The organism is Cohnella caldifontis, assembly GCF_029360585.1.
Classification (GTDB): Bacteria; Bacillota; Bacilli; order Paenibacillales; family Paenibacillaceae; genus Cohnella; species Cohnella caldifontis.
In genome coordinates this window covers 115343-172414 of the sequence record NZ_JAQZSJ010000002.1, presented here as the reverse complement: position 1 = coordinate 172414, position 57072 = coordinate 115343, and the positions used below count along the sequence as shown (strand labels likewise).

General features: G+C 59.9%; 57 protein-coding genes, 1 pseudogene and 1 riboswitch (2 of these 59 only partly in view). Of the genes and pseudogenes, 52 read left to right on the top strand and 6 right to left on the bottom strand.

Going from position 1 to position 57072, the window contains the following annotated elements; genetic code table 11:
* The 24 genes from PTZ19_RS03755 to PTZ19_RS03640 form a co-directional block, all read left to right on the top strand.
* Positions 1-2336: the 3' portion of a DNA translocase FtsK gene (locus PTZ19_RS03755; protein WP_422614967.1), read on the top strand. The gene continues 331 nt to the left of window position 1, outside the view; only the last 2336 of its 2667 coding nucleotides appear in the window; the start codon falls outside the window, past its left edge; the stop codon is at positions 2334-2336.
* Between the two features lie 88 nt (positions 2337-2424).
* Positions 2425-3204, top strand: a complete 780-nt coding sequence (gene sleB, locus PTZ19_RS03750; protein ID WP_276352438.1) for a spore cortex-lytic enzyme — start codon at positions 2425-2427, stop codon at positions 3202-3204.
* A gap of 125 nt (positions 3205-3329) precedes the next feature.
* Positions 3330-4610 carry an EF-P 5-aminopentanol modification-associated protein YfmF gene (yfmF, locus tag PTZ19_RS03745; RefSeq protein ID WP_276352437.1) on the top strand — a complete coding sequence of 427 codons (1281 nt, stop codon included), beginning with the start codon at positions 3330-3332 and terminating at the stop codon, positions 4608-4610.
* A gap of 2 nt (positions 4611-4612) precedes the next feature.
* Positions 4613-5899: an EF-P 5-aminopentanol modification-associated protein YfmH gene (yfmH, locus tag PTZ19_RS03740; RefSeq protein ID WP_276352436.1), complete on the top strand. Its 1287-nt coding sequence runs from the start codon at positions 4613-4615 to the stop codon at positions 5897-5899.
* The gene (gene ymfI / locus PTZ19_RS03735) at positions 5896-6633 is read left to right on the top strand and encodes an elongation factor P 5-aminopentanone reductase (RefSeq protein WP_276352435.1); all 738 of its coding nucleotides are present in this window, start codon (positions 5896-5898) and stop codon (positions 6631-6633) included. The genes yfmH and ymfI overlap by 4 nt, the downstream gene beginning before the upstream one ends.
* A gap of 104 nt (positions 6634-6737) precedes the next feature.
* A complete protein-coding gene (locus PTZ19_RS03730; protein WP_276352434.1) occupies positions 6738-6992 on the top strand; it encodes a DUF3243 domain-containing protein in 255 nt (84 codons plus the stop codon).
* Between the two features lie 188 nt (positions 6993-7180).
* Entirely contained in the window at positions 7181-7954 is a 774-nt protein-coding gene (locus tag PTZ19_RS03725; protein ID WP_276352433.1) for a YmfK family protein, read from the top strand.
* A gap of 46 nt (positions 7955-8000) precedes the next feature.
* Positions 8001-8870 (top strand): helix-turn-helix domain-containing protein, encoded by an 870-nt coding sequence (locus tag PTZ19_RS03720; protein ID WP_276352432.1) that lies wholly within the window; start codon positions 8001-8003, stop codon positions 8868-8870.
* Positions 8871-9016: 146 nt separating this feature from the next.
* Complete coding sequence (locus PTZ19_RS03715) at positions 9017-9508, top strand: YajQ family cyclic di-GMP-binding protein (RefSeq protein ID WP_276352431.1); 492 nt, start codon at positions 9017-9019, stop codon at positions 9506-9508.
* Positions 9509-9596: 88 nt separating this feature from the next.
* Positions 9597-10925, top strand: a complete 1329-nt coding sequence (gene rimO, locus PTZ19_RS03710) for a 30S ribosomal protein S12 methylthiotransferase RimO (protein WP_276352430.1) — start codon at positions 9597-9599, stop codon at positions 10923-10925.
* Positions 10922-11554 carry a CDP-diacylglycerol--glycerol-3-phosphate 3-phosphatidyltransferase gene (gene pgsA, locus PTZ19_RS03705; protein WP_276352429.1) on the top strand — a complete coding sequence of 211 codons (633 nt, stop codon included), beginning with the start codon at positions 10922-10924 and terminating at the stop codon, positions 11552-11554. Before rimO ends, pgsA begins: the two co-directional genes overlap by 4 nt.
* A complete protein-coding gene (locus PTZ19_RS03700) occupies positions 11551-12804 on the top strand; it encodes a competence/damage-inducible protein A (protein ID WP_276352428.1) in 1254 nt (417 codons plus the stop codon). Before pgsA ends, PTZ19_RS03700 begins: the two co-directional genes overlap by 4 nt.
* Before the next feature lie 1828 nt (positions 12805-14632).
* Complete coding sequence (gene recA / locus PTZ19_RS03695; RefSeq protein WP_276352427.1) at positions 14633-15691, top strand: recombinase RecA; 1059 nt, start codon at positions 14633-14635, stop codon at positions 15689-15691.
* A gap of 120 nt (positions 15692-15811) precedes the next feature.
* The gene (locus PTZ19_RS03690) at positions 15812-16654 is read left to right on the top strand and encodes a regulatory protein RecX (RefSeq protein ID WP_276352426.1); all 843 of its coding nucleotides are present in this window, start codon (positions 15812-15814) and stop codon (positions 16652-16654) included.
* Positions 16655-16961: 307 nt separating this feature from the next.
* Positions 16962-18503, top strand: a complete 1542-nt coding sequence (gene rny, locus PTZ19_RS03685) for a ribonuclease Y (RefSeq protein ID WP_276352425.1) — start codon at positions 16962-16964, stop codon at positions 18501-18503.
* A 98-nt stretch (positions 18504-18601) separates the two neighbouring features.
* Entirely contained in the window at positions 18602-19396 is a 795-nt protein-coding gene (locus PTZ19_RS03680; protein ID WP_276352424.1) for a TIGR00282 family metallophosphoesterase, read from the top strand.
* Positions 19397-19572: 176 nt separating this feature from the next.
* Complete coding sequence (locus tag PTZ19_RS03675; RefSeq protein ID WP_007430104.1) at positions 19573-19833, top strand: stage V sporulation protein S; 261 nt, start codon at positions 19573-19575, stop codon at positions 19831-19833.
* 215 nt (positions 19834-20048) lie between these two features.
* Complete coding sequence (locus PTZ19_RS03670) at positions 20049-20984, top strand: dipeptidase (RefSeq protein WP_276352423.1); 936 nt, start codon at positions 20049-20051, stop codon at positions 20982-20984.
* A 189-nt stretch (positions 20985-21173) separates the two neighbouring features.
* Positions 21174-22910 carry a 2-oxoacid:acceptor oxidoreductase subunit alpha gene (locus tag PTZ19_RS03665; RefSeq protein WP_276352422.1) on the top strand — a complete coding sequence of 579 codons (1737 nt, stop codon included), beginning with the start codon at positions 21174-21176 and terminating at the stop codon, positions 22908-22910.
* A gap of 1 nt (position 22911) precedes the next feature.
* Complete coding sequence (locus PTZ19_RS03660; protein WP_276352421.1) at positions 22912-23778, top strand: 2-oxoacid:ferredoxin oxidoreductase subunit beta; 867 nt, start codon at positions 22912-22914, stop codon at positions 23776-23778.
* A gap of 89 nt (positions 23779-23867) precedes the next feature.
* Positions 23868-24443: a phosphate propanoyltransferase gene (pduL, locus tag PTZ19_RS03655; protein WP_276352420.1), complete on the top strand. Its 576-nt coding sequence runs from the start codon at positions 23868-23870 to the stop codon at positions 24441-24443.
* Between the two features lie 118 nt (positions 24444-24561).
* Positions 24562-26130, top strand: coding sequence for a tRNA (N6-isopentenyl adenosine(37)-C2)-methylthiotransferase MiaB (miaB, locus tag PTZ19_RS03650; RefSeq protein WP_276352419.1), 1569 nt, complete (start codon positions 24562-24564; stop codon positions 26128-26130).
* A gap of 16 nt (positions 26131-26146) precedes the next feature.
* Positions 26147-26629 carry a YlbF/YmcA family competence regulator gene (locus PTZ19_RS03645; RefSeq protein WP_276352418.1) on the top strand — a complete coding sequence of 161 codons (483 nt, stop codon included), beginning with the start codon at positions 26147-26149 and terminating at the stop codon, positions 26627-26629.
* A gap of 132 nt (positions 26630-26761) precedes the next feature.
* Positions 26762-27925 (top strand): iron-containing alcohol dehydrogenase, encoded by a 1164-nt coding sequence (locus PTZ19_RS03640; RefSeq protein WP_276352417.1) that lies wholly within the window; start codon positions 26762-26764, stop codon positions 27923-27925.
* A gap of 187 nt (positions 27926-28112) precedes the next feature.
* Here the strand turns inward: PTZ19_RS03640 and PTZ19_RS03635 are convergent, their stop codons facing one another.
* Positions 28113-28748 (bottom strand): biotin transporter BioY, encoded by a 636-nt coding sequence (locus PTZ19_RS03635; protein WP_276352416.1) that lies wholly within the window; start codon positions 28746-28748, stop codon positions 28113-28115.
* A 101-nt stretch (positions 28749-28849) separates the two neighbouring features.
* On the opposite strand from PTZ19_RS03635, the gene PTZ19_RS03630 reads away from it, so the two are divergent.
* From PTZ19_RS03630 to PTZ19_RS03620, 3 genes are all read left to right on the top strand, one after another.
* Complete coding sequence (locus tag PTZ19_RS03630; RefSeq protein WP_276352415.1) at positions 28850-31525, top strand: ATP-binding cassette domain-containing protein; 2676 nt, start codon at positions 28850-28852, stop codon at positions 31523-31525.
* A 98-nt stretch (positions 31526-31623) separates the two neighbouring features.
* Positions 31624-32367 carry a sulfite exporter TauE/SafE family protein gene (locus PTZ19_RS03625; protein ID WP_276352414.1) on the top strand — a complete coding sequence of 248 codons (744 nt, stop codon included), beginning with the start codon at positions 31624-31626 and terminating at the stop codon, positions 32365-32367.
* 21 nt (positions 32368-32388) lie between these two features.
* Positions 32389-32829, top strand: coding sequence for an NUDIX hydrolase (locus tag PTZ19_RS03620; RefSeq protein WP_276352413.1), 441 nt, complete (start codon positions 32389-32391; stop codon positions 32827-32829).
* Between the two features lie 8 nt (positions 32830-32837).
* Here the strand turns inward: PTZ19_RS03620 and PTZ19_RS03615 are convergent, their stop codons facing one another.
* A complete protein-coding gene (locus tag PTZ19_RS03615; RefSeq protein ID WP_339329289.1) occupies positions 32838-33746 on the bottom strand; it encodes a polysaccharide deacetylase family protein in 909 nt (302 codons plus the stop codon).
* Between the two features lie 30 nt (positions 33747-33776).
* Complete coding sequence (locus tag PTZ19_RS03610) at positions 33777-35090, bottom strand: MFS transporter (protein WP_276352412.1); 1314 nt, start codon at positions 35088-35090, stop codon at positions 33777-33779.
* Between the two features lie 187 nt (positions 35091-35277).
* Between PTZ19_RS03610 and PTZ19_RS03605 the strand changes: the two genes are divergently transcribed.
* The 8 genes from PTZ19_RS03605 to msrA all read left to right on the top strand — a co-directional run bounded on the left by PTZ19_RS03605 (position 35278) and on the right by msrA (position 40189).
* Positions 35278-35883, top strand: coding sequence for a LysE/ArgO family amino acid transporter (locus PTZ19_RS03605; protein WP_276352411.1), 606 nt, complete (start codon positions 35278-35280; stop codon positions 35881-35883).
* A gap of 40 nt (positions 35884-35923) precedes the next feature.
* Positions 35924-36415, top strand: a complete 492-nt coding sequence (locus PTZ19_RS03600; RefSeq protein ID WP_276352410.1) for a GNAT family N-acetyltransferase — start codon at positions 35924-35926, stop codon at positions 36413-36415.
* 201 nt (positions 36416-36616) lie between these two features.
* Positions 36617-37048 (top strand): VOC family protein, encoded by a 432-nt coding sequence (locus tag PTZ19_RS03595; RefSeq protein ID WP_276352409.1) that lies wholly within the window; start codon positions 36617-36619, stop codon positions 37046-37048.
* Positions 37048-37608 carry a GNAT family N-acetyltransferase gene (locus PTZ19_RS03590; protein ID WP_276352408.1) on the top strand — a complete coding sequence of 187 codons (561 nt, stop codon included), beginning with the start codon at positions 37048-37050 and terminating at the stop codon, positions 37606-37608. Before PTZ19_RS03595 ends, PTZ19_RS03590 begins: the two co-directional genes overlap by 1 nt.
* A complete protein-coding gene (locus tag PTZ19_RS03585) occupies positions 37605-38204 on the top strand; it encodes a histidine phosphatase family protein (protein ID WP_276352407.1) in 600 nt (199 codons plus the stop codon). The genes PTZ19_RS03590 and PTZ19_RS03585 overlap by 4 nt, the downstream gene beginning before the upstream one ends.
* Positions 38201-38494, top strand: a complete 294-nt coding sequence (locus tag PTZ19_RS03580) for an antibiotic biosynthesis monooxygenase family protein (RefSeq protein WP_276352406.1) — start codon at positions 38201-38203, stop codon at positions 38492-38494. Before PTZ19_RS03585 ends, PTZ19_RS03580 begins: the two co-directional genes overlap by 4 nt.
* A 79-nt stretch (positions 38495-38573) precedes the next feature.
* Positions 38574-39089: a GNAT family N-acetyltransferase gene (locus tag PTZ19_RS03575; RefSeq protein WP_276352405.1), complete on the top strand. Its 516-nt coding sequence runs from the start codon at positions 38574-38576 to the stop codon at positions 39087-39089.
* A gap of 125 nt (positions 39090-39214) precedes the next feature.
* Positions 39215-40189, top strand: coding sequence for a peptide-methionine (S)-S-oxide reductase MsrA (gene msrA, locus PTZ19_RS03570; RefSeq protein ID WP_276352404.1), 975 nt, complete (start codon positions 39215-39217; stop codon positions 40187-40189).
* Positions 40190-40252: 63 nt separating this feature from the next.
* Here the strand turns inward: msrA and PTZ19_RS03565 are convergent, their stop codons facing one another.
* A complete protein-coding gene (locus PTZ19_RS03565) occupies positions 40253-40447 on the bottom strand; it encodes a hypothetical protein (protein WP_276352403.1) in 195 nt (64 codons plus the stop codon).
* 248 nt (positions 40448-40695) lie between these two features.
* On the opposite strand from PTZ19_RS03565, the pseudogene PTZ19_RS25370 reads away from it, so the two are divergent.
* From PTZ19_RS25370 to PTZ19_RS03540, 6 genes and pseudogenes are all read left to right on the top strand, one after another.
* Positions 40696-40884: pseudogene (locus tag PTZ19_RS25370) on the top strand (SgrR family transcriptional regulator); the annotation flags it as partial.
* Between the two features lie 58 nt (positions 40885-40942).
* Entirely contained in the window at positions 40943-41236 is a 294-nt protein-coding gene (locus PTZ19_RS03560; RefSeq protein WP_276352402.1) for a periplasmic substrate-binding domain-containing protein, read from the top strand.
* Positions 41237-41318: 82 nt separating this feature from the next.
* Positions 41319-42755 carry an aspartate ammonia-lyase gene (aspA, locus tag PTZ19_RS03555; protein ID WP_276352401.1) on the top strand — a complete coding sequence of 479 codons (1437 nt, stop codon included), beginning with the start codon at positions 41319-41321 and terminating at the stop codon, positions 42753-42755.
* Positions 42756-42792: 37 nt separating this feature from the next.
* On the top strand, positions 42793-44109 hold the full coding sequence (locus tag PTZ19_RS03550; protein WP_276352400.1) for a deoxyguanosinetriphosphate triphosphohydrolase family protein: 1317 nt from the start codon (positions 42793-42795) through the stop codon (positions 44107-44109).
* A 79-nt stretch (positions 44110-44188) separates the two neighbouring features.
* Positions 44189-45073 (top strand): ATP-dependent DNA ligase, encoded by an 885-nt coding sequence (locus PTZ19_RS03545; protein ID WP_276352399.1) that lies wholly within the window; start codon positions 44189-44191, stop codon positions 45071-45073.
* 71 nt (positions 45074-45144) lie between these two features.
* Positions 45145-45768 carry a TVP38/TMEM64 family protein gene (locus PTZ19_RS03540; protein ID WP_276352398.1) on the top strand — a complete coding sequence of 208 codons (624 nt, stop codon included), beginning with the start codon at positions 45145-45147 and terminating at the stop codon, positions 45766-45768.
* A 13-nt stretch (positions 45769-45781) separates the two neighbouring features.
* Here the strand turns inward: PTZ19_RS03540 and PTZ19_RS03535 are convergent, their stop codons facing one another.
* Positions 45782-46696 carry a DNA-3-methyladenine glycosylase 2 gene (locus PTZ19_RS03535; RefSeq protein ID WP_276352397.1) on the bottom strand — a complete coding sequence of 305 codons (915 nt, stop codon included), beginning with the start codon at positions 46694-46696 and terminating at the stop codon, positions 45782-45784.
* A 155-nt stretch (positions 46697-46851) separates the two neighbouring features.
* Positions 46852-47010: a hypothetical protein gene (locus tag PTZ19_RS03530; RefSeq protein ID WP_276352396.1), complete on the bottom strand. Its 159-nt coding sequence runs from the start codon at positions 47008-47010 to the stop codon at positions 46852-46854.
* Between the two features lie 165 nt (positions 47011-47175).
* On the opposite strand from PTZ19_RS03530, the gene PTZ19_RS03525 reads away from it, so the two are divergent.
* The 11 genes from PTZ19_RS03525 to PTZ19_RS03475 all read left to right on the top strand — a co-directional run.
* A complete protein-coding gene (locus PTZ19_RS03525) occupies positions 47176-48693 on the top strand; it encodes an FAD-dependent oxidoreductase (protein ID WP_276352395.1) in 1518 nt (505 codons plus the stop codon).
* 24 nt (positions 48694-48717) lie between these two features.
* Positions 48718-49224, top strand: a complete 507-nt coding sequence (locus tag PTZ19_RS03520) for a metallophosphoesterase family protein (RefSeq protein ID WP_276352394.1) — start codon at positions 48718-48720, stop codon at positions 49222-49224.
* A gap of 97 nt (positions 49225-49321) precedes the next feature.
* On the top strand, positions 49322-49873 hold the full coding sequence (gene lepB / locus PTZ19_RS03515; protein WP_276352393.1) for a signal peptidase I: 552 nt from the start codon (positions 49322-49324) through the stop codon (positions 49871-49873).
* A gap of 74 nt (positions 49874-49947) precedes the next feature.
* Positions 49948-50880, top strand: a complete 933-nt coding sequence (locus PTZ19_RS03510; protein WP_276352392.1) for a manganese-dependent inorganic pyrophosphatase — start codon at positions 49948-49950, stop codon at positions 50878-50880.
* A gap of 157 nt (positions 50881-51037) precedes the next feature.
* A riboswitch (cyclic di-GMP riboswitch) is annotated at positions 51038-51122 on the top strand.
* A 197-nt stretch (positions 51123-51319) separates the two neighbouring features.
* Positions 51320-52864 (top strand): family 10 glycosylhydrolase, encoded by a 1545-nt coding sequence (locus PTZ19_RS03505; protein ID WP_276352391.1) that lies wholly within the window; start codon positions 51320-51322, stop codon positions 52862-52864.
* 66 nt (positions 52865-52930) lie between these two features.
* Positions 52931-54172 carry a PAS domain-containing sensor histidine kinase gene (locus tag PTZ19_RS03500; RefSeq protein WP_276352390.1) on the top strand — a complete coding sequence of 414 codons (1242 nt, stop codon included), beginning with the start codon at positions 52931-52933 and terminating at the stop codon, positions 54170-54172.
* A 120-nt stretch (positions 54173-54292) separates the two neighbouring features.
* Positions 54293-55303: a M42 family metallopeptidase gene (locus PTZ19_RS03495; RefSeq protein WP_276352916.1), complete on the top strand. Its 1011-nt coding sequence runs from the start codon at positions 54293-54295 to the stop codon at positions 55301-55303.
* Between the two features lie 2 nt (positions 55304-55305).
* The gene (locus tag PTZ19_RS03490) at positions 55306-55854 is read left to right on the top strand and encodes a GNAT family N-acetyltransferase (RefSeq protein ID WP_276352389.1); all 549 of its coding nucleotides are present in this window, start codon (positions 55306-55308) and stop codon (positions 55852-55854) included.
* Positions 55855-55859: 5 nt separating this feature from the next.
* Complete coding sequence (locus tag PTZ19_RS03485) at positions 55860-56132, top strand: YqkE family protein (RefSeq protein WP_276352388.1); 273 nt, start codon at positions 55860-55862, stop codon at positions 56130-56132.
* A 23-nt stretch (positions 56133-56155) separates the two neighbouring features.
* Positions 56156-56857, top strand: coding sequence for a metal-dependent hydrolase (locus tag PTZ19_RS03480; protein ID WP_276352387.1), 702 nt, complete (start codon positions 56156-56158; stop codon positions 56855-56857).
* 126 nt (positions 56858-56983) lie between these two features.
* Positions 56984-57072 carry the 5' portion of a DUF2935 domain-containing protein gene (locus tag PTZ19_RS03475; protein WP_276352386.1) on the top strand. It continues 772 nt past the right edge of the window, so only the first 89 of its 861 coding nucleotides appear in the window; it begins with the start codon at positions 56984-56986; its stop codon lies off the right edge, out of view.

The window sequence follows — 57072 nt, the reverse complement described above, 5'->3', positions numbered from 1 at the left end:
TCAGCTCTCCCCGCATTGTCTCGGAAATGGGAACCGCGCTTCGCGAGCTGGTTTTGTTTCCGCCGGACCCGTCGGAAGAGGAGGTCCTGAGCGAAGATCCGGCCGTCGATCCGGCCGCGGCGCCGATCTCGTCCCTCAAGCCGTGGGAAAAAGACATCGGCGGAGGCATGCTGGGCGCGCTCCAATATTCCGTTTTTTATTGGATGTTCGGCTATTATGGATCCAAATTCATCATGTACATACAGTTCGCGATCTCCCTGATCCTGATCACGAACCGCTCTTACGTCGAAATGGCCCGGGCGGTCCGGTTGTTCCTGCTTCGGGTGATGCCGCTTCTCGCCGCAAGGTTCTCATCCGGCCGCAAGCTGCAGTCCGCCAAAGCGGTCCCCGTCGCGCCGTCCGGCAAATCCGCCGCCGCAGCCGCCGTTGCGCAACCGCTTCCGGAGGATGACGAGCTGGAGGAACCGCCTTTCGCGCAGGAGCCGCGCAAAACCCCGCTGTTCTTCCAGCTGTTCCATGGAAAGCCGGAGCGGGGCGACATGGAGCCCCGCGAGGAAACATGGGAAGACGAGGAACAGGAGTGGACGCCCCCTTCGGAGACCGGAACCCGCAAGCCGGCTGCCGGGGACCCGCCGGCCGGCCAAGGGCCGGCGGAAGAAGAAAGCGGCGAGCCGTTCGCTCCGCGGTTTACGGATTTCGCCGAACAAACCAGGGCCCAGGCCGACGACTTGGCCGACGATCACCCCGATCAGGTGCTTCACCGGGACGGTTACGGGATCGATTCCGATGAGCCGGTCGAACCGGCGGAACCGGTCGGCGATGCGGCCGAAACGGAAAAGCCGGCATCCGGCGAGCAACCCGCCGCTTCGTCCGCGGCGGCCGCCCAGCCTCCGAAGAAGAAGCCGAGACCTTATCGCCTGCCGAGCCCTTCCTTGCTGAACAAACCGAGCGGCGGCGGAAAATCCGGCAATGCCAACGATTACATCGACACGGCCCGCAAGCTGGAGGCGACGCTGGAAAGCTTCGGCGTCCGAGCGAAAGTGCTCGACGTCGCCCGCGGCCCGGCCGTGACCCGTTACGAGCTGCAGCCCGACGTCGGCGTCAAGGTCAGCCGAATCGTCAGCTTGACCGACGATATCGCGCTGGCGCTGGCCGCGAAAGATATCCGCATGGAAGCGCCGATTCCGGGCAAATCCGCGATCGGCATCGAGGTGCCGAACAACGAAGTCAGCGTCGTCACGCTGCGCGAAGTGGTGGAAACCCCCGAATTCCGGGACGCGCCGTCCAAGCTGACGGTCGCCTTCGGACGGGACATTTCCGGTCAGCCGATCGTCGGCAACCTGGCGAAAATGCCCCACCTTCTCGTCGCCGGCGCGACGGGTTCGGGGAAATCGGTGTGCATCAACGGCATCATCACCAGCGTGCTGTACAAGGCGAAGCCGGATGAAGTCAAGTTCGTGATGATCGATCCGAAGATGGTCGAGCTGAACGTCTACAACGGCATCCCGCACCTCTTGACGCCCGTCGTCACCGATCCGAGACGGGCTTCTCTCGCGCTGAAGAAAATCGTCGTGGAAATGGAAAAGCGCTACGAGAAGTTTTCCAAATCCGCCACGCGCAACATCGAAGGCTATAACGCGCTGATGCTTAGCGGGAACAATCCCGATGCCGTGCTGCCCTACATCGTCGTCATCGTGGACGAGCTCGCCGACCTCATGATGGTGGCGGCAGGCGACGTCGAGGATGCGATTACCCGCCTGGCCCAGATGGCCCGGGCTGCGGGCATCCATCTGATCATCGCGACGCAGCGGCCGTCCGTCGACGTCATCACCGGCGTCATCAAAGCGAACATTCCGAGCCGGATCGCGTTCGGCGTCTCGTCCCAAGTGGATTCGCGGACGATCCTCGACATGGTCGGCGCGGAGAAGCTGCTCGGCCGCGGCGACATGCTGTTCCTGCCGATGGGCGCCTCCAAGCCGATCCGCGTGCAGGGAGCGTTCCTGTCGGACCAGGAGGTCGAAGCCGTCGTCAACTTCGCCCGCGGTCAAGCGGAAGCGGAATACGACGAAGAGCTGGTGCCGGAAATCGACGAAACCGAAGGGGACGCGGAGGACGAGTACGTGGACGAGCTGTTCGATCAGGCCGTGCAGATCGTGCTGGAAGCCAAGCAGGCTTCGGTTTCGCTTCTGCAGCGCAGGATGCGGATCGGCTACACCCGCGCCGCCCGCCTGATCGACGCGATGGAGGCCAAAGGCATCGTCGGGCCTTATGAAGGAAGCAAGCCCCGGGAAGTGCTGATGTCGCTGGAACAGTACCAACAGAGGATCCCTTCCTGATCCGTTGCCGTATTTGGGTATAAGAGCCTTTTTCCTTTCTCATACTAACGGTCGAACAACCAAGCGATGAGAAAGGCGTGAGCTCAAGGTGAGTTATCGTCTCGTCATTTTGACGTGCTGCATCGTGTTCGGACTGCTCGGCCTTTACAAGCTGCAGCACGCGGAACACAGCCGGGAAACGTTCGGTACGACGATTTTGAAGCAAGGGGCCTCCGGTAAAGACATCTACGAGCTCCAGGGAAGGCTGAAATATTTAGGTTACTACGACGGGAAAGTGACCGGGACCTTCGACGCCAAGACGCTGAATTCGGTCAAATGGTTCCAGTGGAAGTTCGGCATGAAGGCCGACGGCATCGTGGGCGCGAAGACGAAGCTGATGCTGTGGAAGGCGACGAAAAACTACAAGCCGACGGCGGACGAGCTCCCCCCGGGAACGGTCAAAGGAGGAACGGGCGGAGCGGGCGGCACCGCGAACGCTGCAGACAAGCTCCCCCCTTCCAATACCCAAGGGTTTACCGACAAGGATTTGAAAATGATGGCGAACGCCGTATACGGGGAATCGCGGGGAGAACCGTATGAGGGCCAAGTCGCGGTAGCCGCGGTCATCTTGAACCGGGTCCGCAGCGCGGATTTTCCGAATACGCCGACAGGCGTCATTTTCCAGCCCGGGGCTTTCACGGCCGTTGCCGACGGGCAGATCTGGCTGACGCCGAACCAGAACGCGATGAAAGCCGTCAAAGACGCGCTGAGCGGCTGGGATCCGACCGACGGTTGCCTGTACTATTTCAACCCGGAAACCGCAACCTCCAAGTGGATTTGGTCGCGGCCTCAGTACAAAACGATCGGCAAGCACATTTTCTGCCGCTGACGGGTCAGGGCGTGAAGCTCGCATTTGCTTCCTTTTTGTCCCATGGGGTAGAATGGGGCTGATCAAAGCATAGCTGCCTGCAAACCGGCCTATGAGCGATGAACGGGAAGGGGCTTATTGAGAAGATGCCGGAAACGTTTGAACGCGGAGCGCTGGGGCGGCTCCGACTGCACGTGCTGCCAACGAAGCGGTTCAAAACATTCGCCGTGTCGCTGTTCGCGGGTATACCGTTGTCCGAATCCGGGGTGACGCCTACGGCGCTCACCCCGTTCGTGCTCCGCAGGGGTACGCGCTCCTACCCCGAAACGATCGCGTTCCGGGAGAAGCTTGACGAGCTCTACGGAGCCGGCTTCGGCTTCGATTTGTACAAAAGGGGCGATTACCAGGTCGTCCAATTCCGCATGGATATCATCAACGACCGGTTCGTTTCCCATGCAGGCTCGCTGCTTCAGGAAGCGTTGCGTTTTCTCGGCGAAGTCGCGACGGAACCGGCGCTGGAGGACGGACGTTTCCGCGCCCGGTACGTGGAGGCGGAGAAGACGACGGTCGCCAAACGGCTGGAAGCCATCATCAACGACAAAATCCGGTACGCCGGCGAACGGTGCGTGGAGGAGATGTGCCGGGACGAACCGTACCGGCTGCCCGCGCTTGGCCGCAAGGAGGATTTGGCGGCGCTGGACGCCGGATCGTTGTACGCGTCTTACCGCGGATGGCTGGAGCAAGCCTCGCTGGATTTGTACGTCGCGGGCGACACCTCGTTGGAAGAGGTCCGGCAACTCGCGGGCGAAGCGTTTCGCCTGCCCGCGGGCGATCCGGCCGGTTACGCGCCGGCACGGACGCGACCGGCCAGGAGCGAGGCGCAGACGATCGTGGAGCGCCTGGACGTCGGCCAAGGCAAGCTGAACCTGGGGCTGCGGACCGGCACGCTGTACGGAAGCGAGGATTATCCCGCGCTGCTGCTGTATAACGGGCTTCTCGGCGCGTTTCCGCATTCGAAACTGTTCGTCAACGTGCGGGAGAAGGCTAGCTTGGCCTATTACGCTTCCTCGCGGCTTGACGGCCATAAAGGGCTGATGACGATCCAGTCGGGCATCGAAATCGCGAATTACGGCAAGGCGCTGGACATCATCCGGGAACAGCTTGCCGCCATGGAACGGGGAGAATTCGGGGAAGAAGACTTGGCCCGGACGAAGGCGATGCTGTCCAATCAGCTGCGGGAGATCGACGATTCCGCGTTCGAGCGCATCGGCTTCGATTTCCATTCCGTGATGGCCGGCAAAGAACGGACCGGGGAGCAGATGATCCAGGAGCTGGAGGCGGTCACACCGGATCAAATCACGGCGGCGGCCCGCGCGGTGAAGCTGGACACGATCTATTTCCTCCGCGATCGGAAGGGGGAGGGCTGAACATGGAGCAGTTGAACTACCCGAAGCTCCAGGAAACGTTATGGCACGAGAAGATGGAGAACGGGCTCGAGGTGTATTTGCTGCCGAAGCCGGGTTTCGCGAAGACGTTCGCGACGTTTACGACGAAGTACGGGTCGATCGACAACCGTTTCCGTCCGCCGGGAGGCGAAACGATCCGGGTACCGGACGGCATCGCGCATTTTTTGGAGCATAAGATGTTCGAGGAGCCGGAAGGGGACGTCTTCTCCACGTTCGCGGCCCAGGGCGCATCGGCCAATGCGTTCACGAGCTTCGACCGGACCGTGTACCTGTTCTCCGCCACTCGGCAAATTCCCGAAAATTTGACCACGCTGATCGATTTCGTGCAGAACCCATACTTTACCGACGAGAACGTCGAGAAGGAAAAAGGGATCATTATCCAGGAAATCGACATGTATCGCGACAATCCCGACTGGAGGGTGTATTTCGGGCTGATCGAAGCCCTGTACGTGAATCATCCCGTCCATATCGACATTGCCGGTACCGCCGGTTCGGTGCGGTCGATCACCAAGGAAATGCTGTACGATTGCTACCGCACCTTCTATCATCCGTCCAACATGATGCTGTTCGCGGTGGGCGGGGTCGACCCGGAAGCCGTCATGGACTTGGTGCGGCGCAACCAAGCGGCGAAATCGTTCCCCCCGGGCGGCGAGATCGAACGGATTTTCGACGAAGAGCCGCTCCAAGTGCGGAATCCGCGGATGTCGATCGAACTGCCGGTCTCGTTGCCGAAATGCCTGTTCGGCTTTAAAGAAGCGCCCGGCCCGGTCCGGGGAGAGGAAGCGATCAAACGCGAGCTGGCGAGCAAGCTGATGCTCGAAGCGCTGCTCGGGCCAAGTTCGGAGCTGTATCAAAGCCTGTACGACGACAACCTGATTTCCGACAGCTTCGGCCAGGAATACAATACGGGACCGGGCTTCGCCTTCTCGGTCATCGGGGGGGAAACCCGCGATCCCGAAGAGCTGCAAAACCGGGTGTGCGGCGCACTGTACGAAGCCGCGGAGCGGGGCATCGATCCCGGCGTCTTCGAACGCACGCGCCGCAAGCGCATCGGAACGTTCCTCCGCATGATGAACAACCCGGAAGCGATCGCGGGAGAATTCACCCGATACCGCCACAAAGGCGGCGATCTGTTCCGCATCGTCGAACTGTACGAAACGCTGCAGGCCGAAGATATCGATTCCCGCCTGCGGGAACACGTATCGCCGGAACGCCTTGCCGTTTCCGTCGTGAGGAGCGGAACGGCTTGAACCGGCGTTCGGCTTTGATTACGGGCGGATCGCGCGGGATCGGGGCCGCGGCAGCCGTCCGGCTGGCCGCGGACGGGATGGACGTGGCCGTCCAATACCATACCGCGCAAGAGGCCGCGGAGCGGGTGTGCGCTCATTGCCGCGGCTTCGGCGTGCGGGCCGAGGCGTTATCGGCCGATTTGCGGGACGCCCGGTCGCTGGAGGCGCTGCTGGAGCAGCTGAAGGAGCGGAACCTCTCGCCCGACATTCTCGTGCACAGCGCGGGAACGGCGTTTTACGGCTTGCTGGAGGACTGCGGAGATGAGGCGTGGGACGACATGATGGGCCTTCATCTGAAGGCCGCATACCGTCTGACCCGGATACTGGCTCCGGCCATGGCTTGGCGGCGATGGGGGAGAATCGTCTATTTGTCGAGCATTTGGGGAGTCGTCGGCGCGGCCGGCGAAGCCGCGTATGCGGCAGCCAAAGGCGGGATCAACAGCTTCGCCAAATCGATGGCCCGGGAACTGGGATCCTCCGGCGTCACCGTGAACGCCGTGGCCCCGGGAGCGATCGAAACCGACATGCTGGCCGGACTATCGGACGATGATTTGTCGGAGCTTCGCCGGGAGATTCCGCTCGGGCGGTTAGGCCGGCCGGAAGAGGTGGCCGAGCTCATCCGTTTTCTCGTATCGGAACAATCGGGGTACATCACGGGCCAAGTGATCGGCCTGAACGGGGGATGGACGGCCTGAAGGCGGAATAGCCGGATCGGTCCGCGGGTATATTATTCCCGAAGCCTGTTTTCCGCGGTACGCGGAGAGCGACCGGCTGACACAAGGACCGAGGAGGCTGCGCGATGTCGACGGTACTGAGCAATTTCGATACGTGGAAGAAGTTTTTGAGCGATCGCGTTTCGGCGGCCAAAAACATGGGCATGAGCGAAGAGACGATCTCGAAGCTCGCTTTCGAAATCGGGGAATTCCTCGATCAGAAGGTCGACCCCAAGAACGAAGAAGAGCGGGTTCTGAAAGAGCTTTGGGACGTCGGCGACGATTCCGAGCGCCAAACGATCGCGCGCATGATGGTCAAACTGGCGGAGAAACACGGTTAATCGCCGCTGAAGATCGGAACGCCTGCGCAAGCCTCCTTCGGGAGGCTTTCTGTCCATTGGGCACCGTAGTGAATTCTGGGACTTTCGACGCAATCGTGTCGTTTTTTTGCAGGAGATCGGATGGCGTTGTAGAATAAACAAAAAGAACGGGAAAACGGATGTTTCGACGTTTTCGAATGAGGTGTTCTGTGGAATCCAAACAATGGTATATGGAGTATAAAATTTCCAAAAACCGCCCCGGACTTCTCGGCGACGTCGCGTCGCTTCTCGGCATGCTGGGCGTGAACATCCTGACGATCAACGGGGTGGAGGACCGCGCGCGCGGCATGCTGCTGCAGACGGACGACGACGAGAAAATCGAACTGCTCGGCCGCATGTTGTCCAAGGTGGATAATATTACCGTCAACAAACTTCGGCCTACCCGTCTGACGGATATTTTGGCCGTGCGGCACGGCCGGTACATCGAGCGGGATTCCGACGACCGCAAGACGTTCCGCTTCACGCGGGAAGAGCTCGGTCTCTTGGTCGATTTCCTGGGCGAGCTTTTCAAGAAAGAAGGCAGCCACGTCATCGGACTTCGGGGCATGCCGCGCGTCGGCAAGACGGAATCGATCATCGCCGGCAGCGTCTGCGCCAACAAACGCTGGACGTTCGTCTCCTCGACGCTTCTGCGGCAAACCGTGCGCAGCCAGCTGTCCGAGGAAGAAATGAACCCGAACAACGTCTTCATCATCGACGGCATCGTCAGCACGATTCGTTCCAACGAGAAACATTACCATTTGCTGCAGGAGATCATGGCGATGCCTTCGGTCAAAGTGATCGAGCATCCGGATATTTTCATCCGGGAATCGGATTTCGATTACGAAACGTTCGACTGCATCGTAGAGTTGCGCAACACGCCGGACGAGGAGATCAGCTACGAGAATTTCACGACGGCCGGTTTGAACGACGAGTTCTCCTAAACTACATATCCGATTCGCAGCAAGTCATGGTCCGGAGGTGAAACGCATGTCCGATTTGGGGGCCCTGCTCCGAAAAGCGCGCGAGCAGAGAGGCTATACCCTCGACGATATACAGGAAGTCACCAAAATCCGCAAGCGTTACCTGGAGGCGATCGAGACCGGCGATTATAAAGTGCTTCCCGGCTCTTTCTATGTGCGCGCCTTCGTCAAAACCTACGCCGAAACCGTCGGGCTGGACGCCGAAGAGGTTCTCCGCCTGTACCATAAAGAACTGCCCAAACCCGCAGCCCCGGACACGCCGGCCGTGGAGCCGATGATCAAGAAAACCCGGCGAAGCGATCAGCACCGGGACCGCTGGGGCAAAGTTTCGGTGACGATGCTGATGTGGTTGTTCCCGATCTTGATCGTCGCCGTCATCTACGTTTATTTATCCCAGAACGCGGATAAGGACCCGAAAGAGGTCGACCGGTCACCGATCACGACGGAGAAGGCTTCGCCTTCCGAATCTTCGGCTTCTCCTTCGCCTACCCTGCCGGCATCCCCGTCCGCGCCCGCGACGGAATCGTCGACGCCCAGCGTCTCTCCGGTTACGTTTACGCTGAAAGAAACGAAAAAGAGCATCCAGTATATCGAGGTGTCTCCCGCCGGGGCCCATCAGCTGCAGCTCGAAATCACCGGCCGGTGCTGGGTCGGCGTGAACGAAGGCAGCAGCAAGGGGAAATCGCTGCTCAGCAAAGGATTCGAACAAGCGGACGTTCCGCAGACGCTGTCCTATGATTTGACCGGGCCGCTCTACGTGAACGTGGGACGAGCCGACAACGTGACGATCACCGTCGACGGAACGCCGTTCGATGACGGAAACAAGGCCGGATCCAGCAAGTTCGTTTTCATGCCCGCGGAGACGACGTTGCCTTAAGGGCGAAGCATAGCCGCGCACCCGAATGCAGAAAGAGTCTTCCTCGGAAGGCTCTTTTGTCGTGGTGCGCGCCGAAACCGATTTGGGCGGAAATCCGCCTCATGTTATAATAAGGTAAAATGTCGCCTGAAAAAGGAGTCGTGGAGATGGCGTCGGAATATTCGTTCGATATCGTGTCCAAAGTCGATCTGGAAGAAGTGAAGAACGCGATCACGCAAGCGATGAAAGAGATCGAAAACCGGTTCGATTTCAAGGGGAGCAAGAGCAGCATCGCGCTCGAGAAGGAAGAGATCGTCGTCAAGTCGGATGACGAATACAAATTGAAAAGCGTCATCGACATCCTGCAGTCGAAGCTGGTCAAGCGCGGCGTCCCGATCCGCAATCTCGATTACGGCAAAATCGAGCCCGCGGCCGGCGCGACGGTCCGGCAGAACATCAAGCTGCGCCAAGGCGTCGACCAGGAGAACGCCAAGAAAATCAATATTTTGATCCGGGATTCCAAATTGAAGGTCAAGAGCCAAATCCAAGGCGACCAGATCCGCGTCACCGGCAAGAGCAAAGACGACCTGCAGGCCGTTATGTCGCTGCTTCGCGGAGCCGACCTGCCGCTGGAACTCCAGTTCACGAATTACCGCTGATCCGCCGCCGCGTCATTTTGACACGTCTCAGGGCATGGATTATACTGTTGGGGACAAGTACGGACGAACGTTTGGGGGAAGTCATCCAATGCCGGAGAAAGTCAGCGTCGTCACGCTCGGCTGCGAGAAAAATCTAGTCGATTCCGAAATCATGTCGGGTCTGGTGCATCAGAGAGGCTTTAAGCTCGTCGAGAAGCCGGAGGACGCGACGGTCGTCATCGTGAATACGTGCGGATTCATCGACGCCGCGAAGGAAGAATCGGTCAACACGATCCTGAACCTGGCGGAGTTGAAGGAAACGGCACGGCTGAAAGCCCTGATCGTATCGGGCTGCCTGACGCAGCGGTATAAGCAGGTATTGATGGAGGAAATGCCGGAGATCGACGGGATCGTCGGGACCGGGGATTTCCATAAAATCAACGAAATCATCGACGAGGCGCTTCACGGCCGCAAACCGGTCTACGTGGGCAACCCCGTCTTTACGTATGAAGAGAGCATGCCGAGGCGTTTGTCGACGCCCCGGCATACCGCGTACGTCAAAATCGCGGAAGGCTGCGACAACGCCTGCACGTTCTGCAGCATTCCGATCATGCGCGGCAAATTCCGCAGCCGTTCGATCGAATCGATCGTGTCGGAAGTCGGGAGCCTGGCGGCGCAGGGCGTTAAGGAAATCAGCCTGATCGCCCAGGACTCCACGAATTACGGAAGCGATCTTTACGAAGGATTCAAGCTGCCGGAACTGCTGAACCGGGTTTCCGAGGTGGAAGGGATCGAGTGGGTCCGGCTGCATTACGCGTACCCCGGGTTTTTCACCGACGAGCTCATCGAGACGATGGCGGGCAATCCGAAAATCTGCAAATATATCGATATGCCGCTGCAGCACAGCGAGGACGCGATCCTGAAGCGGATGAGAAGGCCGGGACGGCAGCGCGACGTACGCGAGCTCGTCGCCAAAATCCGGGCGCGCATTCCGGACGTCGCGATCCGCACCTCGATGATCGTCGGATTCCCCGGCGAGACGGAAGAGGATTTCCTCAAGTTGTGCGATTTCGTGCGGGAAATGAAATTCGACCGTCTCGGCGTGTTCGCTTATTCGCTGGAAGAAGACACGCCCGCCAGCCGGCTGCCGGACCAGCTGCCCGACGAAGTCAAGCAAGCCCGCGCCAGCACGCTGATGGAAGTGCAGCGCCAGGTGGCGCAGGAGAACGGGGCCAAATACGTCGGTAAGACGTTGGACGTTCTGGTCGAGCGTTACGACGGCCGCAGCGACGTCTATGTCGGCCGGAGCCAGTTCGACGCGCCCGAGGTCGACGGCGAAGTCTACATTTCGGGCTGCCGGGCGGAGATCGGGGAAATCCGCCGGGTCCGCATCACCCATGCGTACGAGTATGATTTGTCCGGGGAGGGAATCGCGTGAATCTGGCGAACAAAATCACCCTGGCCCGCATTTTCATCGTTCCGATCATCGCGATCGTGCTGTTGGTCCGACTGGACTTGGGTACGCTCCAGATCGGGGAATACTCGGTCTCCTATAATCAGATCGTCGCCCTGCTGCTGTTCATTATCGCGGCCAGCACGGACGGGTTGGACGGATACATCGCGCGCAAGCGCAAAATCGTCACCAACCTCGGCAAGCTGCTGGACCCGCTGGCCGACAAGCTGCTTGTGGCCGCGGTGCTGATCTCGCTCGTCGAGATGGGCAAGCTCGGGGCTTGGGTCGCGATCATCATCATCAGCCGCGAATGGGCGGTTACCGGCCTGCGGCAAGTGGCGCTGCTCGAGGGCACGGTCGTCGCCGCCAGCAAGTGGGGCAAGTGGAAGACCGCGATCCAGATCGCGATGATCATCGTGCTGCTGCTCAACAACTTCCCGTTCAACTTCATCGACGTGCCGCTCGATTTGATCGCGGTATGGGCGTCGGTGCTGATCACCGTCTACTCGGGCATCGATTATTTCGTCAAAAACAAAAATCTCATCCCGGTTTCGGACACGCAGCAGTCAGGCGCCCCGAGACCGGCTGACCAAGAGGTGCGACGCAACGTATGAGAGCGGAAATCGTGTCGGTCGGCACGGAGCTGCTCCTCGGTCAGATCGTCAATACGAATGCCCAGTATCTGTCCAGAGGGTTGGCGGAACTGGGCATTGACGTTTACTATCAGACCGTGGTGGGCGACAACATGGACCGGCTTCTGGAAACGATCAGGCTGGCGCGGACGCGCGCGGACCTGCTGGTGTTCACCGGCGGACTCGGTCCGACGATGGACGATCTGACGCGGGACGCGGTGGCGGCTTATTTGGGGCGCGGCTTGACGGTCCATGAACCGACGATGAAAAAGCTGGAAGACATGTTCTCCTCCCGCGGCGGCGCGTGGATCGAGAGCAACCGCCGCCAGGCTTTGTTGGTCGAAGGCGCGACGCCGCTGCGGAACGCGACGGGGCTGGCGATCGGCAACGCCCTGACGGCGGACGGGACCCATTACGTGCTGCTGCCGGGACCGCCCCGCGAAATGAAGCCGATGTTCGACAATGAAGCGTCGGAATGGCTGCGGGGACTGCTCGGGCCTTCGGCCGTGCTGCATTCCGTCATGATGAGGTTCGCGGGAATCGGGGAGTCCGCGCTGGAGGATTCGCTGATCGACCTCATCCGCGAGCAGACCGATCCGACGATCGCTCCTTATGCCAAGGAAGGCGAAGTCATCATCCGCGTCTCGACCAAGGCTGCGGATGCTGGCGAGGCGGCGCGCAAGCTGGAGCCGACATTGGCGGAAATCCGCCGCCGGACGGAACGGTATCTGTACGCGGAAGAGGATATTCCGGTCGAAGAGGCGGTATTGCGGTTGTTGGTTGGGCATGGCCGCACGCTGGCTCTAGCGGAGAGCTGTACGGGCGGCATGGCCGCGGAGATGATCACCGCGCTGCCGGGCAGCTCCGAGGCGTTCCTGGGCGGCGTGGTCAGCTACACGAACGGCGTCAAGCGGGGGATCCTCGGCGTGCCGGAGGCGCTCCTGGAGGGCGCCGGGGCGGCCGGCGCGGTCAGCGCGGAGACGGCCGCGGCGATGGCGGAAGGCGTGCGGGAAGCGGCCGGCGCGGACTTCGGCGTCTCGGTCACGGGCGTGGCCGGGCCTTCCGAGTCGGAAGGGAAGCCGGTCGGGCTCGTTTATTTGGGGTTGGCGGAGCGCGGCCGGCCGACGCGCACGGAGAAGCTGCAGCTGAGCGGGGACCGCGAAGGCATCCGCATCCGCGCGTCCAAGCGGCTGTACTACATGCTGTGGCTGGCGCTGACCGGGCGGCAGTAGAGTCGAGGTTGGCGGTATCTCGAAGCGGGAAAGCAGAGAGATTTAAGGAAGATAGATGCTCCGTCTCAAGGGCGGGGTTGCAGGGGGAGTTACGAAAGAAAGTATCTTAACTCCGTCTCAGTGGCAGGTTTGCAAGGGAGTTAAGAAAGAAAGTTCCTTAACTCCGTCTCAGGGGCGGGGTTGCAGGGGGAGTTAAGAAAGAAAGTTCCTTCACTCCGTCTCAGTGGCAGGTTTGCAAGGGAGTTAAGAAAGAAAGTTCCTTAACTCCGTCTCAGGGGCGGGGTTGCAGGGGGAGTTAAGAAAGAAAGTTCCTTAACTCCGTCTCAGTGGCAGGTTTGCAGGGGGAGTTAAGAAAGAAAGTTCCTTAACTTCGTCTCAGGGGCGGGGTTGCAGGGTGAGTTAAGAAAGAAAGTTTCTTAACTCCGTCTCAGGGGTGAGGCTGCAGGGGGAGTTAAGAAAGATAGTTCCTTAACTCCGTCTCAGGGGCGGGGTTGCAGGGGGAGTTAAGAAAGAAAGTTTCTTAACTCCGTCTCAGGGGTGAGGCTGCAGGGGGAGTTAAGAAAGATAGTTCCTTAACTCCGTCTCAGGGGCGGGGTTGCAGGGGGAGTTAAGAAAGAAAGTTTCTTAACTCCGTCTCAGGGGCGGGGGTGCAGGGTGAGTTAAGAAAGAAAGTTTCTTAACTCCGTCTCAGGGGTGAGGCTGCAGGGGGAGTTAAGAAAGAAAGTTCCTTAACTCCGTCTCAGGGGCGGGGTTGCAGGGGAGTTAAGAAAGAAAGTTACTTAACTCCGTCGCAGGGGCGGGGTTGCAGGGGAGTTAAGAAAGAAAGTTACTTAACTCCGTCGCAGGGGCGGGGTTGCAGGGGAGTTAAGAAAGAAAGTTACTTAACTCCGTCGCAGGGGCGGGGTTGCAGGGGAGTTAAGAAAGAAAGTGCCTTAACTCCGTCTCTGGGGCGGGGTTGCCGGGTGAGTTAAGAAAGTAAGTGTCTTAACTCCGTCTCAGGGGTGAGGCTGCAGGGTGAGTTAAGAAAGAAAGTTTCTTAACTCCGTCTCAGGGGTGGGGCTACAGGGTGAGTTAAGAAAGAAAGTTTCTTAACTCCGTCTCAGGGGCGGGGTTGCAGGGGAGTTAAGAAAGAAAGTGCCTTAACTCCGTCTCAGGGGTGGGGCTACCGGGTGAGTTAAGTAAGAAAATTACTTAACTCCGTCGCAGGGGCGGGGTTGCAGGGGAGTTAAGAAAGAAAGTGCCTTAACTCCGTCTCAGGGGTGGGGCTACCGGGTGAGTTAAGTAAGAAAATTACTTAACTCCGTCGCAGGGGCGGGGTTGCAGGGGAGTTAAGAAAGAAAGTTTCTTAACTCCGTCTCAGGGGCGGGGTTGCAGGGGAGTTAAGAAAGAAAGTTTCTTAACTCCGTCTCGGAGGCAGGTTTGCAGGGGGAGTTACGAAAGATAGTTCCTTAACTCCGTCTCAGTGGCGGGGTTGCAGGGTGAGTTAAGAAAGAAAGTTTCTTAACTCCGTCACAGGGGCGGGGCTGCGGGGAGAGGTAAGGAAGGAAATCCCATAACCTCGTCCCAAGGCAGGGCTGCAGGGTGTTGTGCGGAGCGACTAGTGGGACGCAATCGGTCCCGCAGGGACGTAAAAGTTCGCGAAAAGTATTGCCAATCCCCGGACAATATGATAAAGTTTTTGGTGAAAGTTGCGGAAGAACCGTAGCGAAGAATACTTTGCTGCGGTTCTTTTTTGCAGATTCGGCGAACAAATGTTCTCAAAATGCTTGGCAAACGCTTCAAAAAAGGCTATGATGATTACAATAAAAAGAGTGAGGATGTGGGTGTGTTGTCGGATCGTCGCGCCGCATTGGAGATGGCCCTGCGCCAGATCGAGAAGCAGTTCGGTAAAGGCTCCATCATGAAGCTCGGAGAGAACGCCCAGATGCAGGTCGAGACCTGCTCGAGCGGCTCGATCGCGCTGGATATCGCGCTGGGCATCGGCGGATTCCCGCGCGGGAGAATCATCGAAGTGTACGGACCGGAATCGTCCGGTAAAACGACGGTCGCGCTGCATGCGATCGCCGAAGTCCAGAAAGCGGGCGGCCAAGCGGCGTTCATCGACGCCGAGCACGCGCTCGATCCGCTGTACGCCAGCAAGCTGGGCGTCAATATCGACGAACTGCTCCTGTCCCAGCCGGATACCGGCGAGCAGGCGCTCGAAATCGCGGAAGCGCTGGTGCGCAGCGGCGCCGTCGACATCATCGTCGTGGACTCCGTCGCGGCTCTCGTGCCGAAAGCCGAAATCGAAGGCGACATGGGAGACTCTTTCGTCGGCCTGCAGGCTCGCCTGATGTCGCAGGCGATGCGCAAGCTGTCCGGCGCGATCAGCAAGTCGAAAGCGATCGCGATCTTCATCAACCAGCTGCGCGAGAAGGTCGGCGTCATGTTCGGCAACCCGGAGACGACGCCCGGCGGACGCGCCCTGAAATTCTACGCCAGCGTCCGGCTGGACGTCCGCCGCATAGAATCCCTCAAGCAGGGCAACGACGTCGTCGGCAACCGCACCCGGATCAAGATCGTGAAGAACAAAGTCGCTCCGCCGTTTAAGCAAGCGGAAGTGGACATCATGTACGGCGAAGGCATCTCCAAAGAAGGCAGCATCATCGACATCGGCGTGGAGATGGACATCGTCCAGAAGAGCGGTGCCTGGTTCTCTTTCAACGGCGAACGGCTCGGCCAAGGCCGCGAGAACGCCAAGCAATATCTCAAGGACAATCCGGACATCAGCTGGCAGATCGAGAAGCAGATCCGCGAATCCGCGCTGAGCGCGGATGTCACGGCGAAGGCGGCCGCGTTCTCTGCCGACGACGACGAAGAAGATCTGGATTCGGAATTCGGGGAATGATCGGAAAGCGGCAGCGTCCCTGCCGCTTTTTTCTTGTTATATCGGCGACTCTCCCATAAAGAGTCGGAATAAGCGGCAGCTGTTCGTCACATGGGGGATAAGGAAAGGAGGCTCGAACGGATGGATGCCCATGATCGAAAGCCCGGCCGGGCGGAGGCCGAGGTCGTGGCGGTGGAAGCGCATCCGAAACAGCCGGGCATGTATCGGGTGGCAGTGCGAACAATGGGTGAAAATGAACCGGACGCGGCCGAAAGGGCTGTCGACATAACCGGAACGGAAGCGGATTGGCACGACGAAGTCGACGCGTTGATCGAAGGCGCCTCGAGCCGTCTTCCCGGAACGGACTCCGAAACCGTAATCACGGTGCATGAGGATACGTTGGTATCTTTGCGCCTGCTCAAGGGACGCCGATTGTCGGCCGAAGAATGGGAAGGGCTTCAGCGCGAGGAGGCCCGCGAAGAGGCGTACCGTGCCGCTTTGATGATTTTGGAGCGCAAGGCGCGGACGAGCCGGGAACTGTCCGAAGCGCTCAAGCGCAAAGGATTCGAGACGGACGCCATCCAGAGCTGCATCGAACGCCTGCAGGCTCGCCGGATGCTGGATGACTCCGCGTACGCCCGCCGTTATACGGAGCAAAAGGCAACTAACCAGCGCAAAGGCCGCAGGCTGATCCGCCAAGAGCTGCTGCAGCGGGGCATCGCCAAAGAGGAGGCCGACCGGGCGCTGAACGCGCTGGATACGAGCGTGGAGCAAGAAGCGGCCGACGCGCTGGCCCGCAAAAAATGGCCGCAAACCAAAGGGGATCCCCGGGAACGCAAGCGGAAGCTCGCGGCGTTTTTGCTGCGCAGAGGTTATCCGAACTCCGTCGTCCGGTCCGCCGTCGAACGCGCGGTTGCCGAATCCCAAGAACGGGAAGGGAACGCGGATGACGAGTTTGCGGAATTCACCGAGGATTGGGACTGATCAAGCCCGCGCAAATCCCTCTCTCCGCGCCGAAACGGGACCTTCCCGGCGTTCCTCCAACGTTCGGCGGCGCCCCCCCGGTTGCTTGACAACTCATTTTGGCTAAAGATACAATGATCCTGTATTCCATCTTCCCATTCCGAACCTTTTTCCTTCCAAAAAATGATTCGGAACGCGTGTTTTCGACCCTTTTTTAGGCATTTGCCCAAGAAGAACGCAAACGGTTTGGAAACCGGCAAAGCAAGCAAACAAAACTTCATAAGTATCCCAAGCGTTTGCCTTGGTGATGCAACGAGGAGGTGAGACCATGGAGCCATGGGTCTGGGTCTTGATCGTTCTCGTTGTTGGCGCGCTTTTCTTTGGGATCGGTTATGTGGTACGCAAATCCATTGCGGAAGCGAAAATTTCCAGCGCCAATGAGGAAGCCCGTCGGATCGTCGAAAGCGCGAAGAAAGACGCGGACGCGATTCGGAAAGAGACGGTGCTGGAAGCCAAAGACGAGGTGCACAAGCTCCGTAACGAAGCGGAACGCGATATTCGCGAACGCCGGAACGAAATTCAACGCCAGGAAAGGCGGCTGCTCTCGAAGGAAGAGTCGCTCGATCGGAAGTTGGAAGCGTTGGAACGCAAAGAGGAGCAAGTCGCCAACAAGGAGAAACGAGTCGAGGAAACCCAAGAACAAGTCGAAATCCTTTACAAACGTCAGATCGCGGAACTCGAACGCATTTCCAACCTCTCGACGGAGGAAGCGAAGCAGCTGATCCTGTCTACGGTCGAACAGGAAGTGCGCGTCGAAACCGCGCAGCTGATCAAGGATATCGAACAAGAAGCCAAGCAAGAAGCCGATAAGAAGGCTCGGGACATCATCTCCCTGGCGATTCAGCGCTGCGCGGCCGATCACGTGGCAGAGACGACGGTCTCCGTCGTATCGCTGCCGAACGAAGAGATGAAGGGCCGCATTATCGGACGCGAAGGCCGCAACATCCGGGCGCTCGAAACGTTGACGGGGATCGATCTCATCATCGACGATACGCCGGAAGCGGTCATCCTGTCGGGCTTCGACCCCATCCGCCGCGAAATCGCGAGAACTTCGCTGGAGAGACTGGTGGCGGACGGACGCATTCATCCCGCCCGCATCGAGGAAATGGTGGAGAAATCCCGCAAGGAAGTGGACGAACGGATCCGGGAATACGGCGAACAGGCGACCTTCGAGGTCGGCGTGCACGGCCTGCATCCGGATCTGATCAAAATCCTGGGACGCCTGAAATTCCGGACGAGCTACGGTCAGAACGTGCTGAAGCACTCGATGGAAGTGGCTTATCTGACCGGTTTGATGGCAGCCGAACTGGGAGAAGACGTATCGCTGGCCAAACGCGCCGGCTTGCTGCACGATATCGGCAAAGCGCTCGACCACGAAGTGGAAGGTTCGCATGTCGAGATCGGCGTGGAATTGGCCAAGAAGTACAAGGAACATCCGGTCGTCATCAACAGCATCCATTCCCACCACGGCGACGTGGAGCCGACATCGGTCATCGCGATGCTGGTCGGCGCCGCCGACGCGCTCAGCGCGGCCCGTCCGGGCGCTCGCCGCGAGACGCTGGAGACGTACATCAAGCGCTTGGAGAAGCTGGAGGCGATCTCCGAATCGTTCGATGGCGTGGAGAAATCTTACGCGATCCAAGCGGGCCGCGAAGTCCGCGTCATGGTACAGCCGGAGAAGATCGACGATACCGAAGCGTTCCGCCTGGCACGGGACATCACGAAGAAAATCGAAAGCGAGCTGGATTATCCGGGCCATATCAAGGTCACCGTAATCCGCGAAACGCGCGCCGTCGAATACGCGAAATAAGATCCGCCGGCGAAGGGAATGCTGAGAAGTGGCTGCGCAAAAATGCAGCCACTTTTCTTTTCACCCTGCAGGATCGGATGGAAAAAGGAGAAAGCAGCATGCGACTCGTGTTTATCGGGGATATCGTGGGCAACGTCGGAAGGGAAACGGTCAAACGGCTCCTTCCGTGGATTCAAGAGAAGTACCGCCCGCACCTCATCATCGCCAACGGGGAAAACGCCGCGGGAGGCCGGGGCATCAACGCCGCCATCGCCCGCGATTTATACGACTGGGGCGTCCACGGGATCACGATGGGCAATCATACGTGGGATAACCGCGAGATTTTCGAATTCATCGACGACGAGCCCAGAATGGTCCGTCCCGCCAATCTGCCACCGGGAACGCCCGGCAAAGGCGCCATGATCGTCAAGGCGAACGGCAAAGAACTGGCCGTCCTGAATTTGATCGGGCGTACGTTCCTTCCGCCGGCGGACTGTCCGTTCCGTACCGCGGACGAGGTGCTGGCCGAGTTGCGCAAGCGGACCAAATGCGTCCTGGTCGACTTCCACGCGGAAGCGACCAGCGAAAAAATCGCGATGGGCTGGTATTTGGACGGCCGCGCCTCGCTCGTCGTCGGCACCCATACGCACGTACAGACGCACGATCATCGGATTTTGCCGGAAGGTACCGCTTACGTGACGGACGCCGGCATGACCGGCCCCCGCGACGGCGTTCTGGGCATGGAGAGGGAAAGCGTCATCCGCAAATTCGTGACGGGGCTTCCTTCGCGTTTTACGGTGGCCGAGGGAAAATGGGCGCTGAACGGGGTGTTCACGGAGATCGACGAAGCCACCGGGCATGCGTCCAAAGTCGAATTGATCCGAATGGACGAGGATTCCTGGATCGCCGTCTAATTTTCAAAAAATTTCTGCAATTCCCCTTCTCAAGGGATTGGGAAAGAAGGAATTTTCATCCGGCTCACCGAATAATATCCGTTAGTGAGCCTATCCTTTGATTCCAATGATTCCTTCACAGCCGGTATGATCATGCCCGCATGAAGATCGGTTGTCCCTTTGAGGAGGTACTGGACATGGACGTTCTGAAGGTCTCCGCAAAATCCAATCCAAACTCCGTAGCAGGCGCACTGGCCGGCGTATTGCGCGAACGCGGAAACGCCGAACTTCAGGCAATCGGAGCCGGCGCCCTGAACCAGGCGATCAAAGCCGTCGCGATCGCCCGCGGGTTCGTGGCGCCGAGCGGCGTGGATCTCATCTGCATCCCGGCTTTTACGGATATCGTGATCGACGGCGAGGACAGAACGGCCATCAAGCTGATCGTCGAACCTCGATAACCCGCCGCCAGTCACGCGGAAATCTGAACCGAATCGACCTGCCGGCGTTCCGACCCTTCATCCGCGGCCGCAAGCCGCGAAAGATGATGGGGGGACGCAGGACAGGTTTTTTTGTTTTGCGCGAGACCAGGGAGAGTTTGACTCCGTCAAACTCCCGATTAGCGTAGTCGGAGAGAGTTTGACTCCGTCAAACTCCCGATTAAAGGAGGGATACCGTGGGGATCGTGGATTTTCATGCCGACGTGATCTGCAAAATGCTGGTTCATCCGGGACTCAGCCTGCTGAAGCCGGATGACCGCCTCGACGTCACCGTGCAGAGACTGAAGGAAGGAGGCGTGGCGCTTCAGGTGTTCCCGCTCTTCCTGCCCGATTCGGTTCCCGCCGATCCCGAATCCCTCTTCCGCGGGATTGAACTGTATGACTCCGGCGTGCTTGCGCACCCGGACCTGATGCCGATCCTGCGGGTTTCCGATCTGGACGCCGCCCGGTCGTCCGGCAGGATCGGAGCGCTCCTCTCGCTGGAAGGCGTTGACGGGCTGCAAGGGAAGCTGTGGGCGCTTCGCCTGCTGCACCGGATGGGATTGCGGCTATTGGGACCGACTTGGAACCATGCCAATTGGGCCTGCGACGGGGCGATGGAGCCGCGGGGCGGCGGGTTGACGGGAGCCGGACGGCAGCTCGTTCGCGAATGCGAAAGTTTGGGAATCCTGATCGATGTATCCCATCTCTCGGAGCGGGGATTTTGGGATTTGGCGGATTTAGCGGCCCGGCCGTTTTTCGCGTCGCATTCCAACGCCCGCGCGGTGACCTCCCATCCCCGCAATTTGACCGACGACCAAATCCGGGCGCTGATCGCGGTCGACGGATTGATCGGGGTCACGTTCGTTCCTTGGTTTCTCGCGAACCGGGAACCGGCTTCCATTGCCGACATACTCCGGCATGTCGAACATATCTGTTCGCTCGGCGGAGCGGCCCATCTCGCCTTCGGATCGGATTTCGACGGAATCGACCGACATCCGAGCGGTTTGGCCCACCCCGGCCAGTATCCCAATTTGGCCGAAGCCTTAAGCAAACGGTATCCCGACGCGGCGGTGCGGGGGTTTCTAGAAGGAAACGCCTACCGTTTTTTGCGAAAAAATCTCCGAAATTGAATTGTCGACCTGACATCGTTCTCTTTGCGAGATCGATTCCATCGAAAAGAACTATCTATCCATCTCCTCGTTTAATATTGCTTTTTATAAGACCAAGTCATAAAATTTATTTGGTTAAAGGAATGTAAAAATTGCCTTGCGTCTGGAATTGTCGAAACATCTACTGAAGATGATGAGGAGATGGGCACTGTGATCAGTCAATTGTCATGGAAAATTGGCGGCCAGCAAGGGGAGGGCGTGGAGTCCACCGACCGGATTTTCTCCACCGCGCTGAACCGGCTGGGCTACTACCTGTACGGGTACCGTCACTTTTCCTCGCGGATCAAGGGCGGTCATACGAATAACAAAATTCGCATCAGCACGAGCCCGATTCGCGCGATCTCGGACGACTTGGACATACTGGTCGCGTTCGATCAGGAAACCATCGACTTGAACGCCAAAGAGCTCCGCGAGGGCGGCGTCATCGTAGCCGACGCGAAGTTTTCGCCGACCGTTCCGGAAGGCGTATCGGCCCGCTTGTTCGCCGTGCCGATTACGGCGATCGCGGAAGAGCTCGGCACTTCCCTGATGAAGAACATGGTGGCTTCGGGCGCATCCTGGGCACTGCTCGGGTTGCCGCTTGAGGTCTTCAATAAAGCGGTAGAGGAAGAGTTCGGCCGCAAAGGCCCCGCCATCGTCGAGAAGAACGTCGAGGCGGTCCGCCGCGGCGCCGAATTCGTGCTGGAGCAAGCCGGCGGCCCGCTGGAAGAATTCAAGCTCGAACCGGCCGACGGCGTGCAGAAGCTGTTCATGATCGGCAACGAAGCGATCGGGTTAGGCGCCATTGCCGGCGGTTGCCGTCTCATGTCCGCTTACCCGATTACCCCGGCATCCGAAATCATGGAATATTTGATCAAGAAACTGCCGAAGTTCGGCGGCACGGTCGTCCAGACCGAAGACGAAATCGCCGCGGCCACGATGGCCATCGGCGCCAACTATGCCGGCGTGCGCACGATGACGGCTTCGGCCGGTCCGGGCCTGTCGCTCATGATGGAAGCGATCGGCTTGTCCGGCATGACCGAGACGCCGCTCGTCATCGTCGACACGCAGCGCGGCGGTCCTTCCACGGGCTTGCCGACCAAGCAAGAGCAGTCCGACATCAACGCGCTGATCTACGGTACGCACGGCGAGATTCCGAAACTGGTCGTCGCGCCGAGCACGATCGAGGAATGCTTCTATGACATGGTTGAAGCATTCAACGTAGCGGAGGAGTACCAAATTCCGGTTATCGTCGCCACCGACCTGCAGCTTTCGCTGGGCAAACAATCCTGCGACGTGCTGGATTACGATTCGGTCCGCATCAACCGCGGCAAGCTGGTGGAAGGCGAGCTGCCTCCGCTGGAAGAACACCGCATGTTCAAGAGGTACGAACTCACGGAAAACGGCGTCTCCCCTCGCGTGCTGCCGGGTATGAAAAACGGCATCCACCACGTGACGGGCGTCGAGCACGACCAGGAAGGCCGTCCTTCCGAGAGCGCCGTGAACCGCGCGAAAATGATGGATAAGCGGTTGAACAAAATCAAAAACCTGCGCGTCACGAACGCGGTGAAGGTACACGCCGAGCAGAAAGACGCGGATGTCCTGATCGTGGCCATGGGCTCCACCGGCGGCACGATCGAAGAAGCCCGCACCCGCTTGACGAAAGACGGCGTCAAAACCGCGCACGTCACGGTCCGCCAGATGTTCCCGTTCCCGAGCGAGCTTTTGGAGCCGCACCTCAAGTCGGCCAAGCAAATCATGGTGCTCGAGAACAACGCGACCGGTCAACTCGCGAACCTGATCAAGCAAAACCTCGGTTATCACGACAAAATCAAGAACGTCCTGAAATACGACGGCACGCCGTTCCTGCCTTCGGAAGTCTACAAAGCCTGCAAGGAGCTGATCTAAGATGGCGACATTCAAAGAGTTCCGTAACAATGTGAAGCCGAACTGGTGCCCGGGCTGCGGCGACTTCTCCGTGCAGGCGGCGATTCAGCGGGCCGCCGCGAACGTCGGCCTGGAGCCGGAGCAATTGGCCGTCATTTCCGGCATCGGCTGTTCCGGCCGGATTTCCGGTTATATCAACGCATACGGCCTGCACGGCATCCACGGCCGCGCGCTTCCGATCGCGCAAGGCGTGAAGCTGGCCAACCGCGAGCTGACCGTCATCGCCTCCGGCGGCGACGGCGACGGCTTCGCGATCGGCATGGGCCACACGGTGCATGCGATCCGCCGGAACCTGGACGTCACTTACATCGTCATGGACAACCAAATTTACGGCTTGACGAAAGGCCAGACTTCGCCCCGCAGCGCCGAAGGCTTCAAGACGAAGTCGACGCCGGAAGGTTCCATCGAGCACACGTTGTCTCCGCTCGAAATCGCGATGTCGGCAGGCGCTACGTTCGTCGCGCAATCGTTCTCCAGCGACCTCAAGCAGCTGACGACCTTGATCGAGGAAGGCATCAAGCACAAAGGCTTCTCCCTGATCAACGTGTTCAGCCCCTGCGTCACCTTCAACAAGGTGAACACGTACGACTGGTTCAAGGAGAACATCGTGAACCTGGAGCAATTCCCGGATTACGATTCGTCCAACCGCATCGCCGCCATGAACAAAATCATGGAGACGCACGGCATGCTGACGGGCCTCATCTATCAGGACAAATCCCGCAAATCCTACGAGGATCTGGCCGTCGGCTTTAAAGAGCAAGGTCTGGCGAAGCAGAAGCTCGAGCTGTCCCGCGAACAATTCGACAAATTGTTGGCGGAATTCAAATAACAATCGCGGCGATTTCGTGAACGAGAGGCGTACGGGTTTGGTCCCGTGCGCCTTTTGCGCTACAATGGAAGAAAAAGGCGGTGGCCGTCATGGAACAGAGAAAAGTGCCGATCGGCGTGTCGGCTCGGCATATCCATTTGAAACCCGAGCATGTCGAAGCTTTGTTCGGTCCCGGTTACCGGCTTGCGGAATGGAAGCCATTGTCTCAGCCGGGGCAATTCGCGGCCGAGGAGACGGTCGCCGTGTACGGCCCGAAAGGTTCGTTCCCGAAAGTCCGCATCCTTGGTCCGGCGCGGAAACTTACGCAGTTGGAAATTTCGCGCACCGACGCGTTCGCGCTTGGCATCGACGCCCCGGTTCGGGAATCGGGCAACATCGAAGGCACGCCGGGCGTCCGGATCGTGGGCCCCGCGGGGGAAGTGACGGTAGACCAAGGAGTCATCGTCGCGGCGCGGCATATCCATTTCCATACCTCGGACGCCGAGCAATGGGGAATTCGGGACAAGCAAATGCTCAAAGTCCGCGTGGGCGGTGAACGGGGCATCGTGTTCGAGCAGGTGCTGGCGCGCGTCTCCGACAGCTTCGCGCTCGACATGCACATCGATACGGACGAAGGCAATGCGGCCGGCGTCAAAACGGGCGATTTCGGCGTTATCCTGGACTAGCGGCTCCCGTTTCCCTCATGGCACGCCCGGCCGGATCGTGATATAATAGGCTGGTTGCGAGCAACTTACGCGGGACCCGGCGATCGGCCGGTTCCGATGACGATAGGAGGAAACGGATGTGGCCAAAGAGGGCAAGGATTACGCCAAATATTTCGATTTCTCCGGGGCCAAGGTCATTTCCGAGGATGAGAACGGCCGGACGATCCGGCTGAACGGAAGGGACATCCATCTGGTGTCGGAGCCGAACTACCGCCAGGAAAAACAGCGCGGCAAGGAAGCGGTTCAAGTTCATTACGAGAACGCCGTTCCGGACGAGCTCAAGACGCTCGGCGCCGGCAAAAAATATTTGATTTACACGTACGGCTGCCAAATGAACGAGCACGACACCGAAGTCATGCGCGGCCTGTTCGAAGAGATGGGCTTCGCAGCCACGGAGGACCGCAAAGAAGCGGACGTCATCCTGCTGAATACGTGCGCGGTCCGCGAGAACGCAGAAGACAAAGTGTTCGGGGAACTCGGCCACCTGAAAACGCTCAAGACCGAGAAGCCGGATCTCATTCTCGGCGTCTGCGGCTGCATGTCGCAGGAAGCGTCGGTCGTGAACCGGATCATGCAGAAGTACGCTTTCGTCGATCTCATTTTCGGCACCCATAACATTCACCGCCTGCCGCATCTGCTGCAGGGGGCGTATTTCGGCAAGGAAATGGTCGTCGAGGTGTGGTCCAAAGAAGGCGACATCATCGAAAACCTGCCGAAGAAACGCACCGAAGGCCTGCGGGCTTGGGTGAACATCATGTACGGCTGCGACAAATTCTGCACGTACTGCATCGTCCCCTATACGAGGGGCAAGGAACGAAGCCGGCTGCCGGAGGACGTTATCGCGGAAGTCCGAGAGCTGGCGCGGCAGGGCTACAAGGAAATCACGCTGCTCGGGCAGAACGTCAACGCCTACGGCAAAGATTTCGCCGACCGGAATTACCGGTTCGGCGACTTGATGGACGACATCCGCAAAATCGACATCCCGCGCGTCCGCTTTACGACGTCGCATCCGAGGGATTTCGATGACCATCTGATCGAGGTGTTGGCCAAAGGCGGCAGCCTGGTGGAGCATATCCACTTGCCGGTGCAGTCGGGCAGCTCGGAAGTGCTGAAGCGGATGAGCCGGAAATACAATCGCGAGCAATATTTGGAGCTGGTGCGCAAAATCCGCGCGGCCATTCCGAACGCGGTGCTGACGACCGACATCATCGTCGGCTTCCCCGGCGAGACGGAGGAGCAGTTCGAAGAGACGATGTCGCTCGTCCGCGAAGCGAAGTTCGCCTCCGCGTTCACGTTCATCTATTCGCCCCGCGAGGGGACGCCGGCCGCCGAGATGGCGGACGACGTGCCGTACGAAGTGAAGCAGAAGCGGCTGGTTCGTTTAAACGATTTGATCGCCGAGCTGTCGCTGGAAAGCAACCGCGAGCTTGACGGGCAAACGGTCGAGGTGCTGGTCGAAGGCGAGAGCAAGACGAAAGCCGGCGTATTGTCGGGCCGTACGCGCTCGAACAAGCTGATCCATTTCGAAGGACCGAAGGAGTGGATCGGGCAATTCGTGAACGTCCGCGTGACGGCGCCGCAGACTTGGTATATCCGCGCGGAAGCCGTTGCCGGCGAAACGGCGGAAGCCGCGGCGAACGCGGGATAACGGGAGGAATCGGAAAGTGGAGACGTTTGCGCATGATCACGGCCACGAGCATGAACACGGGGAAGGCGGCGGCATCCTTTCGTTCGATAACCGGGATTTGATCGTCCGGGAAGATATCATGGCGAAAGCCAAAGAATTGGCGCATCTGATTTCGACGACGGAGGAGGTCAGCCTCTTCCAGCGCGCGGAACGGCTGATTCAGAACAACGAGAAGGTGCAGGGGCTGATCGCCCAAATCAAGAAGAAGCAAAAAGAACTCGTCGCTTTCGAGACCACCTTCAAGAACGAGAAGATGGCCGAGAAAATCCAGAAGGAAATCGACGAGCTGCAAGACCAGCTGGACGAGCTGCCGATCGTGCAGCAATTCCAGCAAAGCCAAGTCGACGTCAACTATTTGCTGCAATCCGTCATTTCCGTCGTACGCGATATCGTCGCCGAGAAGGTCGACGTGGAAGCCGCCAAGCCGGCGGAGACGCCGGCGGACGGTTACGGCGAATAAACGGCAATGTCGCGTTGAGGAGCCGTGAATCCCCGGGATTCGCGGCTCCGTTTTTGTACCGGGCCGCAGGAACATGATAAGATACGGTACGTAGGAAGTCATCCGTCTGAAGCAAAGGAGAGTCGGCACGACATGAAACCTTTCGTATTCCAGAACCCGACCCGGCTGTATTTCGGCGAGGGGCAAATCCGGCATTTGACCGAGGAAGCGAAAAAACTGGGCGGCCGCGTGCTGCTCGTATACGGCGGCGGCAGCATTAAGCGCAACGGCGTCTATGAGGCCGTTATGAACGCGTTGCGCGAGGCCGGCGCGGAAGCCGTCGAGCTGTCCGGCGTCGATCCGAATCCGCGGATCTCAACCGTCCGCAACGGAGTGCAGCTGATTCGGGAGCACCGGTTGCAGTGGGTGCTGGCCGTCGGCGGCGGCAGCGTCATCGACTGCGCCAAGGCGATCGCTGCCGCGGCCGTATTCGAAGGGGATTTCTGGGAGGTCGTCAGCCGCAAGGCGTCCCCGAAAGGCGCGCTGCCGCTCGGCACCGTGCTGACGCTGGCGGCGACCGGTTCGGAAATGAACGGCGGCTCCGTCATCACGAACGAGGAAACCCAGGAGAAGCTTGGCTGGGGCAGCCCTTTCACGTTCCCCCGTTTCTCGATCCTGGACCCCGCTTATACGGCATCGGTTCCGCGAGACCAGACCGTCTACGGCATCGCCGACATGATGTCCCACGTGTTCGAGCAATATTTCCATCATGACGCGAACGCGCCGGTACAGGACGGTTTCTGCGAAGCGATTCTTCGTGCGATCGTCGATGCGGCGCCCAGACTGGTAGAAGACTTGGGGAACGTCGAACTGCGGGGCACGATTCTGTATTGCGGCACGATGGCGCTGAACGGGACGTTGTCCATGGGCGTTACCGGGGACTGGGCCGACCATGATATGGAACACGCGGTGTCGGCGGTATACGACATCCCGCACGGCGGCGGGCTCGCGATTCTGTTCCCGCATTGGATGGACAAAGCCTCGGCGCAATATCCGGAGAAGTTCGCGCAGATGGCCGTGAACGTATTCGGGGTGAAACCGGACGGGAAAACGCCGGCGGAACTTGCGAAGGAAGGCATTGGGGCGCTGCGGGCGTTCTGGAAATCGATCGGCGCGCCGACCCGGCTTGCGGATTACGGCATCGACGATTCCAAACTCCGGGTAATGGCGGAGAAAGCGACCGCTTTCGGCCCGATCGGACGTTTCATCCAGCTGAACGCCGAAGACGTCGCGGACATTTACCGCAAAGCTTTGTAAGATTCCCCCCAAAAGTGACGGGAAGCTCCGTAGATGATTCCGATTACTTTTGGAGGAGCCCCGTTATTCATAAAGTCAACAAAGAGGCGCCGGTTTCGGCGCCTCTTTGAGTTTCGATGAAGTTTCGGTATCCATATCAAACAAAGGCAGCGACGAGATGCATAAAATCTCCGGCCCGATCGCGTCTTCAGTTTTTCCGTGCCGGGCGGACGGCGGGAACGAGCGGCCGAAGCGCCGCGACGATCAGGGCGGCCGCGACCGCTTTGATCGCATCGCCAAGCAGGAAAGGAACCATGCCGATTTTAACCGCGCCTATAAAATCCAATTTGTCGGACACGTGCGCGAGCCAAGGCACGCCGGTTATGTATAAGAGCAGCACGCCGAAAACGAGCATGGCGATCAAGAGCAGCGCGGTCGATTTGGCGCGCGGTTTGCCGCGTCCGGCGAACAGCCGGTCTGTCGCCCAACCGATCAACAGCGCCGAAAAAGGAAACATCCAAATGAACCCGCCCGTAGGGCCGAACAACTGGGCCGTGCCGCCCGGACCGTTCATGAGGGGCAATCCTACGGCGGTCAATGCGACGACGAGAAAGATGCTCCAAAATCCGTACGCCGCGCCGAGCAAGCCGCCGGCCAGCATGATCGCGAACGATTGCAGCGAGAAGGGCACGGCCGCGCCCGGCCCGGATTTGACGTAGCTCGCCCCGACGAACAGCGCGGCGAACAGCGCCACGTATACGGTTCCCCGGATCCAGCCGCGCGTTTCCTCCGCGGACCCGCTTGTACGGATCGGTTCTTTGGCGGTAGACTGCGAATCGGACATTGTCAATTCTCCTCTCAAATGTTAACCTAATTTCATAGTCGTGGTTAACAATTGGCATTGTAGCATGGGAAGCAAAGATTGGGAAGAGGGATTTTCAAACGATGACGACAGCCAGGGACGGGACGGAAGAAGCGCTTCGCCTATCCGGCGTGGAAGTATTCGTTTCTCCGGAATCCGCGGAAGCGGGAGTCCGGCCGATCTTGGACGGGATCGACCTTACGCTGCGGCCCGGGGAATGGCTGAACTTGGTCGGGGTCAACGGCAGCGGCAAATCGACGCTCGCCCGGTTGATCGCGGGTCTGCACGTGGAAGCGGCTTATGGGCAGATGAGCCGGGGGTTCGCCGGCGACGCCGCTTCGCCCGTCGTGCTGCAGCGTCCGGAAGCGCAGCTGTTCGGGGAAACGCCGCGCGAGGATATCGGATTCGCGCTGGAATGGCGAGTCGCGGATACGGCGGAGCGGATTTCGGACATCTCCGGCGGCATCCTGCGGGACGCGGGGTTGTCCGAATGGGCCGATCGGCGCTGGGAGGAGCTGTCCGGCGGGCAGCGGCAGCTCGCCGCGGTTGCCGCGGCGTTGGCGGTCCCCGCGCCGCTGGTCGTCTTCGACGAAGCGACGTCGATGCTGGATGACGCCAATCGCCGAAAGCTGATGCGGTTGGCGAAAGAGCGGAACCGCCAAGGAGCGGCCATCGTCTGGGTGACGCAGCGGCTGGAGGAAATCGAACCGGACGCGCGCGTCGCAGCGATCGCGGAAGGCCGCATCCGGTACGACGGGGATGGGCGGACGTTTTTCTACGGCGATGGGGAAGGAGACTCTCCTTGCGAAGCCTGCGGACTGCGGCTGCCTTATTTGGCCGCGCTGGCGCAAGCGATGAAACGGACGGGGCGCTGGAGCGATCCGCTTCCGCTGTCCGAAGAAGAGTGGCAATCGTTCTTCGCAGCGGAACATCGGCCAGGCGCAAGCTCCGTGCCGGGGGCGGGATCGGAAGGCGCCGCCCGACGCCTGAAAGGGCTTCGCTTGGGAACCGGGCGGGGCAAACGCGAGCCGGAGGATGCCGCCGGAATGCCGATACGGGACACCGCTGCGGATGAGGATTCCGCTGTCGTACGGCTGGAGCCGGGCACGATGACGTTGATTGTCGGTCCGAACGGGGCCGGGAAGACGGTCTTCCTCGAAAAAACGGCCGGCTTGCGCGATCCCGAAGGGTTGAACGTCGAGTACGGAACGAATCCGTTATGGAAAAAGCGGCGGTTGTTTCCCGGCTCCCGATTGCAAGGGGAAGTATTGCCGTCCTACGGGCTTGCCGCTCAGTCGCCGGAACACGCGTTACTCGAGCGGACGTTGGGCCGGGAAATCGAATTCTCTTTCAAACCCTATAGGAGGAACGGCGAATCGGGATCCCCGGACTCGGTAGCGGTGGACGCGGCTTTGGCGGCCGTCGGCTGGGACCGAACCTGGCTGCAGCGGGATCCGTTCCTCATGAGCGGGGGAGAGCGGCGCCGGGCAGCGCTCGCGGCGCTGTTCTCGACGCCGGCCCCGTGGCTGCTGCTGGACGAGCCGACGGCGGGGCTCGACCGCGAAGGCCATCAGCAGCTTGGAGAGCACTTGAAGAGACTGAAGCGGGATGGACGCGGCATCCTGCTCGTTTCCCACGACACGGATTGGGCGCTGCCGTTAGCCGACCGGGTGCTGCTGATCCGCCCGGACGGCAGGATGGAGAGCCTGCGTCCGCAGGAATTGCTGGAACGGCCTGATCGGCTCGAGGCAGCCGGCATGGACACGCCAACGTGGCTCAAGGTCGCGAGCCGGATCCGCCGCTTCGCGGGACTTGCGCCCGAAGTGCTGTGGGATCCGGTCCGCATAGCGGCGGAATGGGACGGCAGACGGAGCGGCGAACAACCGGAGGGACCCGGAACCGCAAGTTCTAACGCCGGCCGAAAGGACTCTCGTCCACCTGCAGCGGCGAGGGACGAAATCCGGGCCCGGGCGGCGCTCTTGGCGGAACAACGCCGACGCCAGCGCCCGCTCTCTCGATTGTCCGGCTTTGATCCGCGAGCCGTCTGGCTCGGATACGCGCTGCTGTCTTTCGGCTGGTTCACCTTATCCTCCTGGGAAGCCATCCTAGCCGGCACGGCGGTATCGCTGCTGCTGCTGGCCGCGTTCCGCATTCCGCTGCGGCGGTGGAAAAGCCTCATCGTCGGCTACGCAAGCTTCGGCTTGATCCTGGCGGCTCTTGCCGCGTCCGATTTGACTTGGAACGCGGCCTATCCGGTGCGCTGGGATGCCGCGGCGTTCGCCGGCACGCTGCTGCCTTTCGCCCGAACGATGGCGGTGCTGCTCATCGGGCTGGGCTTGCCGCTCGTCATGACCCCTTTATCGCTCCGGCGGGCGCTCGAAACGCTGATCCCCCGCCAGGCCAAAGCGCAGGCGATCGGGCAGCGAATCGTATTGGCCGTCACGCTGACCGTTCGATTCGTTCCGGTGCTGCTGGGAGAATGGGAGCGATTCCGCCGCATTTTCCTCGCCCGGGGCAAGGAGACGAGCCGATCGCCGATCGCTGCGGTACGCAGGCTGCGGGGTACCGCGGTCCCGCTGCTGCTGGCGCTGTTCCGGCTCGCCGACGACGTGGCGCTGGCGCTGGAAAGCCGCGGGGTCCGCAAGAACGTCCGCCCCGCTCGAAGCACCCGGCTCCGGTGGGGATGGAAGGACGCGACGCTCGTCGCCGGAGCCTCGGGACTCGCCGTGCTGCTGCATCTGTTCGACGAATGTTTTTGATGCGGGTTCCGGGTCTCTGCCTTATAATGATATCGTCGTCGGCATCCCGTATGGGACGGCCGCCATCCTTCGATGCCATTTCCCGTTAAGGAGACTCCATGGAGATTACCGCATTGCAATGGGTCGTCACGATTCTCTGCGGCCTATTAGTCGGCGTTACGAAGTCGGGCTTCACCACTTTGGGCATTTTGGCCGCGGCCATGCTGGCCGCCGTGTTTCCCGCGCGCGAATCCGTCGGCATCATGACGCCGCTGCTAATCGCCGGGGACGTCATCGCCATTATCTATTACCGCAAAGCCGTCGCTTGGAAGCATCTGCTCTTCCTGTTTCCCTGGGTCGCCGCCGGCATTGGCGCGGGGTTCCTCGTACTCGGCCCTATCGGCAACCGGACGTTGTCCGTGCTGATCGGCTCGTTGGTACTGGTGCTTATCTTGATCCATTTGTTCAAACCCCGCCTGGAGCAGGCTCTGAATTTCTCCTTCGCCAAATCGACGGCATTCAACGGAAGCCTCGGCGTGCTGGCCGGCTTCACGACGATGATCGGCAACGCGGCAGGCAGCATCATGTCGATCTACCTGTTGTCCAAGGGCATGAACAAAACCGCCTTCGTGGGCACCAACGCTTTTTTCTTTTTTATCGTCAACGTGTTCAAGGTGCCGTTTACTTCCTCGCTGGGTCTGATCACCGGGCATACGCTGCTGTTCAACGCGTGGATCATCCCCGCCGTCCTGGCGGGGTTCGCGGCGGGATTTAAGCTGCTGCCGCTCATCCCGCAGAAGCATTTTCAGACCGTGATCCTATCTCTGGCGGCATTGGGCGGTATCTACTTGATCTTCGAGTAAAAATCGAAAAGGGGAGCGGATGTGGGCTACGTCGAAGAGTTGAGGGCCGTCGTCGGGCATCGCCCTTTGATTCTCTGCGGGGTGAAGGTGTTCATCCTGGACGTGGGCGGACGGGTGCTCCTTCACCGGAAACCGAACGGTCTTTGGGCGGTTCCCGGTGGATTGATGGAGCTGGGCGAGTCCGCTGAGGACACCGGGCGGAGGGAAGCCGAGGAAGAGACCGGCCTCCGCTTGGGGGCCATGCAATTGCTCGGCGTATTATCCGGAGCCGGACAGTATGCGGTGCTGCCGAACGGGGATGCTTTTTACGGCGTTACGATCGTCTACGCTTGCCGCGATGTCACGGGGGGAGAGCTGCGGGCAGAAGGGAAGGAAACCGTCGAGCTGCGATATTTCGAACGGGATGCGCTGCCGACGGAAATCCCTTCCGCTTTGAAGGCTCTGCTGCCTCACGATCCGTAAACCCGGAATTACTTAACCATAGAACGCAACAGACGAACCGCGGCCGGCAGCCGCGGTTTTCGGCGCATTCGGCGGACGTGGCGGTAATCGGTCAGCGTGACCCCGGCGTCGCGCATCGCGTAGGCGAAGTCTTCGTCCAGCATCAGCCGGTACTCCCAAATCCGCTTGCGCCAATGCGGAACGTGCTTCTCCATCCATTCGTCTTCCGCGCCGGGATGGATGTACGTCTCGACGACGCCTTCCGGAAGCTTGTACAGTTTCTCGATCAGCATCCGCTTGAACGAATCGTAAGTCTCGCCTTCTTCGACGTGGAAAGGATGGCTGAGCAAATAATCGGGGACGCGTACGCCAAGCGTATCCGTCAACGCCACGATTTTCGCCAGCGTGGCTTCGACGTTCGGAATGGCGGCGAGAAAACGGTCGTTCGGGTCCACGTACCGGAACAGACGGAAGGGCAGTCCCCTGCGCGAGCATTGCCATAAGACGGCGGGGAGATAGCTCCTTCCGGTCTCGAGTCCGTACAAGCTGCCCATGTGGTTGTCCGCGTGGGTCACGCGAAGTCCGGCCTGCCGGGCCGCCTCGAATTGCGCGTCCATCTCCGCTTTGACCGCTCGGGGATCCGCATGGAGTTCGAAGGCCTTGACCGTCGCGTGCATCGCTCCGTTCTCGCCGTGGAGAGAAGGGTGTCCGGTCAGGCTGGGCCAGCGGAGGGCGTCGAACTCGCTCGTGAACGTCAAATGCAAGCCGACGGGAGCGTCCGGATGGCTGCGGCACCATTCCGCGGCTTCCCGGAAAGCGGGGGCGGGCGTCATGATCGTGGCGGAGGATACTTTCCGTTCTTCGAGCAAATGTTTGATGGCTTGGTTCATGGCGGGACTTTGCCCGAAATCGTCGCAGTTCAGGATCAAATATTTCACCGGGATCCTCCTTATGCCTTACGTTACGTCTTATGCGGTCGTGCCCGGCGCGGGAAACCCGCTTTTGCGCCCGTTGTCGCCGTAACCTTTCACCAACAGGGAAATGAGGCATGAAATTGCCAGCAAGATGAGCGGAACGATGGAGATCAGCACCAGGAAGGTGGTCTCCGGGTTCGGTCCGGGTTCGTCGCCGCTGACGTAGCCGAACATCTTCCCGACCACCCAGAACGCGACCGCCGAAATCAGTCCGCTGGAGCGGGTGATGAACCCGGCGACCGCCGTGTAGATTCCCTCGCGGCGACGGCCGGTTTTCTCGGCGTCCCGGTCGATGATCTGCCCGCTCAGAACCGCCGGGCTGACGAGGAATCCGGCCAAGCCGAAACCGACCAGCACGCCCGCGATGATGCCGCTGATGAGGTCACGGCCGAGCAGCAGGGGAATGACCGACAACGCGTACACGAGCAGGGACAGCCGCCACCCACGGACGCCGCCCATTTTCCTCACGATCAAAAACCAAACCCCGACCAGAGGAATGACGGAGACGAATACCGAAGCCATGAGGATGGACACCTGGGCTTCCGGGATTTTCAGCACGTACTTCGCGTAGAAAGGAATGGATGCGCTCAGCATGCCGTTGACGGTCTGCGCGAACGAATTCGCGATGTTGAACAGCCAAAACTCCTTGTTTTTGAGCGTCTCGCGGAATGCCTTCAGGAAGGGCAGAGGTTCGTCCTTGCGCGCGTTCTCGTCTTCCTGCACCTTGGACATGCACCAGAGCATGCAGGCGGCGAACACGACCCCGTACAAGATGGCCATGTTGCCGAATCCGAGCGCTTTGTAGATGAACGGCGTCAGCGTGGTCGCGATGAGGATGGCCGCGATCTGATAACCTTGTTGGACGGCCGAGGCTTTGGCCCGCAGCGTGTCGCCCCGGAAAATTTCCGGGAACAGCGCGTTATAATTCACCCATAGAATCGTCGCGATGCCTTCGAACAGCACGAGGCCGGCGACCAGCCACCAGAACAGCCCCATGTCGTTCAGGCCGCCGGGCGGGGAGAAGATCATAACGAAAGAAAGCACGAACGGCAATGCCGCGGCGACGATCCAAGGTTTGCGCCGACCGTAGCGGGTCCGGGTGCGGTCCGAAAAATAGCCCATCATCGGATTGTTCACCGCGTCCCAGATCGAGTAAATCAAGCGCGCGACGGCGATCAGTCCGAGGCCGAGGCCGATTTTCTCGACGTAATAATACGTGTAGAAGCTGGAGAAGGCCTGACTCGGAATCATCATCGCGAACATGCCCATGGCGTAAGCGGACGGCGAATTCAGCAGTTTTTTCCCCATTCGGATCGATCGCTCCTCGAACGTAACGGTATTTGGCGTTGCGGGGTGTCATAGAAATTTATTCGCTCCCATGGCACGAATTCCCTGCTTAGCAAATTCCGACAAAAAGTTTCCGAAAATCGGCCTGTTGTCCATACCAAAGCGTGCTATAATGGTTGGAAGATTTCGAACCAACCAGAGGTGCACCATGTTCGCTGCTTTCGCGCACGGCTTTATCCTCGCCATCGGTCTGATCATGCCGCTGGGCGTGCAAAACTTTTTCGTTTTTTCCCAGGGAGCCGTACGCCGATTCGGCCGCGCCCTGCCGATCGTCGTCACCGCGGGCGTCTGCGATACGCTGCTCATTTTGCTCGCCGTGTCCGGCGTTTCCGTCGTCGTCCTGAATTTCGAATGGATGAAAACCGTGCTGGTCGTCCTTGGCGTCCTGTTCCTGCTGTACATGGGGTATAAGACTTGGAGAACGAAACCCGAGACGAACCGGGAAGGGGAGCGCGCCGAGTCGACCGTATCCCGGCTGATCGGCTACACGCTGATGATCTCCATCCTGAATCCGCATGCCATCTTGGATACGATCGGGCTGATCGGAACTAGCTCGCTTCGGTATACGGGTACGGCAAAGATAGCCTTCACGTCGGCCTGCGTCCTTGTCTCTTGGTTCTGGTTTTTCCTGCTTGCCGCGGCAGGCCATCTGCTCGGCAGCCGGGATCCGTCCGGCCGGTTCGTCGCCGTGCTGAACAGGCTGTCCGCGGTCGTCATGTGGGCGGCAGCCGTATACTTGGTCTTCACGATGTAAGGAGCGTTTGCCGGCACTCAACCGGAGAGGGGATGAACGCATGTTGTTTACGTATCGGGCGTTGACGACGGAGGACCTGGATGCGGTCTGCTCGTTTCCGCTTAACGCGGAAGAGCTGTTCTACTTCATTCCCCGCGCATCGTACCCGCTTACGCCGGAGCAGGTGTGGAGCAAAGCGCTCGAGCGGCATTTGCCGACCGTCGTCTGCGAGCGGGAAACGAAGGAAATCGCGGCTTACGCCAACCTGTACGACTGGAACGAAACGGAAGCCGCGTGCTGGCTGGGCAACGTCATCGTCTCCCCGCCGTTCCGGGGAAAAGGCGCGGCGGCGTTCCTGCTCCGCTCGATGATGGATCAGGCCGCGGAAAAGCTCGGCGTCCGGACCCTCAAATTGTATTGCCACAATCCGAATACGAGGGCATTATTGTTCTATTTGAAGCAGGGATTCGTTCCGAACGGCGGCTATAAAATATTCGACCATCCGAACGGCCATAAAATCGCGGGTTTGGAAATGGAGAAGCGGCTTTCGTAAGGGTGCAACATAGCTGTTGTCCACGCAAAAAGCGCGGATCGCCTTGAGGGAGGCGGTACCGTGCTTTGTTGCGTTTAGGGGATTACTCCCGTTCCACGATGATCGCGCCGTAGGTTAGCGGGCAAAGATCGATTTTGGGGTTACGTCCGATTTTGCGGCCCGGTATAATAAGGAAATCAAGCCTAAGGAGGAAATCCATTCATGGTTCCCGCGCGCGTAAGCCTTCTGACCATCGGTGCGCTCGATTTGCCGGCCCTGCGTTCCTTTTACCGCAAGCTGGGCTGGGAGGAGACGGCGGTCAGCTCCGACAGCTACGCGGTATTCCGAACCGCCGGCGTGCTGCTGTCGCTGTTCCCCTATGAAGAGTTGCTGAAAGATTCGGGTTTGGATACGGCTCCGGCAGCGAAAGGGTTCAAAGGCGTCACTTTCGCCGTCAACGTCGACCGCCCGGAGTCGGTCGACGCCGTGATGGAGGAGGTCCGGGCGGCGGGCGGCCGCATCACGCGGGAGGCGAGCGACGCGTTCTGGGGCGGACGGACGGCGTATTTCCTCGACCCGGAAGACAACGCTTGGGAAGTCGCCTGGAATCCGACCGCGGTGTTCGACGAGCGCGGCGCCATGATCGATTTCTGATGCGCGCCGTCATCGAGACGCCGCGGCTGCGGCTGGCCACGATCGGGATTTCCCAAGCCCCTGAAGCGCTGGATTTCGTGCTGCGCAATCGGGAGTTCCTGCAGCCGTGGGAACCTCTCCGCGAGCCGGAATATTATACGTTGGAAGCCCAGCGGAGGCTGATCGCGTTCGACAGCGAATGCATGGAGCAAGGGTCGTTGCTGAAGCTATGGATTTCCAAACGGGTGTCGCCCGGACGGTTCATCGGATCCGTCAGCCTTAGCAATATCGTGCGCGGAGCATTTCTCTCCTGCCACCTCGGCTATCGGATGGATGAGCGGGAGACCGGCAAGGGCTATATGACCGAAGCGGTCAAATACGCCGCCGAATACGCGTTCCGCGAGCTTGGGCTCCACCGGATCGAGGCCAACGTCATGCCGAGGAACGAAGCGTCCCGACGCGTCGTCCGGAAGCTGGGCTTCCGGGAGGAAGGCCTGGCGTTGCGCTATTTGAAAATCAACGGCAAATGGGAGGACCACGTGCATATGGTACTGTTGAACGACGAGATGGAGCGCCCATGACCGAGGTCGCGTTGATCCGCCACGGCAGCACGTTTTGGAACAAAGAAGGACGGATGCAGGGGCATTCGGAGAACCCGCTCGACGACGAAGGCTGGAGCCAAGCCCGCAAACTCGCGGAACGCCTCAGCTCGGAGCATTGGGACGTGCTGATTTCCAGCGACTTGCAACGCGCCAGGCAGACGGCGGCGGCGCTGCTGGAAAAGCTGGAGTTGTCCGAAATCCGTTACGATCGAAGATTGCGGGAAATGGACCGGGGGCTCGCAGCCGGCACGACGGAGGAAGAACGGATCGCCCGGTGGGGTCCGGATTGGAGAAGGTTAGCGGACCGGATCGGCATCGAGTCGGACGACGAAGCCGCGCAGAGGGGAAGCGGGTTGCTGCGGGAAGTCGCCGGCCGATATCCCGGGATGAAGATCCTGCTGATCAGCCACGGCATGATTCTCCGGAATGCCCTAAGGGGCATCCTCCCGGAGCTGGATATCGCGGAGCCGCTTCGGAACGCTTCCGTTACGAGGCTGCGGCACGACGGTTCGGGTTGGGTCTGCGAACGGTACAATTGCACGAGCCATCTGGAGGAAAGAGGGGAGATCGGGTGATACTGGAAGCGGCGATCCTGAAGGTGAAGCCGGAGTCGAGCAGCGACTTCGAAAGCGGGTTTCGCGGGGCGTCCCGGCTCCTCGCCGAAGCCCCGGGTTATATCGGACACGAACTGCACAAATGCGTGGAGCGGGCCGACCAATACTTGCTTCTCGTCCGGTGGAACAGCATCAGCGATCCGATCGCCGGTTTCCGGAAATCGGAAGCCTACCGAACCTGGCAGGAACTGCTGTCCCCATGGTGCGAGACGGAAACGTCCGGGGAACATTACGTGGAAATCCGAACCTAGAAGCCGTATCCTCTCGTTTCGTGATAATATGGGAAGGAAACCTGCCATCTCTCATGGCGAAGAAGAGAGGGAATGGAACATGTTGGAGAACTTTACGATATCGGATGCGACGATCGAGGATTTGCCGGCCATTGTCGAGATTTATAATTCCACCGTTCCCGGGCGAATGGTGACCGCGGATCTTGCGCCGGTTACGATCCAGAGCCGGCTCCGCTGGTTCGAGGCCCATACGCCGGACCACCGCCCTTTATGGGTGGTGAAGGACGGCGCGGACCGGGTCATGGCCTGGTTCAGTTTCTCTTCGTTCCACGCTCGGTCCGCTTACGACGGCACCGCCGAAATCAGCATCTACATCGCGGAGGAGTTCCGCGGGCAAGGTCTAGGGAGCGTTCTGATCCGCAAAGCGATCGAGGAAAGCCCCCGGATCAAGGTCAACAACCTGGTAGGCTTGGTGTTCGGCCATAACGAACCGAGCCTGGCGCTGCTCCGCAAGTTCGGTTTCGAGCAATGGGGGTGGCTGCCGGGCGTCGCGGTTTTGGACGGGATCGAACGGGACTTGGCCATCATGGGGCGCAAAGTCGGCGCGGGTGCCTAGCGGCGAGCCGCAGGTTCATTTTCCGACCGGAACTTCAATTTTGCTTCTGCCGCTCCCGCGGATTCGATCCCGGGGCGGTTTTCGTTTACAATGGAAGGAGAATCTAAGACGCGAGGTGAATAGACATGACGGAAACGGGCAAAGGGCCGTTCGAGCTGGCGACGTTCGCCGGCGGATGTTTCTGGTGCATGGTGAAGCCGTTCGACGAGTGGCCGGGCATTGAAAAGGTCGTGTCCGGCTATACGGGCGGGCACGTGGAAAATCCGACGTACGAAGAGGTGTGCTCGGAGACGACGGGACATGCGGAAGCGGTGCAAATCACGTTCGATCCGTCCGTCATTCCGTACTCGAAGCTGCTCGACGTATATTGGATGCAGATCGATCCCACCGATGCGGGCGGGCAGTTCCACGACCGGGGTTCCTCTTACCGCCCCGCGATTTTTTACCACAACGAGAAACAGCGGGTGGAAGCGGAAGCGTCCAAGCAGGCGCTGGAGGAAAGCGGCCGGTTCGATAAACCGATCGCCGTGGCGATCGAGCCGGCGTCGGCGTTCTATCCCGCGGAGGAGTACCACCAGGATTACTACAAGAAAAATCCGCTTCGCTATAAGTACTACAGCGTAGGCTCGGGGCGCGCCGATTTCATCGCCCGCCACTGGAACGCGAAGAAGGACCGCGCGGAGCTGCGGAAAAAGCTGACGCCGCTGCAATACGAAGTGACGCAGAACAACGCGACGGAGCCTCCGTTCCGCAACGAATATTGGGACAACCATGAAGAGGGCTTGTACGTGGACGTCGTGACGGGCGAGCCGTTGTTCAGCTCCCGGGACAAGTTCGATTCCGGCTGCGGCTGGCCGAGCTTCACGAAACCTTTGCAGACCGGCATGATCGAAGAGAAGGACGATTTCTCCCATGGGATGATCCGTACCGAGGTCAGAAGCCGCGCTTCGGACTCGCATTTGGGGCATGTATTCCCCGACGGTCCGAGAGAGACGGGGGGCTTGCGTTATTGCATCAACTCCGCGGCGCTGCGGTTTATCCCCTTGGATCGGCTCGAGCAGGAAGGGTACGGCGCGTACCGGAAATGGTTCGAGGATTGAACGCGGCAACGAACGAAGGAAACCTCATCGCTTAAAATGCATATAAAAAAAACGGCTGCCACTTTACGAAGTGTGCAGCCGTTTGCTTCCGAACCATTTGTGCCAAAAACCTTGCCGGGCATTGCGTTGCGGCGCCCGAGCCGATTCATTTGCTTTTCCCGCGCTTTGCTTGACGAACCATCCCCGGCGGATTCCCCGCTCGACCTCGTTTTGCCGTTGTTGCATCATTTTCTCGGCAAAGTAACATTCTTGCATCATGATTCAATTCTCCTTTACATGGAACTTCTTTCCTTGGTTTCATTATGCTCCGATTAAAAGGGGATAAAAAGTGCAGAGTTCGTGAAAAGTATTTCCTCTTTTTTTCACCCGACTAATTCACCCTGATCCGGCAGCAAAAAAGCGGCTTTCATTGCCAATTTCATTATGCCCTCGTCAAAAGAGGATAAAAAGTGTAATATACATGTAAATGACTTCCCCTTTTTTTTCATGGGAGGAGGAAAAGGCGTTTGCAGACGGTAACGGCGGAAAGGTATTTGGACTTGTATCAGCGTTTCGGAGGTACGGGCGGCGTCGGTTCGCCGGTGGAAGTTTCGCTCGAAGAACTGGCCGATACGCTTTATTGCACGACACGGAACGTGAAGCTGGTGCTTCGCAAAATGGAAGAGGACGGTTGGATCCAGTGGCTGCCCGGCCGGGGGAGGGGCAACCCCGCGGGACGCGATTCTGTACGGGCTCGTCTTCCCGGAGGACGACGTGTGCGAGATCGAGACGTACGAGCAGGACGGAAGTTATGTCAAGGAGCATTTGACCCCGGAGCTGCTGGCATGGGCCAAGGGCGTGATCGACCAGGCGCTCGAAGCCCCGAACGCCATCGAGAGGCGGAAAGTGCTGGAGAAGATCGAAGGGCGGCTGAGGGAAGAAGCCCTTGTCCTGTTTCTCCTTCATAAAAAGGTGAACACGTCTTATCAACCCGGCATCCGAGGCGTCACCATGAGCCCGCTGGGATGGATCGATTTCAAATCGGTATGGGTGCAGAGCCGCCGGTAAATCTCCGTTCGGGGAATTGTCCGGAAGGATTTGCTACAATAAGGGAAAAGCGACGCCGACCGAACGAAGGAGATGGTTATCCGTGGCGGATGTCAGGATCGAGAAAGATTTTCTGGGAGAGAAGCGGGTCCCGGCCGATGCCTATTACGGTATTCAGACGCTGAGGGCGGTGGAAAATTTTCCGATCACCGGCGTGCCGGTGCACCCGGAGCTGATCGAAGCGCTCGCGCTCGTGAAGAAAGCGGCGGCTTGGGCGAACGCCGAGCTTCGGCTGCTGCCCCGTCAGATCGCGGACGCCGTCATGCAGGCGGCGGACGAAGTCGCGGGAGGCCGGTTCGCGGACCAGTTCCTGTCGGACTCGATCCAAGGCGGCGCGGGAACCTCCATCAACATGAACATGAACGAAGTGCTCGCCAACCGGGCGCTGGAGATCATGGGGCATGCCAAAGGGGACTATTTCCATTGCAGCCCCAACAATCACGTCAACATGGCCCAGTCCACGAACGACGCCATCCCGACCGCGCTCCGCATCGCGGCGTACCGGCTGACCGAGCGCCTGCTGGAGGCGTTGAAAGAGCTGGCCGGCGGGTTCGCCCGCAAGGAGCGGGAGTTCGACGACGTGCTGAAAATGGGCCGAACGCACCTGCAGGACGCGGTGCCGATCCGGATGGGGCAGGAATTCGGGGCGTACCGCCAGGTGCTGGCGCGGGACGTCGTCCGGATTTCGCGGGCGGCGGACAACCTGTTGTCTGTGAATTTGGGCGCGACCGCGGTCGGCACGGGCCTGAACGCCAAGCCGGAGTATATCCGGCTCGTCGTGGAGCGGTTGGCCGAGGAAGCGAACATTCCGCTGCGCCGGGCCGGCGATCTGGTCGACGCGACCCAGAATACGGACGCCTATACGGAGCTGTCCGCTTCGCTGAAGGTATGCGCCATGAACCTTTCGAAAATCTGCAACGACATCCGGATGATGGCTTCGGGTCCCCGGGCCGGCCTGGGAGAGCTTTTGCTGCCGCCGCGGCAGCCGGGTTCTTCGATCATGCCCGGCAAGGTGAACCCGGTCATGGCCGAGGTCGTCAACCAGACGGCGTTCCAGGTTATGGGAAACGATCATACGATTTGCATGGCCTCGGAAGCGGGGCAATTCGAGCTTAACGTCATGGGGCCGGTCATCGCGTTCAATTTGCTGCAGTCCCTGAAAATCCTGCGCAACGCCGCGGACGTCTTTCTCCGCTACGCCCTGGAAGGCATGGAGGCCAACCGGGAACAGTGCCGTTCCTACGTGGACAACAGCTTCGGCATCGTGACCGCGCTGAATCCCCATCTGGGCTATGAGGTCGCCGCCCGGCTGGTCAAGGAAGCCGCGGCGACCGGCACGCCGATCCGGGAGCTCATCCTGGAGCGGGGGCTGCTGACGCATGACGAAATCGAAGCCATTCTGGATCCGGTGCAGATGACCACGCCCGGGATCGCGGGGGAATGGCTGCTGACGGGGCCCCAAGGCGACGTGCCTCGCTGACGCCGAACGGAGATCTAGAAGCAAAGAAGGGATCGGCATGAACGTACGCAAAATGCGGCTGAACGAAGCGCCCGCCGTCCATTCCAGCGAGGACCGGGACGAATACGAGAAAGATTACGCCAGACTGATCCAATCCCCCGCCTTCCGCAGGCTCCAGGGCAAATCGCAGGTGTTCGGCGCCGGCTCCGGGGACTATTACCGCACCCGGCTCACGCACTCGCTGGAAGTGTCCCAGATCGCGCGGGAGGTCGCCCGCCGGCTGGCCAAGAACGAGCCGTTCCTGGCCCGGCGGGAGCACCCGGGCCTCGCCCTGGATCCGGAAGTGGTGGAGATCGCGTCGCTGGCGCACGACATCGGCCATCCGCCGTTCGGGCATAAAGGCGAGGAAGTGCTGAACCGCCATATGCTCCGGGAATTCGGCCAGAAGTTCGAAGGCAACGCGCAAAATTTCCGGATCCTGATGTTCTTGGAGAAACGCGCGGGCAGCGACAGCGGCCTCGATCTGACCGCCGCCGTGCTGCTGGCCGTCAACAAATATCCGTACTGCATCGACGACGAGGGCCGGCTGAAGGGCGTTTACCGTTCCGAATGGGAGGGCATCGCCCATCTCCGGCAGCTGTGGGGGATGCCGGAAGGCATCGCGACGCTCGAAGCCCAGCTCATGGATCTCAGCGACGACATCGCGTATTCGACGCACGACCTCGAAGACGGCATGCGGGCCGGCAAAATCCAAATGAACCGCTCCTTCTTCGAGGACGACCGCGTGATCCGCAGCCTGATGACGGAGATCGAGAACGACTCCACCAACCGCGGCATGGAGTGGGAGGGAGTCGATCTGTACGGGATGATCAAACGGGTTCTGTCCCAATACTTGGAAGAGTGGGAGCGGATTTACGAGGAGAACGGCCGGGAAGCGTCCCGCGCCCGCCGCGAGATCAAAGCGCGCTGGGTCGGCCGGTTCGCCAGCCGCGTCGGACTGCTCGACGATCCGGCGCGCGGTTGGAAGCGCGTGACGTTCATCCGCGACGGCCAGCGGGATCTCGAGCTGCTGCGGACGATGGAAATCCTGAAAAAGCTCGCCTGGGTCACGCTGATCCACGACTTCCGCGTGCAACGCCTGCACAAGCGGAGCGAAGTGATGATCGGCCGGCTGTGGGACAGTTTTAAAGACTACGGGAGCGGACGGTTGATCGTGCCTCCGGATTGGCTCGAAAACTACGAATCGAACCGCGGCAGGTGGCCCTGGGAACGTCTGGCGGCCGATTATTTGTCGGGCATGACGGACGCTTACGCGGAGAAGGTGTACGCCGAATTTTTCGCCAGCCGGTCAGGCTCCATTTACGAAAGAGACTGAAAGCGGGGAGCGTTTGGCTTCGCCAAACACCCGATAAGAGGAGGCGAGTCCCCTGCAGACGCTGCGACCCTTCGTTCCGATGTCTCCCATCCGGGTGGACCGCCTGCCCGAAGGGCCGGAGTGGGCCTACCAGCTCAAATGGGACGGCTATCGGCTGATCGCCCAAATCGAGAACGGGCGCGTCCGGCTCTACTCCAAAAACATGCATCCGATGGAAGGCAAACTGCCGGAAATCGCGGAGGCGTGCGCCCGCTTGCCGGGCTCGATGCTGCTCGACGGCGAGGTCGTGGTCATGGATCCGGCGACGGGCCGTCCCAGCTTCCAGAAGATGCAGCAGCGGGGGCTGGCGCAAGGCAAGGCAGGCGCCGAGACTTTGGCGGCAAGGCTGCCGGCTTCGTACGTCGTTTTCGACCTGCTGCAAGCCGACGGGGAAGACATGCGCGCCCGACCCTTCGAGGAACGGAACCGCCGGCTGCGCGAAGCCGCGGCCGATTGGACTTCGCCGCTGTTCACGACGGACTTGTTCGCGGACGTCTCCCGGATTTGGGAATGGGTCGTGTCGAACGGGTGGGAAGGCGTCGTTTGCAAAAAACTTTCTTCTCCCTACCGGGAGGGGAAAGAGCACCGGGATTGGTTCAAGCGCAAGTCGATGCCCGAGTTCGACGTGGAGATCGTCGGCGTCGTCTGGCGGGAAGGCCGCGTCGCCAGCCTCGTGATGCGGGAGAACGGCGTTTATTTCGGCCGGGTATCCTCCGGGCTGAACGGCATGCGGAAAGAAAAACTCCGCCCACTGGGCGCGGAGGACCCGATGCTCTGCCCTTTTCCGTGGAAGCGGATGCCGCCGGAGTTCCGGGGAACGCGGGTCCGTTGGCTGGCGGAGCCGATCCCGGCACGCGTGACGGGCACCGAAGTGACGGAGGAGGGCGTGCTTCGGCACCCGAAGCTGCTCGCGCTCGGGATATGATTTCAGATTCTTTTCATGATTGTGTAATATGATGAAAGGGATACCGGGTGGAAAGGGGGGACTTGACGGTCATGGGGAGCGGATTTAACGAGTGGATCGAGAACGCGATCGAGCTGACGGGACTGACCGGCGCGACTTTGCTGGCCGTGACGATACCTTTGGCGATCCTGCAAGGTTTCTTCGGATTTTTTCCGTTCTCCACCCTGATATTCGTGCATATTTCGTCCTTGGGGATCGGCGGCGGTTTATTGGCCAGCTGGTTGTCCGGGACCTTGGCGGCCGTCGTCGTTTTTTACGTCTGCAAATTCCTGTTCGCCGAATGGTTCAGGCGCAAATGGGGCCACAAGCTGGAGCGCTACGAAAAATGGCAGGCGTCTTTCGACCGCTACGGTTTTTGGGCGATCATTTTCCTGCGGACGCTTCCGGTCATGCCCAACAACCTGATCTCGTTCATGTCCGCGATCTCGCCGATCCGGACTTCGACGTACATCTGGTCTTCGATCGTCGGCAACCTTTCGCACATCTGGCTGTTCGGAATCATCAGCTCGTCGATTTTGTTTCCGGACATGGACATTCGGATGCTGGTCGGGTCGTACGTCGCGTTCTGCGTCGTGCTGCTGGCGATTTTCGCCGCGACCCGTTTCCGGGCCGCCCGGATGCAAAGCCGCGATAAAGGGAATCCCACCTCGATGTGAGGCCGTCGGCGACTCAATACAAGGTTCTCCAGAGATAAAACACCGCGTAAGCTTCCCATCCGTACCAGGAAGAGGCGAGGCGCCGGATTTCGGGGATCGTCGGCTTGCGTTCCATGTCCAACAAGCGTTGGATGGCCAGATGCAAGCCGACGTCGCCGATCGGAAAGGCGTCCCGGAACCGCAGGCAGCGCATCGATACGTAGTGGGCCGTCCAGGGTCCGATTCCGCGTACCGAAGCGAGCTCGCGTTCGGCCTCCGCGGCGTCGCGGCAAGCGGCCAGCCGCTCCTTCGTCCAATCCCCGCGGGCGATCATGCGGGCGGCGTCGAGGAGCGTTTCCGCTTTGCGCATTGTCATTTTGAGCGAGGCGAGATCGTCGGCGCGCAAATCCGCGATCGTTTCGGCGGAAGGGAAAAGCCGGTACACCGCGCCCGTCCCGTCCGAAACCGCATCGCCGTACGCTTCCACCAGCCGCCTTTTCAGCGTGTAAGCGAACGGAAGGTTGATTTGCTGTCCGAGGATGGCCCACGCGACGGCTTCGAACAGGTCGGGCACCCCGACGAGCCGCAGGCCGGCGAACCGCCGAACGGCGGTTTGCAGCAGCGGGTCGCGGGAAGCCAGTTCCAAGAAGGGAGACAGATCCGTTCGCAGATCGAGCCAATCGCCGACATAGGCGGCGATTTCCTTCCGAGCATCATCCAGCCGGGAGGGGGCGACGCCGCGGACGTTGATCCGCAGCCCCCCGTTCTCAGACGCGCGGATGTTGACGATCGGCTTTGCCCCCGCCGCGGGAATGCAGCGGGTCACGGAATCCGAATCCGTGAGGAAGAGACATTCGTTCGTTGATCGGGCCAAATAGGCAAACGTGTGGTCGAAGGAAAAACCGGGCGGGGCGTTCAAGGTCCATTCGTCGGAAATCCGTTCGGTCATGTGGCATCTCCTTGCGCTTCGGCGCGTTATTAATCTCTTTGTACCACATTTTCCGCGGCGGCCGCATTCGCGATCTTGCCCGTTCACTCGGGAAAAAGGACTGTCCGCCGATGGGGTTCCGGCAAGGACAGTCCCGGGATTCGGCCAGCGGCCGGTCAGCGCGCGTCGTTCGGGTCGGGCACCCGGCCCGGGGAACGTCCCGGCTCGATCATCGCCGGCTGCGCAACGTTACGGGTCTCATGGCGATCCGTGATCGCCGTCTCGTGCGTCGACAAGTCGCGGAGCTCTTTGTTTTCCGGTTGGTTCGGCTTCATGCTTCCAGGTCTCCTTTCGATTGGGGAAATCCCCCTTAGTTTTCCGGCGGATCCAGAAAATGATCCGCACCCGGCCGTGAAGGTGATATAATGCCGATAGCGTTACGAAAACCGTCCTACGGAGCTCATCCAGAGACGACAGAGGGAGACCCCCGCAGAACGAACATGAAAACATCCGCCGTTACGAAGTTTTTGGCCCTGTTATCCTTGACGCTGCTGCTGCCCGTCGGCTGGAGTCCGGCCGCGGAGGCCGAAGCCGCCGCCGCTTATGTAACCGACCATCCCGATATCGTGATGATCGGCTCGGAAATCGAAGGCATGTACTTGGCCCGCGCGGCCGCGGACGAAGGGTTGTCCGTCGTCGTGCTCGATCCGCGCGCCAAGCCGGGCGGACAGCTGCTCGAAGGCGAGATGCTGTTCCTCGACGAGCCGACCGGCGATCAAGGGCAGACGCTGCTCCAAGGCCGCGTGAAGGAACTGTTCGACGGCTATAAAAGCGGGAAAATCCGCAAGCTGGAGGAATTCCGCCAATATTACGATACGTTGGCCCAAGGCATTCCCATCGTCTCCGGAGTCACGCTTACCGGCGTGGACGTCCGGCAACAACCCGACGCTTCCGGCCGATTCGTGGAGTCCGTGTCCTACCGGACGAAAGACGGATCGGAGAAAACGATCTACCCCGGATACGTCGTGGAGAACACGGATTTCGCAGCGCTGACCTCCCGTTTGGGATTGCCCCGGATTCCCGGGATGGAATCCGTCGTCGCGAAGCCGGCCGGTCCGAAGGATTACATGGCATCGACGATGATGATGCGGTTCAAGAACGTCGATTGGGACGCCTTCCAAAAAGGGGTCATGAGCCTCAGTCCCAAGGAGCGCGAGGCGAGATACGGGTCCGAAACGCACGTGAACGGCACGTTTACGTGGGGGTTCGGCAAAGTGGGGGCGAATTATTCCTCCGGCAGCGACGCATGGTTTCTGCGGGGGCTGAATACGGTAAATCAGCGGGGCGGCGAGGTCATGATCAACGCCTTGCTCGTTTACGGCGTCGACCCTACGGACGAGGCCGGCGTCCGAAAAGCGCTGGAAGAGGGCAAACGGCAGACCGTGAAGATTTTGGCGTATTTGCGCAAGGCGCTTCCCGGTTGGTCCAAGGCGGAAATCAACGGCTACCCCGACTATCTCTACATCCGCGACTCCGACCGTTACGAGACGGAATACGTGATGCAAGGCACGGACTTGATGGGCGGCAAATCGTTCTGGGACAACGTCAGCATCGGAGGCTACCCGATCGACATGCAGGGCACGATCAACAGCAAGTGGGGGATCCGGTTAGGAACGCCCGATCGGTACGGAATGCCCCTTCGTTCGTTCTTGGCGAAAGGCTACCGCAACGTGATCGTGGCGGGCAAGAACGTCGGAGCCTCCGCGGTCGCATACGGCAGCGCGCGCATCCAGGCCCAGACCGCGCTGGCCGGGGAGACGATCGGCATCATGCTCGGGCAAATCCGGGTGCGTTATTCGCTCGCCGACATGACGCCGGAACGAATGAAACCTTTGCAAGACTACGCGCAGAAGAAATACGGCATCGTCCTCTCCGGGGGAAAAGGGAAAGACAAGACCGCCGGGCTTTCCGAAGACCAGCGCCGGTTGTTCAATCAGGGCAAGCTCGTCTTGCCCTAATATAAGGCCGAAAGGGGGCGCCGCATGAAAATCGTCGTCGTATCCGACACGCACATGCCCCGGATGGCGAAACGGCTTCCTTCCCGCCTCGTCCGAGAGCTCGGCACCGCCGATCTGATCCTTCACGCGGGCGATTGGACAAGCGAACAGACCTACGAGATGCTGGCCCGTTACGCTCCCGTGGAAGGAGTGGCAGGCAACAACGACGGGGAAGCGCTCGTTTCGAAATTCGGATACCGGAAAATCATCCTTTGCGAGAAGCTGAAGATCGGATTGGTGCACGGACACGGGACGAACGCGAGGAGAACGGCCGAGCGGCAGGCGGCGCTCTCCTTCGGTCCGGATGAGGTGGACGCGATCGTGTTCGGCCACTCGCATGTCCCGGTCCAGAAGAAAGAAAACGGCGTGCTGCTGTTCAACCCCGGTTCGCCGACCGACAAGCGCAGGCAAAAGCTGTACTCGTTCGGCGTGCTGGAGATCGAAGGGGAAGGGCTCAAAGCCCGGCATGTCTACTACGAGAACAAAGAGTAGGAGCAGCAGCGAAGCGGCCGCGCGCAGGCGGCTTTTTCTTTTTCAACGAGGCTCTGCTATAGTAGAAAACAGAATAGACGGGAGGCGAAGTCGGTACATGGCGTTATGGAAAAAAATCTGGAGTTGGGTGACCACCCTGGGAGCGGCGGTGATCGTCTCCTCCTTGATCGGCATTTTCGTGATTCAGCCTTACCGCGTCGAAGGACATTCCATGGACCCGACGCTGCATGACCGGGAACGGGTGTACGTCGCCAAATGGCCTCATACGTTCAGCGAATATCCGGATTACGGGGACATCGTCATCATCGACAGCCGCGTGGACCGCAGCCGTTCCCTCGGGGACGACGTGCTGGAAAATCCATTGCTGCAGTTGATCCGCCCGCTGAACGACCGCGTGTTCTTTATCAAGCGGGTCATCGGGAAGCCCGGCGACGTCCTGACGTTCAAGGATCATAAAGTGTACCGGAACGGGCAGCCGCTCGACGAACCGTATATCAAAGAAACGATGGAGTACGAATCGGACGAAACGTGGACCGTGCCGGACGGGCATGTGTTCGTCATGGGGGATAACCGCAACAACAGCGAGGACAGCCGGATGATCGGATATATTCCGCTCGACCACGTGCTCGGGAAAATGATTTACCCTTGACGCGCGGTCTCTTGATTGAGGGAGCCCAAGTTTAGTATACTTGTGTCGCCAAATTACACGCGAGGAGCCTGAACATGGAACGTACTTTGATTTTCGGACACAAAAACCCGGACACGGACACGATCTGTTCCGCGATCGCCTATGCCGAGCTGAAGAAAGCGTTGGGCTGGAACGTCGAAGCGGTGCGCTTGGGCGCCGTCAACGGGGAAACGCAGTTCGCGTTGGACAAGTTCGGCGTGCAAGCCCCCCGCCAAGTGGAGACGGTCGCGAACGAAGCGAAGAACGTCATTCTCGTCGACCACAACGAACGGCAGCAAAGCGCCTCCGACATCGATCAAGCGAAAGTGATCGAGGTCATCGACCACCACCGCATCGCGAATTTCGAGACCGCCGGACCGCTCTATTACCGCGCCGAGCCGGTCGGCTGCACCGCGACGATCCTGAAGAAGCTGTACAAGGAGAACGGCGTGGCGATCCGCAAGGAAATCGCGGGTCTGATGCTGTCCGCCATCATTTCCGATTCCTTGCTGTTCAAATCCCCGACCTGCACAGACGAAGACGTCGCCGCCGCGCGCGAACTGGCGGAGATCGCCGGGGTTAACGCGGAGGAGTACGGCCTGAGCATGCTGAAGGCAGGCGCGGATTTGAGCGACAAGTCCATCGCTCAGCTCATTTCCCTCGACGCCAAGGAATTCCAAATGGGCGGCTCCAAGGTGGAAATCGCGCAAGTCAACGCGGTGGACGTGAACGACGTGCTGAACCGCCAAGCCGAGCTGGAGGATGCGCTGAACGGCATTATCGCCTCCAAAGGGCTGGATCTGTTCCTCTTCGTCGTGACCGACATCCTGAACAACGATTCGATCGGCGTGGCGCTGGGCGCCAAGAAGGACGCCGTGGAGAAAGCTTACGGCGTGAAGCTCGAGAACAACCGGGCGGTGCTGAAAGGCGTCGTCTCCCGCAAATCGCAAATCGTGCCGGTCCTGACCGACACGTTCAACCAAATGTAAAACGAAGCGCGGATTCCGCGCCGGCGATGACCGCTCCGTCAGGGGCGGTTCGTTTTATTTCGCGGGCCGTCTTCTTGGGAATAAAAGGATTGAAAGATTTCGAGCAGTTGCGTATGATGAGAATACTCTGAGATTGTCATCGAATGGTCAGCGACACTGCTGATAAAGGCAAACCCGCCGAAAGACGGGGACGCAAAGCCGCGGGTCTAAGGCAGCGATGCTAAGACGGCCGGGCCGCCAAAGGGTGTCTTTTTCATGCGCGTTTACTCGGTCCTCCTCGTATTTGACGCTCTCCCGCTGCGGCTAACCTACCTTCCCTGCGTTGCCCGATACATTTTGCGTAAAATGAATGAATTCTCATGGAATCGCATGCAACGTTTCGTTTGCGCCGGAGTCTTACCTTTTGCAATCTTTTTACTTTCTGGGAGGATTTGAGGGTATGCGCTTACGGAAATGGATGGGATTCATGCTGGCGATCGCGGCAGGCGGCATGCTGCTGACGCAAACCGGCCATGCGCAGACGAACAAAGAAATTCGGATCTACTTGGACGGGCAGCGGATCGACAGCGACGTTCCGCCTTATATCAAGCCCAAAGTCGGCTTCACGATGGTACCGGTCCGCGTCGTCAGTCAAGGTATGGGCGCGACGGTAGCTTGGACGCAGAAATCGCAAACCGTGACGGTAAACCGGAACGGCGTCTCGATCGTGATGAAGGTCGGACAGAACACGGCGACGGCCGGCGGCAAAACCGTGGCGCTCGACGCGCCTCCCGAATTGAATCGCGGCAGGGTCATGGTCCCTTTGCGTTTCATCGGGGAAAGCCTCGGTTTGCAGGTGGAGTGGAACGCGGCCAATCGCTGGATTCAATTGAATTCCAAGTCCGGTCATGAAATCAAGGGAGCGTGGGTCTCGACCGTTTACAATTTGGATTGGCCATCCGCGGCTTCTTACGGACAGCCCGAAAAACAAAAGCAGGAGTATGCCGCGATGCTGGACGATCTGCAGTCGATGGGAATCAACGCCGTTTACGTGCAGGTCCGTTCCGCGGCCGACGCGTTATATCCGTCCAAGCTCGCGCCGTGGTCCAAAGTGTTGACGGGCACGCCGGGCAAGGATCCCGGTTACGATCCGCTGGCGTTCATGATCGAGGAAACCCACCGGCGGGGCATGCAGTTCCACGCGTGGTTCAATCCGTTTCGGGCTTATACGAGCGCGGCTTCGAAGAAGGAACTGCCTGCCGGGCATGCGGCCGTGGAGCATCCGGAATGGATCGTGGAAGCCGGGGGCATCGGATACCTCAACCCCGGCATCCCGGAAGCGCGGCAGCACATCATCGACGCGATCGTGGAAGTCGCGAAGCGTTATCCCGTCGATGGCATCCACCTGGACGACTATTTCTATCCTTCGGACGGGAATTTCGACGACGAGGCGGCATTTCAAGCCTACAACGACCGGCATTTCGCGAATAAAGGGGATTGGCGGCGCGCCAACATCAACGATTTCGTTCGGAAGCTGGGCGTTGCGGTGCATGCCGCCAATCCTCGGCTGGCATACGGGATCAGCCCGTTCGGGGTTTGGCGCAACCAGGCGGACGATCCGGCCGGATCGGCGACCCGCGCGAGCGTAACCGCATATGACGACATGTATGCCGACGTCCGGACGTGGATTCGCGGCAAGTGGATCGATTACGTGATGCCCCAGCTGTATTGGAGCATGGACTACCCGGCGGCGGAATACGATAAGCTGGCGGATTGGTGGGCCGATCAGGTGGACGGAACCGGAGTCAAGCTCTATATCGGCCACGCCCCGTATAAGCTGGGGACGAAAGAGACCGGTTGGCAGTCGGCGGAAGAAATCGTGAACCAGTTGATCTATAACGAATCCCGCCCTCAGGTGAGGGGAGACGTCTTTTTCAGCGCCAAGGATTTGCGGCGGAATCCGCTGCAGGTCGCGGACGCGCTGCGCGCTTATTATCAACGCTGATGCCAAGGGTCGGCCGGGAGGATGGATGGAACGACCGCCGGGGCATCGATCGGAGGGCGTTTGCGGATGACGGCACCGTACGCACGAATGTTGGAGTTGGTTTTGATTTTGCTGTCGGCATTATCCGTCGTTCTCATGATCCGGGCCTCCCGCGAGCGCAGACGGGCCGTCCGGCTGGCGGAAGACCATCGCAAGCGGTATATTTCCTTGTTCGAGAACAGCCCGGACATGGTCATCTGCTACGATCCCGAGCAAGACCGCGTGGTCAGCGCCAACCCGGCCGTCTATCGGCTGACCGGTTACGCTCCCGGAGAATTGGATGCCTCCACCTTTCGCGAGCTGTACCGCAGCGAGCTGGACATGACCGCCGTCCGGAGCCAATACCGGAAATCCGCGACCGATGAAATCTCCCGGCGGCTGGAAGCCGAAATCGTAGACAAGGCGGGCAATCCGCTGCTCATCAGCCTTACGTTTTTCCACCTGGATCTGGATGGCAAGCGGTACATCTATTCGATCGGCCGGGATATTACCGCCCAGCGCCAAGCGGAACGCGAACAGATCCGCGCGAAAGAAGCCGCCGAGCGCGTGAGCCGGATGAAAAGCGATTTCCTGGCCATGCTGAGCCACGAGATCCGGACGCCGCTGAACGGAATGATCGGGATCAACCAAATCCTGATGGAATCGGAACTGACCCCCAAGCAGCGGGAGATGCTGGAAGTCCAGGAGAGAAGCGGAGCGTCGCTGCTCCGGGTCATCAACGACATACTCGACTACTCGAAAATGGAAGCGGGCGCCCTGCAGCTGGCCGAGGAAAAGTTCCATTTGGCCTCCTGCGTGCAAGAGGCTTCCGGATTGTTCGCCATCGCGGCCAGAGAGAAAGGAATCGACTTGGTTTGCCGCACGGACGCAGGCGTACCCGAATTCGTATTCGGCGACCCGAGCCGGTTGCGCCAAGTCCTGGTGAACCTGATCGGCAACGCGGTGAAATTCACGGATTCCGGCTGCGTCGAAGTCGAGCTGAAGGTTTCGGAACATGCTTCCGATTCCCGCACCGCCGCGGTCGAATGCACGGTGTCCGATACCGGCATCGGGATCGACCCTTCCCAGTTCCATCTGCTGTTCGTCCCCTTCTCCCAGCTTTCAACGCGTGCCAAGAACGAGGGGACCGGTCTGGGACTCGCCATCTGCAAAAACCTGGTGGAATCGATGGGCGGACGGATCTGGGCGGAAACCGGGCGGGAGAAAGGCGCGCGGTTCGGCATCCGGATCCCGTTCCGGATCGCCGGGTCGGAGGAAAAGGCCGTGTGAACTTCCGGATTCGAAATGGTACAATGGGGAAAACGGATCGCGCGGAAAACCGCTCCATTCGCAAAGGAGAGTCTTGTTTTGTCCGAACCGCTTCGACCCCAACTCGACCGAAATTACATAATGGCGTTCCTTCAAAAGCTGCTGACGACGCCAAGCCCCAGCGGATATTGCCAGGACATCATGAAGCTGGTCGCGGAGGAAACCGCCAAGCTGGGCTATCCGATGGAAATCACTCCCAAGGGGAACGGGATCGTAACGCTCCCGGGGTCCCGGGAAGGAGAGGGTACCGTCGGCCTGACCGCCCACGTGGATACGCTGGGGGCCATGGTCCGGTCGATCAAGCCGGACGGCAAGCTCCGGTTCACGCCGATCGGGGGATACGCCATGCAAACCGTGGAAGGCGAGTACTGCCTCATCCACACCCGCGACGGCCGGAAATACGAAGGCACCGTGTTGTCCACCAAGCCGTCCGTGCATGTATACTCCGACGCCCGCGATTGGAAGCGGGAGGAAGCGAACATGGAAATCCGCATCGACGAGACGGTCGGCACGAAGGAAGATGCGCTGGCGCTCGGCATCGGCGTCGGGGATTTCATCTCCTGGGATCCGCGCACCCGGCTGCTTGACAACGGGTGGATCAAATCGCGGCACCTGGACGACAAAGCGAGCGTCGCGGCGCTGTTCGGCGCGATGGAATGGCTGAAACGGGAGGGGAAACGGCCGGCGCGCCCGGTGAAAATGATTTTCTCCACCTACGAAGAAGTCGGGCATGGCAGCTCGTTCATTCCCGGGGACATTATGGAGATGATCGCCGTCGACATGGGGGCAATCGGGGACGATCTGTCGGCGACGGAACGGGACGTCTCGATTTGCGCCAAAGATTCTACCGGTCCGTACGATTACGCGATGACGACCAAGCTGATCGAACTGGCCCGGCGGGAAGGGCTTCCCCATGCCGTCGATATTTACCCGCATTACGGATCGGACGCTTCGGCCGCCTTGCGCGGCGGGAGCAACATCCGGGCGGCGTTGGTCGGACCGGGCGTCCACGCCTCCCACGGCATGGAACGGACGCATGCGGACGCCGTCGTGAACACGGCCGCTTTGCTGCTGGCTTATATCATGGAGTGAACATGGCATTCCGAACTTTCGACGATATTAATAGGCCCGAGTGGAAGGCGGCCTTGAAGATTTACCATCAAGCGTTTCCGGCTCCGGGCCGCAAGCCGGACCGCATTCTCGAAGGGATGTTCGCCAAACGGCTGAGCTTCCTGCACACGGAGTCCGAAGACGGCGAGGTACTCGCGATGGCCGTAACCGGTCGGGTGCCGAAGGCGGAACTGCTGCTTATCGATTATTTGGCCGTACGGGAAGACGTTCGCGGCAGAGGATACGGCCGCCGGTTCGTCCGGGACATCGAAACCTGGGCGAGGGACCGGATGAAGCTGGCCGGCTTGCTGATCGAAGCGGAAGCCGATCCGGGAGAAGCGAACGCCGAGCGGATCCGGTTCTGGGAACGGTGCGGTTTCGTCTTGACCGACTACGTTCACGAATATATTTGGGTGCCGGAGACGTACCGCGCGATGTATCGGATGTTCGAACCGGGATTCCGGGCGCAAGACGGCGGACGGGCTTTGTTCCGGCATATCGAGGAATTCCACAAGAAAGCATTCGCGAGGTGATCGAATTGTCCGGTAATCGGAAGCGGGCGGCCGGAGCCAGACCGCCGCAGCAGGCGGCGCCGGATGGGAAGCCACCCACGCTGAAAGACCTGCTCGATCCCGATACGGCGGCGAAGCTGAAGGCGCGCGCGGAAGCGCTCAAGGCGGAGGAGGCCCGAAGCCGGGAGGAGAAGCGCAAACAGGAAGAGGCCGCGCGGAAAGCCGAGCAGAAACGCCTGGAGAACGATTTCGAGTATTTGCTGAAGAACAGCAAGCAAGATTGGCGCCAATTCAAATAATCGATAGAGGAGGCCGATTTTCGATGGAAATCACGTATCATGGACATTCGTGCGTGCAGCTTCGCACGGGAGACCGATCGCTGGTGATCGACCCTTTCCTGCGGGGCAATCCGATCGCGGTGACGAAGCCGGAGGACGTCCGGGCCGAATACGTTTTGCTGACGCACGCGCATACGGATCATATCCTCGACGCCGAACCGATCGCCAAAGCGAACGACGCGACGGTGGTCGCGATCCTGGAGCTCGCGCAATACATGGGCTTTAAGCAGCTGAAGAACATCGAGATGAACATGGGCGGAACGGTGGACCTCGGCTTCGCGAAAGCGAAGATGGTCCAGGCGTTCCACAGCTCCGGCATCACGCTGGAAGAAGGGAAAATCATCTATGCCGGGATGCCGGCGGGGTTCATCATCCGGATCGAAGGGCTGACGGTGCTTCATGCCGGGGATACCGCGTTGTTCTCGGACATGAAGATGATCGGAGACCGCCACGACATCGACATCGCGTTCCTGCCGATCGGCGACCATTATACGATGGGCCCCGAAGATGCGCTGCAGGCGGCGGAATGGTTCGGGGCCAAGCTGGTCATCCCGGTCCATTACAACTCGTTCCCGCTGATCCGCCAAGACGCCCAATCGTTCATCGAGCGGCTGGAGGCCCAGGGGCAGAAGGGCAAGCTGATGGTGCCCGGGGACCGGTTCGAGGTTACGGCGGAAAGTCTTTAATGCCATAAACGAAATCGAAAGCCGCCGGGAGCGATCGTTGCCCCGGCGGCTTCGTTTATATTGGCAAAATGGCGGCTTCGGCGGCATAGGCTAAACGGATAACCACCGAAAGCGGAGGGATCCGTCATGACCGTTTCTTCCATTCCGCCTTACGAGGAGCATCGCTTCTGGCTTGAAATTTTACAGGATCACGCGTATTTCGTGAGAGACTTCCT

What these genes read in the sequence shown, in the direction of transcription:
- yfmF (WP_276352437.1), top strand. Translation starts at nt 3,330, where the DNA reads ATGCCGGAAACGTTTGAACGCGGAGCGCTGGGGCGGCTCCGACTGCAC.
- yfmH (WP_276352436.1), top strand. Translation starts at nt 4,613, where the DNA reads ATGGAGCAGTTGAACTACCCGAAGCTCCAGGAAACGTTATGGCACGAG.
- PTZ19_RS03730 (WP_276352434.1), top strand. Translation starts at nt 6,738, where the DNA reads ATGTCGACGGTACTGAGCAATTTCGATACGTGGAAGAAGTTTTTGAGC.
- PTZ19_RS03720 (WP_276352432.1), top strand. Translation starts at nt 8,001, where the DNA reads ATGTCCGATTTGGGGGCCCTGCTCCGAAAAGCGCGCGAGCAGAGAGGC.
- PTZ19_RS03715 (WP_276352431.1), top strand. Translation starts at nt 9,017, where the DNA reads ATGGCGTCGGAATATTCGTTCGATATCGTGTCCAAAGTCGATCTGGAA.
- rimO (WP_276352430.1), top strand. Translation starts at nt 9,597, where the DNA reads ATGCCGGAGAAAGTCAGCGTCGTCACGCTCGGCTGCGAGAAAAATCTA.
- PTZ19_RS03700 (WP_276352428.1), top strand. Translation starts at nt 11,551, where the DNA reads ATGAGAGCGGAAATCGTGTCGGTCGGCACGGAGCTGCTCCTCGGTCAG.
- PTZ19_RS03690 (WP_276352426.1), top strand. Translation starts at nt 15,812, where the DNA reads ATGGATGCCCATGATCGAAAGCCCGGCCGGGCGGAGGCCGAGGTCGTG.
- rny (WP_276352425.1), top strand. Translation starts at nt 16,962, where the DNA reads ATGGAGCCATGGGTCTGGGTCTTGATCGTTCTCGTTGTTGGCGCGCTT.
- PTZ19_RS03680 (WP_276352424.1), top strand. Translation starts at nt 18,602, where the DNA reads ATGCGACTCGTGTTTATCGGGGATATCGTGGGCAACGTCGGAAGGGAA.
- PTZ19_RS03675 (WP_007430104.1), top strand. Translation starts at nt 19,573, where the DNA reads ATGGACGTTCTGAAGGTCTCCGCAAAATCCAATCCAAACTCCGTAGCA.
- PTZ19_RS03660 (WP_276352421.1), top strand. Translation starts at nt 22,912, where the DNA reads ATGGCGACATTCAAAGAGTTCCGTAACAATGTGAAGCCGAACTGGTGC.
- pduL (WP_276352420.1), top strand. Translation starts at nt 23,868, where the DNA reads ATGGAACAGAGAAAAGTGCCGATCGGCGTGTCGGCTCGGCATATCCAT.
- PTZ19_RS03640 (WP_276352417.1), top strand. Translation starts at nt 26,762, where the DNA reads ATGAAACCTTTCGTATTCCAGAACCCGACCCGGCTGTATTTCGGCGAG.
- PTZ19_RS03635 (WP_276352416.1), bottom strand. Translation starts at nt 28,748, where the DNA reads ATGTCCGATTCGCAGTCTACCGCCAAAGAACCGATCCGTACAAGCGGG.
- PTZ19_RS03630 (WP_276352415.1), top strand. Translation starts at nt 28,850, where the DNA reads ATGACGACAGCCAGGGACGGGACGGAAGAAGCGCTTCGCCTATCCGGC.
- PTZ19_RS03625 (WP_276352414.1), top strand. Translation starts at nt 31,624, where the DNA reads ATGGAGATTACCGCATTGCAATGGGTCGTCACGATTCTCTGCGGCCTA.
- PTZ19_RS03610 (WP_276352412.1), bottom strand. Translation starts at nt 35,090, where the DNA reads ATGGGGAAAAAACTGCTGAATTCGCCGTCCGCTTACGCCATGGGCATG.
- PTZ19_RS03605 (WP_276352411.1), top strand. Translation starts at nt 35,278, where the DNA reads ATGTTCGCTGCTTTCGCGCACGGCTTTATCCTCGCCATCGGTCTGATC.
- PTZ19_RS03600 (WP_276352410.1), top strand. Translation starts at nt 35,924, where the DNA reads ATGTTGTTTACGTATCGGGCGTTGACGACGGAGGACCTGGATGCGGTC.
- PTZ19_RS03595 (WP_276352409.1), top strand. Translation starts at nt 36,617, where the DNA reads ATGGTTCCCGCGCGCGTAAGCCTTCTGACCATCGGTGCGCTCGATTTG.
- PTZ19_RS03590 (WP_276352408.1), top strand. Translation starts at nt 37,048, where the DNA reads ATGCGCGCCGTCATCGAGACGCCGCGGCTGCGGCTGGCCACGATCGGG.
- PTZ19_RS03585 (WP_276352407.1), top strand. Translation starts at nt 37,605, where the DNA reads ATGACCGAGGTCGCGTTGATCCGCCACGGCAGCACGTTTTGGAACAAA.
- PTZ19_RS03575 (WP_276352405.1), top strand. Translation starts at nt 38,574, where the DNA reads ATGTTGGAGAACTTTACGATATCGGATGCGACGATCGAGGATTTGCCG.
- msrA (WP_276352404.1), top strand. Translation starts at nt 39,215, where the DNA reads ATGACGGAAACGGGCAAAGGGCCGTTCGAGCTGGCGACGTTCGCCGGC.
- PTZ19_RS03565 (WP_276352403.1), bottom strand. Translation starts at nt 40,447, where the DNA reads ATGATGCAAGAATGTTACTTTGCCGAGAAAATGATGCAACAACGGCAA.
- PTZ19_RS03550 (WP_276352400.1), top strand. Translation starts at nt 42,793, where the DNA reads ATGAACGTACGCAAAATGCGGCTGAACGAAGCGCCCGCCGTCCATTCC.
- PTZ19_RS03545 (WP_276352399.1), top strand. Translation starts at nt 44,189, where the DNA reads ATGTCTCCCATCCGGGTGGACCGCCTGCCCGAAGGGCCGGAGTGGGCC.
- PTZ19_RS03540 (WP_276352398.1), top strand. Translation starts at nt 45,145, where the DNA reads ATGGGGAGCGGATTTAACGAGTGGATCGAGAACGCGATCGAGCTGACG.
- PTZ19_RS03535 (WP_276352397.1), bottom strand. Translation starts at nt 46,696, where the DNA reads ATGACCGAACGGATTTCCGACGAATGGACCTTGAACGCCCCGCCCGGT.
- PTZ19_RS03530 (WP_276352396.1), bottom strand. Translation starts at nt 47,010, where the DNA reads ATGAAGCCGAACCAACCGGAAAACAAAGAGCTCCGCGACTTGTCGACG.
- PTZ19_RS03525 (WP_276352395.1), top strand. Translation starts at nt 47,176, where the DNA reads ATGAAAACATCCGCCGTTACGAAGTTTTTGGCCCTGTTATCCTTGACG.
- PTZ19_RS03520 (WP_276352394.1), top strand. Translation starts at nt 48,718, where the DNA reads ATGAAAATCGTCGTCGTATCCGACACGCACATGCCCCGGATGGCGAAA.
- lepB (WP_276352393.1), top strand. Translation starts at nt 49,322, where the DNA reads ATGGCGTTATGGAAAAAAATCTGGAGTTGGGTGACCACCCTGGGAGCG.
- PTZ19_RS03510 (WP_276352392.1), top strand. Translation starts at nt 49,948, where the DNA reads ATGGAACGTACTTTGATTTTCGGACACAAAAACCCGGACACGGACACG.
- PTZ19_RS03505 (WP_276352391.1), top strand. Translation starts at nt 51,320, where the DNA reads ATGCGCTTACGGAAATGGATGGGATTCATGCTGGCGATCGCGGCAGGC.
- PTZ19_RS03500 (WP_276352390.1), top strand. Translation starts at nt 52,931, where the DNA reads ATGACGGCACCGTACGCACGAATGTTGGAGTTGGTTTTGATTTTGCTG.
- PTZ19_RS03495 (WP_276352916.1), top strand. Translation starts at nt 54,293, where the DNA reads ATGGCGTTCCTTCAAAAGCTGCTGACGACGCCAAGCCCCAGCGGATAT.
- PTZ19_RS03490 (WP_276352389.1), top strand. Translation starts at nt 55,306, where the DNA reads ATGGCATTCCGAACTTTCGACGATATTAATAGGCCCGAGTGGAAGGCG.
- PTZ19_RS03480 (WP_276352387.1), top strand. Translation starts at nt 56,156, where the DNA reads ATGGAAATCACGTATCATGGACATTCGTGCGTGCAGCTTCGCACGGGA.